Below are 45,211 nucleotides of genomic sequence, written 5' to 3'. Positions count from 1 at the left end.
GGTGTGGGGGGCTCGGGGAGGGGGCGTGGGGGGCTTTGTGGTGGGGGGTTAGGAGTCCAGTTCGCCTTTGGCTTCGAGGCGGAGCAAGGCCTTGGAGAGGACGTGGGCGGTGAGGGTGATCTGCCATTCGCGGGCGCCGAGTTCGCGTAGGCGGGTGGCTATCGGCTCGTCGCCCAGTTCGGGTGGGGGTTCCCAGGTCAGGCGGCGGACGGCGTCGGGCTGGAGGAGGTTCTCCGTGGGCATGTGGTGGGCGTCGGCGAGGGCGGCCACGGCGGTGCGGGCGGCGGCGAGGCGTTTGGCGGCGGCGGGGTCGCGGTCGGCCCAGCGGTTGGCGGGGGGCGGGCCGTCGCCGGGGGCGCTCGGGTGGGGGAGCTGGGTCTCGGGGAGCACGCGGGCCTTGCCGATGGCGCCGAGCCACTCGCGCAGGTGGCGGCGGGCGCTGCGGCCGGTGAAGGGGGCGATGTCGGTGAGCGCCTTGGTGGTGCGCGGCTGCTCCAGGGCGGCCGTCACGATGGCCGAGTCGGGCAGCACCCGGCCGGGCGCGAGGTCGGCCCGGCGGGCCAGCTCGTCGCGCAGCGTCCACAGCTCACGCACCACCGCCAGCCCGCGCAGGGTGCGCACCCGGTGGATGCCGGACGTGCGGCGCCAGGGGTCGGCGCGCGGCGGCGAGGGCGCGGCGGCGAGGATCGCGGCGAACTCCTCGCGGGCCCATTCGAGCTTGCCGTCCGCCTCGAGCTCGGCGTACAGGGCGTCGCGCAGCTCGATCAGCACCTCGACGTCCAGCGCGGCGTACCGCAGCCAGTCCTCCGGCAGCGGCCGGTGCGACCAGTCGGCCGCCGAGTGCCCCTTCTCCAGGCGCAGCCCGAGGACGTTCTCGACCATGGTGCCGAGGCCGACGCGCTCGTACCCGAGCAGCCTCCCGGCCAGCTCGGTGTCGAACAGCCGCCGGGGCACGAAGCCCACCTCGGCGAGGCACGCGAGGTCCTGGGTGGCGGCGTGCAGCACCACCTCGGCGCCGGCCACGGCGGAGTTCAGCTCGGACAGGTCGGGGCAGGCGATCGGGTCGATGAGCGCCGTGCCGGCGCCCGCCCGGCGCAGCTGCACCAGGTAGGCCCGGCCGCTGTAGCGGTAACCGGACGCGCGTTCGGCGTCGACGGCGACCGGGCCGTCGCCGTCGGCGAACGCCCGGACCACCGCGTCCAGCGCGGCGGGTTCCTCCACGACCGGCGGGATGCCCTCACGGGGCTCCAGCAACGGAACGGCTTCGGATGCGGGGATGGTTTCGTCGGTCACGTCCTGAAGGGCTCCGGATCTTCGCGACGCGCGGGCCGCTGCGGGAGGCTCGCGACGTCGGGTGGCAGCGGCGGGATGCCCGCCGCGAGGCACATCAGGTCGCACCAGGCGGCCACGTGCGCGGACAGGTCCTCCTCGAGCGGGGACCAGGAGGCGCGCAGTTCCAGCTCGGTGGTGACGGGGTCCCCGGCCTTGTTGCCGAATCCCTCGGACACGGCCCGGGTGACGGTGCCGCCCGCGGCGGCGTACCCGGCGCCGTGGGCGTCGAGCGCCTCGGTGAGCCAGCTCCACGCCACCGGGCCGAGCATGGGGTCGGAGGTGATCTCGGGCTCCATGTCGGCGCGCACGTAGGCGACCAGCCGGAACGGGCCGTCCCAGCCGCGCTGGCCCTCGGGGTCGAACAGCATGATCAGACGGCCGATGGCCAGCTCGTCGTCGCCGCGGAGCACCGACGCACCCACCGCCCCCGAGTACGGGGCGAGACGCTGCGGGGCCGGGATGTCCTCCAGCTCGATCTCGGGCCTGACCTGGGTGGGACGCAGGCTCGCCAGCGCCCGCCGGAAAGCGGCGGGGGCCGGTGGCGCGTCACCGATGGTCATGATGGCAGCGTAGGCCGGAGCGGGCGGTGCCGGAAGCAGTGGGGTGCGCGCGGGGTACATAGCCGGTGATCAACCCGCCATCACCGGGGCGCCGTCACGCCCCGCCCGCGCCCGGTGCTCTTCGTGGACGTCACGGCGGGAGTGCCGCCAGGCCTGCCGTTCGGCGGCACGGAGCGCGCGGTGCACGATCACCGTGCGGTGCTCGGAGGAACTCCATATCGCGGTCATCGCGGGCCTTTCATCGGGTCGTCCCCTAACGTCGGGAGCTCGCGAGGACGGCGCGGTGCGTCGCCCGGCGCTCCCCCGCGCGCCTAGTCCGCGAACTCCAGGGCTGGTCCGACGTTGGCACGTCACGGCGACATTTCCCCGCAACGCGCTCGGCGTGTCCCGAAAGTGGTCACCGATTCGGCGCCGCGCGATGATTTGGCGAACATTTGACCCGCCCGCACCATGATCGCGGACCTCGTGTGAGTCGTACTGTACCTCCACCTGGAGATTCGTTGGCCCGGAGCCCTCGGCGCCGGGCCGGGACTTGGTACCACCAAACCCGACAAAGTGTACGCATCCCCATGTCTATTGTCATTAACGGACAAGACCCGAAGTAAATATCTTTTACCGTGCCCTCCTGCCCGGCACACGGCCGCGCGGTGCGCCGACCGCCACCTCCCCGTGGCACCCTTGGAAGGTGCATCCCGACACCGCCGATTCGCCGTTCATCCGCGCCTGCCACAGGCTCCCCGTGCCCCACACGCCGGTGTGGTACATGCGGCAGGCGGGCCGTTCGCTGCCCGAGTACCGCGCCCTGCGCGCCGACGTGCCGATGCTCGAGGCCTGCGCGACACCCGACCTCATCGTGGAGATCACGATGCAGCCGGTCCGGCGGTACGGCGTCGACGCGGCGATCTTCTTCAGCGACATCGTCGTGCCGCTCAAGGCGATCGGCGTGGACCTCGACATCAAGCCCGGCGTCGGCCCGGTGGTGGACACCCCGATCAGGGACGAGGCCGCCCTGCGCGTCCTGCGCCCCCTCACGCCGGACGACGTGCCCTACGTCACCGAGGCCGTCCAGTCCCTGGTCAAGGAGCTCGGCCCCACCCCGCTGATCGGCTTCGCCGGGGCGCCGTTCACCCTGGCGTCCTACCTGATCGAGGGCGGCCCCTCCAAGAACCACGACCACACCAAGGCCATGATGTACGGCGAGCCGGCCCTGTGGCACGCGCTCATGGAGCGCCTCACCGTCATCACCCTGTCCTACCTCCGCCTCCAGGCCGAAGCCGGCGCCTCGGCCCTCCAGCTGTTCGACTCCTGGGTCGGCGCCGTCGCCCCCGCCGACTACCGCGAGTTCGTCCTCCCCTACACCAGCCGCCTGTTCGCCGGCCTCGCCGACCTGAACGTCCCCCGCATCCACTTCGGCGTGGGCACCGGCGAGCTGCTCGGCCTGCTCGGCGAGGCCGGGGCGGACGTCGTCGGCGTCGACTGGCGCGTCCCCCTGGACGAGGCCGCCCGCCGCGTGGGCCCCGGCAAGGCGCTCCAGGGCAACCTGGACCCCGCCGTGCTGCTCGCCCCCTGGGACGTCGCCGAGCGCCGCGCCCGCGACGTCCTCGCCAGGGGCCGCGCGGCCGAGGGGCACGTGTTCAACCTCGGCCACGGCGTGCTGCCCACCACCGACCCCGACCAGCTCGCCCGCCTGACCGGCCTGATCCACGAGACGGCCGTCTGACCGGCGGTCAGTCCGGGTCGGCGGCCCGCCGCTCCTGCGCGGGCTCGGTGTCCCCGGCGCTCTTCGCACCGCCGGTGAGGGGGAGCGCGGGGCCGGCCGGTGCCGGGGTGCGGGCCGGGAGCAGGCGGCGGATCGCCCGGTAGAGCAGCCAGATCAGGGCCACGGGGATCAGCCAGGGCAAGATGGCGCCGAGCACGGTGAGGCCGACCTTGACGGTGCTCACCAGGGCGCGCCAGCCGCTCTTCAGCCCGCTGAGGAAGCCCGCGGGCTCGGGCTTGGGGGGCTGGGCGATCACGGCGGCCGGGCCGACGAGCCGCAGGGTGAGCGTGGCGGCGCTGGTCTGGGAGGCGAGCACCTTCTGGCGGGCCTGCAGGGACTCCAGGTCGGCCTCACGGTCGCCGATCTGCCGTTCGACCTGGAGCACCTCCCCGATGGTCTTCGCCTTGCCGAGCAGCGTCCTGAGCTGCTCCAGGGCGGCCTTGGCGGAGGCCAGGCGGCTCTCCACGTCGGCGACCTGCTCGGTGACGTCCTCGGTGCTCTGGCTCAGGGACTGCCGCTTGCCGAGCTCCTTGCCGAGGCGGTCCAGGACGGACGGGTACGCGGCGGGCGGCACCTTGAAGACCAGCGTCGCGCCGGCCTCGCGGTTGAACGAGGTGGACTCCTCGCGGTCCAGACGGCCCCCCGCCCCGGTGACGATCTGCTTGGCCTTGTCGGCGGCGGCGGCGACGTCGGTGGCCCGGACCGTCATCTCACCGGTGTAGATGATCGCCCGGTCGGTGGGCGCGAGCTTCGGGGAATCTTCCCGCGCCTCGCCCCCGTCCTTGTCCGCCGCGGCGTCCTGTCGTTGCGCACGGCCTCCGGCCGCGTTGCCACCCGCTTCCCCGGCCACCGGCGCCCGCTCCATCGCGGGCGCCGGCGCGTCGGCCGCGCCCCCGCTGTCGAGCGAGGCGGGCGCGCCGGACGCGCCGCCGCTGCAACCGGACAGGACGATGACACCCGCCGCCAGGGCCGCGACCAGCGGCCGGCGGCCTCGTAATCTGCTCATGTCCTGTTGACGGGAACGGAGCGCGCGGGGTTTGGCGCGGCGCGTCACAATGCCGTCACGGTATGCCCGGCGCCGTCCGCGGGGACGCCACGCCCGGCGCCCGGGGGAGCGCCCGCCGGGGTAACGTCTGGGGATATGGACGGGACTCGGCGGCATGTCGTGGTCGTGGGCGGGGGCATCTCCGGGCTGGCCGCGGCGTGGCACATCGGTAACGGCGACCACGGCGGCGACGACGTCCGGGTGACCGTGCTGGACGGCGCGCCCCAGGTGGGCGGCAAGCTCCGCGTCTCGCAGATCGCGGGCCTGCCCGTGGACGAGGGCGCCGAGGCCATGATCGCCCGCCGCCCCGAGGGCCGGGAGCTGGCCCGCATGGCCGGCCTCGGCGACGACCTCGTGCATCCCGCCAAGATCCCCGCGTCCGTGCTGAGCCGGGGGGCGCTGCGTCCCCTGCCCGCGGGCCAGGTCATGGGCGTGCCGTCCGACCTCGCGGCGCTCGCCCGCTCGGGTGTGCTGTCCCCGGCGGGCCTGGCCCGGGTGCCGCTCGACCTCGTGCTCCCCGCCACGCTGATCACCTCGGACGTCTCGGTGGCGGCCTACATCCGCGCCCGGGTGGGCGGCGAGGTCGTCGAGCGGCTGGTGGAGCCGCTGCTCGGGGGGGTGTACGCGGGCCGCGCCGACCTGCTCTCCCTGGACGCCACGCTGCCGCACATCGCCACCGCGGCCCGCACCGAGCGTTCGCTGCTGCGCGCCGCCCGCGCCATCGCGGCCGAGGCGCCCGCCGGCGCCGGGCCGGTGTTCACCACCGTGCGCGGCGGCATGGGCCGCCTGCCCGAGGCGGTCGCGTCCTCCTCGGGCGCCGAGGTGCGCACGGGCGTGATGGCGCGTGAGCTGTCCCGCACCCCGCAGGGCTGGCGTCTGGTGGCCGGTCCGGCGCCCGACCCCGAGACCATCGAGGCGGACGCCGTGGTCGTGGCGCTGCCCGCGCCCGCCGCGGCCAGGCTGCTCTCCGCCGAGGTGCCGAAGGCCGCCGCCGAGTTGTCCCGCGTCGAGTACGCCAGCATGGCGATCGTGACCCTGGCCTATCCCTGGCAGGCGTTCCCCGAGCCGCCGTCCGGCAGCGGCTACCTCGTGCCGCCGGTCGAGGGCCGCCCGGTCAAGGCGGTCACCTTCAGCTCGGCCAAGTGGCCCCACCTGGCCGAGGCCGATCCCGGGGTGTTCGTGCTGCGCTGCTCGATCGGCAGGCTCGGGGAAGAGTTCATCCTCCAGCGCGACGACGACGAGCTGGTGGCGCTGGCGATGGCCGAGATGGCCGAGATCACCGGCGTGCGCGGCCTGCCGCTGGAGAGCCGGGTCACCCGCTGGGGCGGCGCCCTGCCGCAGTACGACGTCGGCCACCTCGACCGCGTGGCCCGGGTCCGCGCCGCCGTGGCCGTCCAGCCCGGCCTCGCCGTCTGCGGCGCCGCCTACGACGGCGTCGGCATCCCCGCCTGCGTCTCCACCGCCCGCACCGCCGCGACGGCCGTCCTGGCCCATCTGCGCGAGCTCGGCGGGCGCCACGAGGACCACGCGGCCAGCCGCTGACCGAGGGCCGGGTCCGGCGGCCACCGCGCCGCTTGCGGGGCGGTCCGCCTGGGTGGTGCGATTGACTGGCACCCGCCGGTCGGGGCGGTGACGTGGGGCGGTTGGATGGGTGTGGACGACAAGCGGAGGGGTGAGCGGTGACGGAGGGCCGAGAGGTGACCGAGGGCGAAGTTCAGGGCGCGGCGGCCGAGGTGAGGGCGCGGCCCAAGGCGCGGGACCTCAACCAGGTCATCCGGTACACCATGTGGTCGGTGTTCCGGGTGCGCGACGCGCTTCCCGCCGACCGGGAGTCGGTGATCGGCGAGGTCGAGGACGTCCTGTCGCAGGCGGCGGAGAAGGACGTGGTGACCCGGGGCGCGTACGAGGTGGCCGGCTTCCGCGCCGACGCCGACTACATGTTCTGGTGGCACGCCCCGGCGCCGGAGGACCTGCAGGAGGTGTACGGCCGCTTCCGGCGCACCGCGCTCGGCCGGGCGGGGGAGCCGGTCTGGTCGGTCATGGCGATCCACCGGCCCGCCGAGTTCAACAAGTCCCACATCCCGGCGTTCCTGGCCGACGAGGAGCCCCGCGGGTACGTCAGCGTCTACCCGTTCGTGCGCTCCCTGGAGTGGTACCTGCTGGACGACGCCGAGCGGCGGGCCATGCTCGCCGAGCACGGCAAGCTCGCCCGCGACTACCCCGACGTGCGGGCCAACACGGTGGCGTCGTTCGCCCTGAACGACTTCGAGTGGATCCTCGCCTTCGAGGCCGACGAGCTCCACCGCATCGTCGACCTGATGCGCCACCTGCGCGCCTCGGACGCGCGCCGCCACACCCGGGTCGAGATCCCGTTCTACGCGGGCACCCGCAAGCCGCTGCGCGAACTGATCACCGCGCTCCCGTAAGTCTCGCAATATCCCAATAAATCGGGCATAGGTTGACCTATTTCACATGCTTCACTAAAACCGTCACGTCTCTACTTTTCTGGAATAACCTCCGTCGCGCCCCCATGGTTTGCGATACTCGGTGAGATTTCCAGGTCGAGGTGAGGCACGGGGTGAACAGGGGTAGAGGTTTGGCTCGTTCCAAGCATGGGCGGCACCGGCGCAGGGCGCGCCTGTCCGTCCCGCGTATGGCCGCCGGGGTGACCGTGCTGACCACGGCCGTCCTGGCCGCGGGCACGATGGTCCGTCCCGCCGGCGAACCCGCGGTGTCCGAGGCGGCGCCGGCGCGGACCCCCGCGGCGCGTCCCGCCACGCCGCAGGACACCGGCCCGGGGGTGGCCCCCGCGGACGCCGGGCGCGCCAAGGCGGGCAAGAAGCGCAACGACGACACCGCGTCCGGCCCGTCCAAGCACACCGACAGCAACGCGGTGAGCTATTTCAAGAACCGCTGGAACGCCGACAAGTCGGTGAAGCGCATCACCGACATCCGGACCGTCGGGAAGTACCTCCGCATCTACACCGACCTGCCGCCGTCCAAGCGCAATTCCAAGGCGGCCATCGATCTGTGCAAGCGCGGAATGGAATACCTCGTCCAGGAGGTCGGCGACGAGCACCCGGTGGTGTTCGTGCAGGCGGAGTTCGGCCAGAACGGCAACCCGGTGCTCGCCAACATCCTCGGCTCCGGCGACGACTCGTGCCGCTTCACTTCCCCGGCCCCCGGGAAATGACGCGAGGGCTCACTTCTCCGGCCCGCGGCCGGTGGCGGGCGGGCAGGGCGGGAGGCGCGGCGCGACCGGCGGCGGCGGGCCCGGGCGTCGTATCCTCACCCGGGTCTTGCCGCACACCTGGCAGCGCTGCGTGACCACTCGGCCGATGGCCTCGACTGTCTCCCACCTGTGGCGTAGATGCACACGGCCCCCGTACAGGACGATCATGGTACGGAAAGCGGGTGCGGCGCCAGTCGACCTCCTACCCTCTCCGGGGTCGCGCATGCGTCACGGAACACTTTCCGCATCTCACCCCATACATACGGAGAGACGCGGGGTTCGGCTCAGGAGGGGAGCAGGCGCAGCGACACCGAGTTGATGCAGTAGCGGTCGTCGGTCGGCGTCCCGTAGCCCTCGCCGTGGAACACGTGCCCGAGGTGGGAGTCGCAGCGGGCGCAGCGCACCTCGACCCGCGTCATGCCGTTCGAGCGGTCCTCGATGAGGGTCACCGCGTCGGACTCCGACGGCTCGAAGAACGACGGCCAGCCGCAGTGCGAGTCGAACTTCGTCTCCGACCGGAACAGCTCGGCCCCGCAGGCCCGGCAGGCGTACACGCCGACCGTCTTGGTGTCGACGTACTCCCCGGTGAACGCTCGTTCGGTGCCCGCCTTGCGCAGCACCCGGAACTCCTCGGGGGACAGCTCCACGCGCCATTCGGCGTCGCTTTTAACCACCTTCTCCATGGCCCCCAGCCTATGCGGCCCGGGCGGGTTCGTGTCGGTGGCGGGGGGTACCGTCGTTGGCATGCCGTCGCCGTACATCGAGCTGGACGCCGGGGGACGGACCGTCAAGGTCACCAACCCGGACAAGATCTATTTCCCGGCCATCGGGGCGACCAAGCGCGAGCTGGTCGAGTACTACATCGCCGTCGGCGAGGGCGCCCTGCGGGCCCTGCGCGACCGGCCCACCTACCTCAAGCGCCACCCCGACGGCGTGCTCACCGAGGCCATCTACCAGAAGCGCATGCCGCCCAAGCATCCCGACTGGCTCCAGACGGTCACCATCCGCTTCCCGAGCGGCCGCAGCGCCGACGCGCTGCGGGTGACCGAGGTGGCCGCCATCGCCTACTGCGCCAACCTCGCCACCATCGACTTCCACCCCTGGCCCACCCGCTCCGACGACGTCGAGCACCCCGACGAGCTGCGCATCGACATCGACCCGCAGCCCGGCACCGGCTTCGACCAGGCCCGCGAGGTGGCCTTCGCCGTGCGCGACCTGCTCGGCGAGCTCGGCCTGCGCGGCTTCCCCAAGACCTCCGGCAACCGCGGCATCCACATCAACGTCCGCATCGAGCGCGAGTGGACCTTCACCGAGGTCCGATACGCCGCCATCGCGTTCGCCCGCGAGGTCGAGCGCCGCGTCCCGCACCTCGCCACCACCGCGTGGTGGAAGGAGGAACGCGGCGAAAAAGTCTTCATCGACTACAACCAGAACGCCCGCGACCGCACCGTCGCCAGCGCCTACTCCGTCCGCGCCCGCCCCGAGGCCCCCGTCTCCACCCCGGTGACCTGGGACGAGCTCCCCACGGTGGACCCCTCCGCGTTCGACATCCGCACCGTCCCCGTCAGGTTCGCCGAGCTCGGGGACCTCCACCGAGAGATCGACGACGAGTCGTTCTCCCTCGCCCCCCTGCTCGACCTCTACTCCGAAGACGGCCGCGGCGACCTGCCGTACCCCCCCAACTACCCGAAGATGCCCGGCGAGCCCAAGCGCGTCCAGCCCAGCAAGGCCCGCCCCGAGGACTAACCGAACAAGATGTCGGCCAGGGTGCGGTAGTCGGTCGTGGGGTCGGCGTCGGGGGCGTGCAGGATCTGCACGGCCACGTGGTCGGCGCCGGCGGCGAGATGGGCCCGCACGCCGTGCCTGACGGCCGCGGGCGGGCCGTGCATGACCAGCGCGTCCACCAGGCGGTCGCTGCCGGGGGCGGCGAGGTCGTCGTCGGTGAAGCCGAGCCTGCGCAGGTTGGCGGTGTAGTTGCGCAGGCCGAGGTAGAGGCGCAGCGTGCGCCGGGCCAGCTCGCGGGCCGCGACGGGGTCCTCCGACAGCACCACCTTCTGCTCGGGGGCGAGCAGCGGGCCGTGGCCGAGGATCTCGCGGGCCCGGCGGGTGTGCTCGGGCGTCGTCAGGTACGGATGGGCCCCGGCGCTGCGCTCCCCGGCGAGCCGCATCACCTTCGGCCCGAGGGCGGCGAGCATGCGCCGGTCGCGCGGCACGCCGGACTCGTCCAGGACGTCCAGGTAGCGGCGCAGCGCGTCGTACGGCTTGGTGAACTCCTCGGTCGCCTCCGGGTGCCCGGCCCCGACGCCGAGCAGGAAGCGCCCCGGCACGGCCCGCTCGATGCGGTGGAACGACGTGGCGACCGTCCGGGCCTCGGCCGTCCAGATGTTCACGATCCCGGTGGCCACGGTCAGCTTGGAGGTGGCCCCCAGCATCCCCTCGACGACCTCCAGGTCGCCCGAGGGGGACCCGCCGACCCACAGCGCGCCGTAGCCGAGCCGTTCCAGTGACGCGGCGAGGTCGGGAGTGAGCGCGGCCCCGGCCCGCCACACACCGATCTCCCCGAGTGCCGGACTGGTCATCGCCGCCCGTCCTTTCCCAGTACGCGGCCCCCGCGCCGTAACCGCCACCAAGGCCGTTATGTAACCGTTACCGCCGAGCCTGCCATCCACCGCCACCGAGGGCAACGACCCCGCCCGGTGCGGCTACTTGCGATCCCGCCCCATGAGGCCGACCGCCCCGGCCCCCACGTCCGCCTGGAGCGACATGGTGGCCGCGGCGCGGCGGACCGCGCCGACCGGGACGGTGGGCACCAGGCGGTCCAGGAAGCCGTACCTGCGGGCCACCGAGTCGATGTACGCCCCGCTGTGGCCGGCGGCGGCCCGGACCCCGTGCCACCAGTCGGCGATGTCGCCCCAGCCGGGGGCGGCCAGGGAGCCGCCGAACTGCTGGACGGCCAGCGCCGAGCACACTCCGGCGAACGCCAGGCGGTCCGCCAGCGGCCACCCCGACAGCGTGCCGAGGACCAGGCCCGCGCCGAACACGTCGCCCGCCCCGGTGGGGTCCAGCGCGGTCACCCGCAGCGCGGGGACGTACGCCTCCTCGCCGGTGGTCGAGTCGATGGCCATCGCGCCGTTGGCGCCGTCGGTGACCACGGCCAGCGGCACTCGGTCGGCGAGGGTGTACAGGGCCTCGCGGGGGGTGTCGGTCTGGGTGTAGGCCATCGCCTCGACGGCGTTCGGCATGAAGGCGTGGCAGACGGACAGCTGTTCCAGCAGCAGCGGCGACCACGCCTCGGACGGGTCCCAGCCGACGTCGGCGAAGACCAGCGCGCCGTCACGGTGCGCCAGATCGGCCCACGTGGGGGAGTTTCGGTCACCGAGCGGCTCGTCCACCGACAGCGGCGCGATCACGGCGCGGCTGCGCGGGGGGCGGCCGATCATGTCGGTGGCCGTCATCGGCGCGGGGTGGCCGTGGGTGACCATGCTGCGGTCGCGGTCGACGGCCATCGAGACCGTCACGGGGGAGTGCCAGTGCTGGAACCGGCGGGACTGGGACAAATCCACCGATTCCTGGTCGCGCAGGATGCGCCAGTTGAAGTCGGCGTAGTCGTCGTCGCCGAAGGCCGCGGCCATGGAGGTGCGCAGGCCGAGGCGGCTGGAGGCGATGGCCAGGTTGGCGATGCCGCCGGGGCACGAGCCCATGCCGTCCGCCCAGACCTCCGTGCCCGCGGCGGGCATCGCCTGCAGGCCGGTGAAGATGATGTCGAGGAAGACGGTGCCCGCGGTGAACACGTCGAACTCCGGCGCGTCCGGGACGCGCTGATCGGCTAGCGGATCGTAGACCTGGAGAGACACGGGTGACGGGTCCTCACTCCGACGGTACGACTCTGGGCACTCTCGCATGTTCCGGTCGTCCATATCAAGTGGTCACAGGGGGTGAGTGCTCGAATCTGCTCGGTTGTGCGCGCATGTGACTGCTACGATCCATTCGTGCTCCAGCACCTCCGGCATGCCGAGATAACGCGGCGGGTGCGCCGCGCGGGCGCGACCAGCGTGCGCGATCTGGCCGCCCAGTTGGGGGTCAGCCCTTCCACCATCCGGCGCGATCTCGAGCTCCTCGGCAGGGACGGCACGCTCACCCGGGTGCGCGGCGGCGCCCTCGCCGGCACCGACGCGGACGTGGACCGGCCGTTCGCCGAAGTGGTGGGCGTCGACGAGCACGACAAGGAGGCGGTGGCGGCCCGCGCGGCCGCCATGGTCGAGGACGGCGAGGTGCTGCTGCTCGACATCGGCACCACGACCGTGCGCCTCGCCCGCCACCTGGCCGGGCGGCGGGTCACCGTGGTGACCTCCAGCCTCGCCGTGCTCGACGTGCTGCGCGACGACCCCGCGGTGGAGCTCCTGCTGCTCGGCGGCATGCTGCGCCGCTCGTACCACTCGCTGGTCGGCGTGCTGACCGAGGAGGCGCTGCGCCAGGTGTGCGCCGACCGGCTCTTCCTCGGCGCGGGCGGCGTGCGCCCGGACGGCCAGGTGACCGACACCACCGCCGCCGAGGTCCCGCTGAAGCGCGCCATGATCGCCGCCGCCCGGCAGGCGGTGCTGCTGGTCGACCGCAACAAGTTCCCCGGCACCGGCGCGCTGCGCGTCTGCGGTCCCGAGGAGCTCGACATGCTCGTCACCAACGACGGGGCCGACCCGGCGACCCTGGCCGCGGTCGCCGCGGCAGGCGTCCGGGTGGAGGCGGCGTGACCATGCCCGGCGCGGCGCGCGGCGCGGGACGTGAGGCGAGACCGGGCCGCGGCGGGGCCCGGGAAGGGGGGCGGCCGTGCGGCTGACCATTCTCGGCGGCGGCGGGTTCCGCGTGCCCCTGGTGTACGGCGCCCTGCTGCGGGGCACCTCCGCGCCGATCGACGAGGTGGTGCTGTACGACGTCTCCGCCGAGCGGCTGACCGCCGTGGGGCACGTGCTGGAGCAGCTCGCCGCGGGGCACCGCAGGCCGCCCCGGGTGCGGGTGTCCACCGACCTGGACGAGGCGCTGCGCGACGCGGCGTTCGTGTTCTCGGCGATCCGGGTCGGCGGGCTGCGCGGCCGTACCGCCGACGAGCGGGTCGCGCTGCAGCAGGGGCTGCTCGGCCAGGAGACCGTCGGCCCCGGCGGCATCGCCTACGGGCTGCGCACCGTCCCGGTGACGCTGCGGATGGCCGTGCGGATCGCCGCGGTGGCCCCCCGGGCCTGGGTGATCAACTTCACCAATCCCGCGGGCATGATCACCGAGGCGATGCGCCGCGTCCTCGGCGACCGCGTGATCGGCATCTGCGACTCGCCGGTGGGCCTGATCCGCCGCGCGGCGCACGCCCTCGGCCTCGACCCCACCCGGGTGGCCCCCGACTACGTGGGGCTCAACCACCTCGGCTGGCTGCGCGGCCTCACCTACGACGGCCGCGACGTCCTGCCCGACCTCCTCGCCGACGACACCGCGCTGAAAGGGGTGGAGGAGGCCCGGCTGTTCGGCGCCGCCTGGGTGCGCTCGCTCGGCGCGCTGCCCAACGAGTACCTGTACTACTACGACTTCACCCGCGAGGCCGTGGCCGCGATCGTCGGCGCGGCCGAGACCCGGGGCGAGGCGCTGCTGCGGCAGCAGGAGCGGTTCTACGCGACCGTGCGCCGCGAGCCGTCCCGCGCGCTGGGGGAGTGGCGGCGCACCCGCCGCGAGCGCGACGCGTCGTACATGGCCGAGACCCGGGACGGCGCGCGGGCCGGGGAACGCGACCAGGCCGACCTGGAGGCGGACGGCTACGAGGGGGTGGCCCTGGCGCTGATGGCCGCGCTCGGCCGCGGCGGCGCCCCTACCACCATGATCCTCAACGTGCGCAACGGCACCGCCGTCCCCGGCCTCCCGCCGGACGCCGTCGTCGAGGTGCCCTGCGTGGTGGACGCTGGCGGCGTGCGCCCGCTGGCCACCCGCCCGCTGCCCGGCCGGTTCCTCGGCCTCATCCAGCAGGTCAAGGCCGCCGAGCAGCTCACCATCGAGGCCGCCGTCACCGGCTCGGCCGACCTCGCGCTGCACGCCTTCGCCACCCACCCGCTGGTCGACTCGGTCTCCACCGCCCGCCACCTGCTGGACGACTACCGCGCCCGCCTCCCCGCCCTGGCGACCCTCCTGCCCACCCGCCACTAGCCGCACACGCCGACGCGCCGCCCCCCGTGTGCTGGGGGGCGGCGCGTCGGGTGTGTCTCAGACGGCGACCGGCTCGGGCTCCGCCCCGGTCCTGGCGCGCAGGATGATCGCGGCGGTGAGTGCCAGGCCGAGGAAGATGAGGGCCCCGACGACGCCGACCACGTTGAGCCCGGTGGTGAAGGCGGCGCGGGCCGCGTCGAGCAGACCCGGCGTGCCGCTGGCCGCCGCGACGGCGGAGGTCAGGCTGCTCCTGGCCGCTTCGGGCGCCCCGGCCGGCAGGTCGAGCACCGAGCGGTACACCAGCGCGGCGAGGCTCCCGAGGGTCGCGATGCCGAGCGCGACGCCGAACTCGCCGCTTGTCTCGCCGATCGACGCCGCCGAGCCGGCCTTCTCCGGCGGCGCGGAGGCGAGCATCAGGTTCATGGTGAGCGCCATCGGGAACGAGATCCCGGCCGAGGCCAGCACCAGCCCGGCCACCAGCAGCGGCGCGTCGCCGGGGTCGACCCGGGCGACGATCGCCAGGCCGATCCCGGACAGGGTGAGCCCGAGCGCGGTGACGGTGGACGCGGGCAGCTTCCGTGCCAGGGCCGGGGCCGCCATCGAGCCGAGGACCATCGCGATGTTCTGCGGGATGAGCCGCACCCCGGTCTCCAGGGGCGACAGCCCCGCGACGTCCTGCAGGTACAGGCTGGACAGCAGCGACAGACCGGCCATCACGACCCCGCCGAGGAGCATGATGCCGAGGGCGACGCTGAAGACGCGGTCGCCGAACAGGCGCAGGTCCAGCAGCGGTGCCGGCAGGGTGCGCTGGCGCCGGACGAACACCGTGGCGACCGCGAGCCCGGCGACGACCGCGGCCAGCGGGACCGGGTCCAGGCCGTCGCGGGCGAGGGCCTTCAGGCCGTAGATGACGGGGAGGATCGCGGCGAGCGACAGGGCCACGCTGATCAGGTCGATCGGGTGCTCCGGCCTGGCGGGCCGGTACTCGGGCAGCAGGACCGGCCCCGCGACCAGCAGCAGCACCATGAACGGCACGCCCAGCAGGAACGCCGACCCCCACCAGAAGTGTTCGAGCAGCAGGCCGCCGACGAGCGGCCCGAGGGTCATGCCGCCCATGAAGCAACTGAACCAGACACCGATCGCGACGCCCATCCGCTTGGGGTCGGGGAACATGTTGCGGATCAGGGCCATCGTGGACGGCATCAGCGTGGCCCCGGCGACACCGAGCAGGGCCCGCGCCGCGATGAGCAGCCCGGCGCTGGTGGCGAACGCCGCGACGACCGACGCGACACCGAACGCGGCGGCACCGATCAGCAGCAGCCGCCGGCGTCCGATCCGGTCGCCGAGCGCCCCCATGGTGACCAGGAACCCGGCGAGCATGAAGGAGTAGATGTCGAGGATCCACAGCTGCTCGGTGGGGCCCGCGTGCAGGTCGGCGCTGAGCCGGGGGACGGCGACGAACAGGACGGAGGTGTCCAGCGCGATCAGCGACGTGGGCAGCGCGAGGACGGCCAGGCCGACCCAGGGATTCGTCCTCACACTCCGGCGGCGGCCGGCGGCGGTGTCTGCGGTGTACATCGGGGGACCCCTTCCGGGGAGATGCGGTCGGTGGGGGGTGGCCTCTGCCGGGCTCTCGGTCGTCGGATCCCGGTTGCCGGGCTCTCGGTCGCAGGGCCTTCGGGGGCGCGGCCGGCCCTGGTGCTCGGCAGGGCCGGCCGCGAGGTGCCGCCTGCGGCGGCGGGGGATCAGGCGAGGGCGGCGGTGAGCCACTCGCCCCAGGCCTGCTCGGCGGCGGCCTGGTCGACGTCGGCGAAGACGTGGTGACCGGTCATGATCATCCCGCCGCCGCCCACGAACCGCAGCAGCGCGTCGCCCGTGCGCACCCCGAGGAAGCCCGGCTCCACGACGGTGTCCACCACGCCGGTGACCTGCCGTCCGTCGAAGGTGTAGCGCACCTCGTCGCCCTCCCGGATGTCCTTGCTGAGCCCGAGCGCGGCGACGACCGCGGCCCACGCGGTGTCCTGGTCGGGCTGGTGCGGCCCGAACGCGGCGACCGGCACGGCGGTGCGGCCGGGGAAGTGCTTGAGGTACAGCGCGAGGCTCCGCAGGTAGAGCGGGTTGCCCTTGCGCAGCGCGTCGTACTGGTCCTCCCAGTCGCCGGTCAGGATGCCGCTGTGCACGAGGCGCAGGGCGGTGGCGGAGCCCTCGCGGGCCTCGATGAGGTACTCGAACGCCATGAACGCGCCGTCCTCCGCGGGCTCGCCGCGGTAGGCGAAGCGGTGGTTGGGCTCCCAGACCGTGACCGTCGACTTGGCGGTGAAGCCGGGCATCGTCATGCTGCCGGCGCCGCCCTCACGGGGCTCGACCTCGTTGCGCCCCATGAACCACGAGTCGATGCCGGGCCCGGTGGCGATGGCTTCCCAGACCTGCTCGGGGGTGGCGTCGAGCTCGATGTCATGGGTCAGCTCGAATTCGTGCGACATTTCAAGACTCCTCGTTCTGTGCGCCGGCGGCGTTGTCCGCCCGCGATGTGATGCTCGGGTGAATGGCGATGATGACCCGGTGGTCACGGCCACCGGGCGCGTTCTCGTCGTGGTAGCGGCTCACCAGGCCGGTGACCGCCGCGGTCAGCTCCCGTGCGAAGGCCGCACGATCGGCCGCCGAGGCGAACCGCACGGTGCCGTCGAGCGCGAACGTCGCGAGCGGCTTCCCGGCCCGCGAGGCCCCGGTGACGAGCTGCCCGACCTCCTTGACCAGCCGCGCCGCGACGGCGAGCAGCCACCGCGCCGAAAGCCGGTCAGGAGACCGCTCAGGATCGGGTTCCACCGCCGCCAGCGCGGTCGGCGAGATCACGAACGAGGCCGCGGTGGCCCGCAGCACCCGCTCGGTGACATTCCCCTTGCGCCGCTCCTCGACAAGCTCGACAAGCCCATGCGACTCAAGGGTTTTGAGGTGATAGTTCACCTTCTGCCGCGGCAGCCCGACCACGCCCGCAAGGCTGGTAGCCGAATGCGGCTGCACAAGCAGCCCCAACAGCCGCGCCCGAGTCGGATCCAGCGCCACCTCCGCGGCCCCGGCCTCCTCAATGACTCCCACTTCGAACATGCCCTCACGCTACCCACCGACAGCTATAACTGTCAAGACAAAAAAACTTGTCGGTCCAAAGAGGGCCCAGACCTGGGGATTCCAGGGACGTGATGACGGCTCCGGGGCCGTGACGAGGGCTCCCGGCCGTGATGAGGGCTCCCGGCCGTGATGAGAGCTCGAGAGGGCGTGTGGGGGCTCCGGGGGATGCGCTGCGGACTACGCGCGCACGCCCCCACCCGCTCTACTGGGTGTTCGCTCTTCCGGCGCCGATACGGCGGGACGTAGTCCGGTGAAATCGGCGCCGCCGTATGGCGGGCAACCCGCGTGTCTGCGGGCGCCGGTGGGAATGGTCCTTGCTTTAGGCGCGCTTCGCGCGGAAAGGCGCAAGGGCTGTTCTCCTGCGGGGGACACCCCCGCACCCCCGAGCCTGCCGGGCTCATCCTTCCCACCGCGACGTGTGCAGGCGGGTCGGTGTCCCGCCGTACGGCGGCGCCGGATTCGGCGTACCACTTCCCGCCGACCCGGCGCCGTTGAATACGAACCCCGACGAGGCGGCTGGGCTTCGGGGTGCGGTCGTACACCACATTCGTGGACGTGACCCGTCGGGACGGTCTGCGCCGGGAGAGCGATGAGCCCGGCAGGTTCGGGGGGTGCGGGGGCCCCGCAGGGGAACAGCCCTTGCGCCTTCGCGCGAAGCGCGTTCACCGCAAGGGCCGTTTCCGTGCGAAGTGCGCTCACCGCAAGGGCCGTTTCCGCCGGCGCTCCCACGCACGCGGGTTACCCCGCCGACTTCGCCGTACCGGCGCCGGTAGACCGACCGGGGGGTGTTTTCGCTCGGTCGTTCCGCCGGGGGTGGGGTCAGGCTGCTTTGGAGAGGAAGTTCAGGGCGGTGGCGAGGGGGCGTAGGGGGATGCCGTGGTGGTGTAGCAGGGTGACTGCGTGGTTGGAGCCGTCGGCGAGGAGGCCGCGGAGGAGGTCTTCGCCGGTTATTTGGGGGGTGTGGTGGTGGTTGGCGGCTACCTCGATCACTTTGCGGGCTCGGGGGGTTAGGGGCAGGTCGCCGGGGGGGCCGGAGAGGGTCAGGCGGAGGGGGCGGGTGGGGGAGCGGTGGAGGTGCCAGCGGGTGGGGTCGTCCAGGGGGATGACGGTGGACATGCGGTGGCGTACCCGGGTCAGGTCGATGCCGAGGGTGGCGAGGAGGTCGTGGTCGGTGGGGGAGAGGATCTCGGGGCGGATCGCGTCGGGGGAGAGGGAGAAGGCGTCCAGGGGGTGTTCGAAGGGGCGGGTCTCGGCGAGGGCCAGGAGGATCACGTCCTCGTCGAGGGTGCGGCGGCCGGCGTCCAGGCTCAGGAGGGCGGCGCGGGCCATGGCGTGGCGGGCGGCGGGGGTGTAGCGCCGGAGCATGTTCACGGTCGGGTCTCCTGAGTCTCCGCTGGGGGATCGACGACGCGGTGGGCGTGTTTGCGGTGCGCCGACTGGCGCCGGACGCCCAGGGCGGCGGCGATCTCCTCCCAGGACCATCCCTGGGCGCGCGCGGCGCTGACGTGGACGGCCTCCAGCTCTTCGAGCAGACGGCGCAGCGCGGCCACCGCGGCCAGGCCCACCGCGGGATCCTGGCCGTCGGCGGCCTCGGCGAGTTGCGATGCCGTGTTCATGTTTGTCAGCATAAGCTGACGGAGGCCATCCTGTCAGCATGAGCTGACAATCAGCGGGCGAGAATGTCGTCCAGGTTGTAGTCGACCGGGCTCTCCAGCTGCGCGTACGTGCAGGACTCCGGCGTGCGGTCGGTCCGGTACCGCCGGAACTGCGCGGTGTGCCGGAACCGGTTGCCCTCCATGTGGTCGTAGGCGACCTCGATCACCAGCTCGGGGCGCAGCGGGATGAACGACAGGTCCTTGGTGGCGTTCCAGCGCGAGACGGCGCCCGGCATGCGCTGGGCGGTCCCCATGGTCTGGGTCATCCAGCCCGCCCAGGGGTGCTCGGCCAGGTCGTCCAGCAGGTACGGCTTGAGCTCCTCGACCAGCTCGGCGCGCCGCTTCATCGGGAAGGACGCCGAGACGCCCACGTGGTGCAGCACGCCCTCGGTGTCGTACAGGCCGAGCAGCAGCGAGCCGACGATCGGGCCTGTCTTGTGCTCGCGGTACCCGGCCACCACGACGTCGGCGGTGCGCTCGTGCTTCACCTTGAACATCGTGCGCTTGTCGGGCTCGTACGGCTTGTCGCGGGGCTTGACGATGATGCCGTCCAGCCCGGCGCCCTCGAACATCTCGAACCACTCGCCGGCCCGCTCGCCGGAGTCGGTGACCGGCGTGAGGCGCACCCGGTCCCCGGCGCCGGCCAGCACGTCCACGAGCCGGGCGCGGCGTTCGCCGAACGACGTCGTCATGAGGTCGAGGTCCCCCGCGGCGAGCAGGTCGAAGGCGATGAACGACGCGGGCGTCTGCTCGGCGAGCAGCCGCACCCGGGAGGCCGCCGGGTGGATGCGCTGCTGCAGGGTGTCGAAGTCCAGCACCTGGCCCTTGCGCACCACGATCTCGCCGTCCACCACGCAGCGCTCGGGCAGCTCGCGCCGGACCGCCTCGACCAGCTCGGGGAAGTACCGGGTGAACGGCCGCTCGTTGCGGCTGCCGAGGTACACCTCGTCGCCGTCGCGGAACACGATGCAGCGGAACCCGTCCCACTTGGGCTCGTACAGCAGGTTCCCGTCCTGCGCGGGCATCGCCTTGATCGGCTTGGCCAGCATCGGCGGCACCGGCGGCCGGACGGGAAGGTTCATCTCGGGCGGCGGCTCCAGCGGAGCGGACGGGCTCATGAGGGCTCCCGGGTGTACTTGCAGAACAGGAAACCGTCCTCTTCCAGGACGTGCGCGAGGGTCATCGGGGTGTGCGACGGCGGGCCGTCGAGGATGCGGGCCGCGTCGCCGCCGGTCAGCACCGGGCTGATGGTGAGGCACAGCTCGTCCACCACCCCGGCCGCCGCCATCTGGGCGTTGATCCGCGGGCCGCCCTCGCACAGCACCCGCCCGAGGCCGCGCCGCGCGAGCTCGGCCAGGGCTAGCGCCATGTCGACGCCGGTGTCACCCGCCACGACGACGTCGGCGTGTTCGGCGGCGCGCTTCCTGGCGTCCTCGGGGGCGTCCGCGGTGGTGATCACGATGGTCCGGGCCGCGGCCTCGGTGAACAGGGGGGCGGTCAGGTCGAGGTCCAGCCGCCTGGTGATGACCGCGACCGGCGGCGCGGGGGGCCGTCCCTCGCGCAGCGCCGCCCAGGAGGCGCGCGGCCGTGCCGGGCCGTACCCCTCGGCGCGTACGGTCGCGGCGCCGGCCACCACCACGTCGGCCAGGCCGCGCAGCACGCCGAAGATCTGCCGGTCGCCCTTGCTGGACAACCCCTCGGACAGCCCGCCGAGCCAGGCGCCGCCGTCGGCGCCCGCCACCATGTTGAGCCGCAGCCACTGGTCGCGCGGGTACGCGTAGGCAGCGGCGAGGTCCACCTCGCCCGCCGGGCCGGGAAGGATGCGTCGCACGCCCTCTACCTTGGCACAGGCGCACCGGGAGCCCCAGCCGGGGGAGTGCGTGGGTTCAGGAACGTGCCGTGGAGCGCAGGATCCGCATGGAACGGTTGGTCACCGTCAGCGTGGCGTCCGGCTCGAAGGCACGCTCGGCGGGACGTGCGGGCCACGACTCGTTCTCCGCGGTGTCGAGGACGGGGTGCCATCCGGGCGCGAAGCCGGCGCCGGGCAGCGTGTAGGTGATGTTCTCGTGGTGGGCGTTGATCAGCAGCAGGAACGAGTCGTCGACGATCCGCTCGCCGCGCGGCCCAGGCTCGCTGATCGCCTCGCCGTTGAGGAACACCGCCATCGCCTTGCCGAACCCGCTGTGCCAGTCGCTGGAGGTCATCTCTTTGCCGGACGGCGTCAGCCACACGATGTCGCGCACGTCGCCCTCGGGCATGCTGCCCTGGAAGAACCGGCGCCGCCGGAACACCGGGTGCTCGCCGCGGAACCGCGCGAGCCCCTGGACGAACGACAGCAGGTCGCCCTCGGGCTTCAGCAGCGACCAGTCGACCCAGGACACCTCGTTGTCCTGGCAGTAGGCGTTGTTGTTGCCGCCCTGGGTGCGGCCGATCTCGTCGCCGTGCAGCAGCATCGGCACGCCTTGCGACACGTACAGCGTGGTGAGGAAGTTGCGGCGCTGGCGGCGGCGCAGCCCGACGATCGCCGGGTCCTCCACCGGGCCCTCGGCACCGCAGTTCCACGAGCGGTTGTCGTCGGTGCCGTCGCGGTTGTCCTCGGCGTTGGCCTCGTTGTGCTTGCGGTCGTAGGACACCAGGTCGGTGAGGGGGAAGCCGTCGTGGCAGGTCACGAAGTTGATGGACGCGACCGGGCGGCGCCCGCTGGTGGCGTAGAGGTCGGAGGAGCCGGCGAGGCGGGAGGCGAACTCCGGCAGCGCCGACGGGCCGCCGCGCCAGAAGTCGCGCACGCTGTCGCGGTACTTGCCGTTCCACTCGGTCCACAGCGGCGGGAAGTTGCCCACTTGGTACCCGCCGGGCCCGACGTCCCACGGCTCGGCGATCAGCTTGACCTGGGAGATCACCGGGTCCTGCTGGATGAGGTCGAAGAACGCCGACAGCCGGTCGACGTCGTGCAGCTCGCGGGCCAGCGCGGCGGCGAGGTCGAACCTGAAGCCGTCCACGTGCATCTCCAGCACCCAGTAGCGCAGCGAGTCCATGATGAGCTGCAGGGCGTGCGGGGAGCGGACGTTGAGGGAGTTGCCGCAGCCGGTGTAGTCGAGCAGCAGGTGGCGGTCGGCGTCCAGCAGCCGGTAGTACGCGGCGTTGTCGATGCCGCGGTAGGCCAGCGTGGGGCCCATGTGGTCGCCCTCGGCGGTGTGGTTGTAGACCACGTCGAGGATCACCTCGATGCCCGCCTCGTGCAGCGTGCGGACCATGGACTTGAACTCCAGCACCTGCTCGCCGCGCTGGCCGGAGCTTGAGTAGGCGTTGTGCGGGGCCAGGAACGCGATCGTGTTGTAGCCCCAGTAGTTGGTCAGCCCCCGGGCCACCATCGCGTGCTCGGGCACGAACTGGTGCACCGGCATCAGCTCCACCGCGGTCACGCCGAGGCCGAGCAGGTGGTCGACGACCGCCGGGTGGGCCAGGCCCGCGTAGGTGCCGCGCTGGTGTTCCGGCACCTGCGGGTGGCGCATGGTCAGCCCGCGCACGTGCGCCTCGTAGATCACGGTCTGGTGGTACGGCGTGCGGGGCGAGCGGTCGTCGCCCCAGTCGAAGAAGGGGTTGACCACGACGTTCTTCGGCATGAACGACGCGCTGTCGGCAGGGTTGTGCCGTCCCGGGTCGGTGATCATGTACGAGAACAGCGACCGGTCCCAGGCGACCTCGCCCTCCACGGCCTTGGTGTAGGGGTCGAGCAGCAGCTTGGTGGGGTCGCAGCGGTGGCCGCGCGCCGGGTCGTACGGCCCGTGCACGCGGTAGCCGTACCGCTGGCCGGGCAGGACGCCGGGGAGGTAGCCGTGCCAGACGAAGCCGTCGACCTCGGGCAGGTCGATGCGGGTCTCGGCGCCGGCGTCGTCGAAGAGGCAGAGCTCGACCCGCTCGGCGACCTCGGAGAAGAGCGCGAAGCTCGTCCCCCTGCCGTCCCAGGTGGCGCCCAGGGGATACGGCTCTCCGGGCCATACCTCACGCATTTAGCCTCATCGTGGTCGTGGAACGGTCCGCGGTGCCGCCCGATCCCGTGGCTTGTGTCCCTGTGCTGACCCCAGCGCCCGTCCGCTTCCTCCAGTGCTCCAGTGCGGCCCCGTTGCCGTCGTACCCGGACGTCCGCGTCCCGGCGCTACTGTCGATGGTAGGGCCGGGCGCCCGATTTACCAGATCTTTCGCCGCAGGTGGTCCCCCGGTTACGCCTCGTCAAACTACCCGAAAGCCTAAATATCCGGACATGGGACGGCCCCCGCGCGGCGGGTGCCGCACGGGGGCCGTCCTTCGCCCGCGTCAGATCAGCTCGGCGTTCAGCGTGATCGTGGTGCCGGTCAGCGCCTTGCTCACCGGGCAGTTGGCCTTGGCGCCCTCGGCGGCGGCCTGGAAGTCCTCGGCCGAGATGCCGGGCACCTGAGCCCGCACCGACAGCACGATGCCGGTGATGCCCTCACCCGGCTGGAACGTCACGTCCGCCTTGGTCTCCACCGACTGCGGCGGCGTGCCCGCCTGGGCGAGGCCGTGCGACAGCGCCATGGAGAAGCACGAGGAGTGCGCCGCCGCGATGAGCTCCTCCGGGCTGGTCTTGCCGTTCGCCTGCTCGGCCCGCGAGGGCCAGGACACGTCGAAGGTGCCGACCCCCGAGGTGTCGAGCGAGACGGTGCCGGAGCCGTCGAGCAGCGCGCCCTTCCACTGCGTCGTGGCGGTACGAGTCGTCGCCATCGCGACCATCCTTCCGATACTGAATCCGTTACAGACCGAACCTACACGCGCGCCTGGTGCGCCCGGTGCTCGGCACGGACGAGATCCTCCACCTCGGCCCGCAGGGCGAGGAAGCCCGGGGAGCGCTTGAGCTCCAGCGCCCGTTCGGACGGCAGGTCCACCACCATGTCGCGGGCGATCCTGCCGGGGTCGCAGGACAGCACGAGCACCCGGCCGCCGAGGAAGACGGCCTCCTCCACGTCGTGCGTCACCATGATCACGGTGGTGGGCTCGTCCCGCCACACCTGGCGGACGAAGATCTGCATGTCCTCCTTGGTCTGCACGTCCAGCGCGCCGAACGGCTCGTCCAGCAGCAGCACCCGCGGCGAGCAGGCCAGCGCCCTGGCGATCGCCACCCGCTGCTGCTGCCCGCCCGACAGCTTCCCCGGCAGCACCGAGGCCATCGACCCCAGCCCCACCTCGTCCAGCAGGCGGGCCACCCGCTCGTCCCGCTCCCGTCGCGGCACGCCGAGCGACTCCAGGCCGAAGGCCACGTTCCGCGCGACGCTGCGCCAGGGATACAGCGAGGAGGTCTGGAACACCAGCCCGCGCTCGGGGCCCGGCCCGGTCACCTCGTGGCCGTCCAGCAGCACCCGCCCCGTGGTCGGCCGGGTCAGCCCGGCGATCAGCGACAGCAGGGTCGACTTGCCCGACCCGCTGGCGCCCACCACGCACACGAACTCCCCGGCGCCGATCGTGAGGTCCAGGTCGGCCAGCACCGGCCGTCCCGGCGCGAACTCCTTGCCCACCGAGGAGAGCCGCAGCGTCACACCGACCACCTCCCCACGCGGGCGCGCAGCAGCCGCAGCGTCACGTCGATGGTCAGGCCGATGAGGCCGATCACCACCAGGATGGCGAAGATCTTGTCGGTCTGCAGGAACCGCTGGGCCCGGGTGATGCGGTAGCCGAGGCCGGAGGTCGCCGCGATCAGCTCGGCCACCACCACGAAGTTCCACGCCGCCGCCGCGTTGACCCGCATCGCGTCGATCATGCCGGGCAGCGCGTACGGGAACACGACCCGCGCCGCCACCCGTACCCGCCGCGCACCGAGCGTCGCCGACACCTCCAGCAGCCGGCGGGGCACCTGCCGCACCGCGTCCGCGGTCATCAGGGTGTTGAAGAACACCACGCCGAGCACCAGCAGCGCCACCTTGGACGCCTCGCCGATGCCCAGCCAGATGATCAGCAACGGGATGAACGCCGAGGCCGGCAGGTAGCGCAGCAGCCCGATCACCGGCTCCAAGAGCGCCTGCGCGGCGGGCAGCGCCCCCATGGTGAACCCCAGCGGCACCGAGACGAGCACGGCGAGCACGAAGCCGAGGCCGATGCGGCCGAGGCTGGCCGACAGGTCCGACCACAGCTCGCCGCTCGCCGCCATCTCGGCCCCCGCCGCCCATACGGCGGCGGGCGAGGGCAGGAACGCCGGGTCGATCGCCCCGCTCGCGCTGAGCGCCGCCCAGGCCGCCAGCGGGCCGAGCACCGACGCCGCGCGCAGCCCCCAGGCGACCGGCGCGGACACGCCGCCGTGCAGCAGCCTGATGCGCCGCGCCCGGGGCGCGGCGTCGACCGGCGCGTCGATGACGACCCCCGCGCTCACGGCTGGACCGACATGACGAACTTCGGTTCCAGCAGGCCCTCCAGCGAGGGGGCGGCGTCCACCAGCTTGCTGGCGACGAGGAAGTCGGAGATCTGCTTGGCCCGGGACGGCAGCTCGCCGGAGAACGCCGCGCGGTTCTGCTCCAGGGTGAAGATCGAGGTGCCCTTGTCGTAGGACTGGTAGTCCGCGACGCTCACCCCGGCGCGCTTGGCCATGATCGCGAGGGCCTGGTCGCGGTTGGCGGAGATCCAGGCCAGCGTGTCGAACCACGTCTTCACCAGGGCCTGCACGCCCTTGGCGTCCCGGTCCAGCAGGTCCTTGGTCACCACCAGGTGGTCGGGGATGGCGCCGGGGAAGTCGGCGGAGGTGCTGATCGCCGCGCTGCCCGGCCGCTTGAGCGCGGTGGTGGTGAACGGCGCGAACACCCCGACCGCGTCCACCCGCCCCGCCACGAACGCGGCGGCGGCCGCGTCGGTGGGCAGCGGCTGGAACTTCACGTCCGCCTCGGTGAGACCCGCCTTCTCCAGCGCGAGCAGCAGCAGGTAGTGGTCCACCGTGCCCTGCTCGGCGGCCACCGTCATGCCCTTGAGGTCGGCGACGGTCTTCACGCCCTCCTTGGCGATGATCTGGTCGTTGCCGGTGGAGTTGTCGTTGACCAGCACGACGGTCTCCTTGGCGCCGCCCGCCACCGAGGCGAGGGTGTCGTTGAGCGTCTGGCTGTTGGCGTCGATGTTGCCGGTGGCCAGGGCGTTGAGGCTGTCGGTGTAGCTGTCGAAGTACTTCAGCTCCACCTGCACGCCGTTCTTGGCGAACAGCCCCTGCTCCTGCGCGACCTGCCAGGGGAACCAGCCGGGCCAGGCGCTGAAGCCCAGCGTGATCTTGGGCGCGGCGCCGGCGGACGGCGTGGCGGCGTCCTGGCCACCGCCGCCGCAGCCCGTGCCGAGGGCGAGGAGTAGGGCGGCGGGAAGAATGAGGCGACGGAGCATCACTCGGCTCCCCTCTCGGATTCCTGAGTGTGGTGCGTGGCGGGGGGTGCCGGGCGCTTCGGCAGGTGGCCGGCCCGGACCAGGCACCCGAGGGTGTCGCAGATGACCCGGGTGGCGATGAGGGCGGTGATCTCGGCGTTGTCGTACGGCGGGGCGCACTCGACGACCTCGATGCCGGCGAGCGGACGGGCGTCCGCGATGAGCTGGATGAACTTCAGCACCTCGCGGGGCAGGAAGCCGCCGGGCTCGGGCCAGCCGGTGCCGGGGACGAACGCCGCGTCCAGGCAGTCGACGTCGAACGACAGCCAGACCGCCTCCGCGCCGTCCCAGGCGACCTCCAGGGCGCGCTCGGCGGCGGCCTCGATGCCCATCTCGACGCAGTCGGTGACCGTCATGATGGTGGTGCCGCGCTCGCGGCCCACCTTCACGCCGGGGCGGGGGGCCTGCCAGCCGCCGATGCCGATCTGCACCAGGTTCTTCGGCGGCACGTTCGGCAGGTCGGTCGCGTGGAACCACGGCGTGGTGTGCATCCGCTCGTCCAGGTCGGTCTCCTGGGTGTCCACGTGGCGGTCGAAGTGGATGATGCCGACGTTGCCCTGGACGTGCTCGGCCACGCCCCGCACCGTCGGGTAGCCGATGGAGTGGTCGCCGCCGAGCACCACGGGGAACGCGCCGCTGGCGTAGACGTGCGAGACGGCCTTGCTGATCTGGTCGAAGGTCTTCTCGATGTTGGCGGGGATGGTGAACACGTCCCCGAGGTCGGCGATGGTGATCGACTCGCGCAGGTCGACGCCCAGCTCGAAGCTGTACGGCCCGTACAGCGCGGAGATCTTGCGGATGCCCTGCGGGCCGAACCGCGTCCCCGAGCGGTAGGTGGTGCCGCCGTCGAACGGCGCGCCGAGCACCGCCACGTCGTACTCGCCGCACCTGCGCACGTCCTCCACGTACGGGGCCTTGAGGAACGTGTTGATCCCGGCGAAGTGCGGCAGCTCCCCGCGGGAGAAGGTGGGGATGGTGCGGTCGACGATGGAGTCCGCGCCGGGCAGGCCGAGCTCCAGGCCGCGCTCGATCTCGCGGCGGTGCATGGTCTGGGGCAGCTCCGCCTCGCGCTCGACGGCGTAGCGGGCCTCGGGTCCGTAGTGGTCGTGAAGGTGGCCCACGGCACTCCCTCTCGGAAAATGCCTCACTCAGGAGGCAGCCGACAAGACTGTCTCCCGGGTTTTTGTCCCGCCGTGGAACGGCCACCCCGCGCGGACGGCCGCCTGCACCTCTCGGACCAGCCCCTCGCCTCGCGGCCGAGAGCGGAACCCTAGATGCGCCTCCCCCTTACCGGGCGAGTCCCCTTCATGACAGCGCCGGGCTGTTTCCACCGCGTTTCCGAGCGGTAGCGGCTCGGTGACGTGATGTCCCGCGCCGTCCCGGCGGCCCCACCCGCCGAGGTGGGCCGTCGAGGTGTGAAAGCTTCACGAAAAGATCGGGAACTCCGGCGGCAAGTATCGGGAGGTCCGCGGACGTCCGCGCGGCGCGCATCCCGGTGCCGTGTGTAAGAACGGTCCTGACAGTTCTCCGCCGCCCGGACGCGGCTCCGAAGACGGTCCGCCGGGTGATCGGCCGACGCCGGGCCGGTGGAGGCTTCTCCCGCCGCCGCGGAATCGGGTCTTCGGGCCTCGGTGGTTCCGAAAGTTTCGGGTGCCGGGGCGCCTGGTGGCCCAGCCCTCGGCTGTGACCAGGGCCCACGAAATTCGGCTCCACAGGCGTTGACTGAGGCCTTGACGGACCTCTGTCCGGCGCCTATATTTCCGCGATATTAACAGGACAGTGTGAAAGTTTCGGGCCCATCGCCCGGATGTTTGCCGTCGGAGCTGCGATCACCCGATGACACGGAGGCGCGAGGATGGGCACAGCCAGGACGATCGACTCGTCACCTGGCACCCGGGATCCGCACGAGACCAAGCCCGAGCCGGCCCGCCGGAAGCACTCCGGAGGCCGCACCTGGCGGCAGGCGTTACGCCGCGACTGGCAGCTCTACACGCTGGCGATTCTCCCGCTGCTGTTCTTCTTGATCTTCCGGTACCTCCCGATGATCGGCAACGTGATCGCCTTCCGGAAGTTCCGGCCCGGCGGCAGCGTGCTGGGCGAGGAATGGGTGGGCCTTCGCTACGTGCGGATGTTCCTGAGTGATCCGACGTTCTGGCATGTGTTCACCAACACCTTGATCATCGGTGGGCTCACCCTGCTGTTCTGCTTCCCGATGCCGATCATGCTCGCCCTGCTGATCAACGAGGTCAGGCACCAGCGCCTCAGGCGGTTCGTCCAGTCGGTGTCCTACCTGCCGCACTTCCTGTCGATGGTGGTCGTCGCCGGACTCGTCTTCGAGATGCTGTCGCTCGACGGGCCGGTGAACCAGCTCCTGCGCGCGATGGGCGACGACCCCGTCGCGTTCATCCAGCAGGCGGAATGGTTCCGGACGATCTACGTCTCCTCGGAGATGTGGCAGACCGTCGGCTGGGGGACGATCCTCTACCTCGCCGCGCTCACCACCATCGACGACCAGCTGTACGAGGCGGCCCGGATCGACGGCGCGGGCCGGTGGCGGCAGACGTGGCACGTCACCCTGCCCGGCATCCGGCCGACCGCGGTCACCCTGCTGATCCTCAACATCGGCACGTTCATGGCGGTCGGGTTCGAGAAGATCCTGCTGCTGTACAACCCGTTGACGTTTCCGACCGCCGACGTGATCTCCACGTACCTGTACCGGATGGGCATCCTGTCCAACAGCTTCAGCTACGCCGCGGCGATCGGCCTGTTCGAGGCCGTGATCGGCCTGACCCTGGTCCTGTCGGCGAACCTCATCTCCCGCCGCACCGTAGGAGCGAGCCTGTGGTGACCGTGGACAGGACCAGGGGCTACCGCGTCTTCCAGGGCGTCAACGCCGTCATCCTCACCGTCGTCGTGCTCGTGACCCTGTACCCCTTCGTCAACATCCTCGCCCGCTCGTTCAGCGACGAGAACGCCATCCGGTCGGGACAGGTCAACCTCATCCCTCGCGGGTTCACCCTCAAGACCTACGAGTACATGATCTCCGACCCGATGTTCTGGACGAACTACCGCAACACGGTGGTGTACACGGTCGTCGCCACGCTGATCGCGATGGTGATGACCACCTGCTACGCCTACGTGCTGTCCAAGCACCATCTCAAGGGCCGCAAGATCCTGATCGGGATCGCCGTCTTCACCATGTTCTTCACCGGCGGCCTCATCCCCAACTACGTGCTGGTCACCAGCCTCGGCCTGAAGGACAGCATCTGGGCGGTCGTCCTGCCCAACGCCGTCAACGTCTTCAACCTCCTGATCATGAAGACCTTCTTCGAGAGCCTGCCGGCCGAGCTGGAGGAGGCCGCCGCGATCGACGGCATGAACACCTACGGCATCCTGCTGCGGATCGTGCTGCCGCTGTCGAAGGCCGTCATCGCCGCGATGGTGCTCTTCTACGCCGTCGCCTTCTGGAACTCATGGTTCACCGCGTTCCTCTACATGAGCCAGTCGGAGCTCTTCCCGGTGACCGTCTACCTGCGCAACCTGCTGGCGGGCGCCACCACCGCGACGTCCATCGGCGCCGACGCCACCGACATGACGGTGGCCGCCAACATCAAGTCGGTGACCATGGTGCTCACGATCCTTCCCATCGTCGGTCTCTACCCCTTCCTCCAGCGGTACTTCGTCTCCGGGGTCATGATCGGCGCGGTCAAAGGCTAGGTCTCGCCGCCTCAGGCACTCCCCCGCAACCCCCCCGAGGGAAAGGACTTCCATGTACGAGATGAACCGCCGTCAGGCGCTGGTCGCCATAGGTGCGTTCCTCGCAGTCGCCGGCTGCGGTGGCGGTGAGGAACCCAAGAAGACGGCCGACAACTTCGCGGCCAACCGGGACGGCGCGATGCCGAACTACGGCGTGGGCACCCAGTTCAAGGCCGCCGCGCCGCTCACGTTCACCGTCCTGTACAACAACCACCCGTTCTATCCGCTGAAGAAGGAGTGGCTGTTCTGGTCGGAGCTGACCAAGCGGACCAACGTGACGCTCCAGCCGAGCGTGGTGCCGCTCAGCGACTACGAGAACAAGCGCAGCCTGATGATCGGCGCCGGTGACGCCCCCCTCATCATCCCGAAGACCTACCCCGCCCAGGAGACCCCCTTCGTCGCCTCCGGTGCCATCCTCCCGGTCAGCGACTACATGGACCTGATGCCGAACTTCAAAGAGAAGATCGCCAAGTGGAACCTCCAGGGTGACGTGGACACGCTCCGCCAGTCGGACGGCCGCTTCTACCTGCTCCCCGGCGTCCACCAGGACTACTGGGTGGACTACACGCTGGCGGTCCGCTCGGACATCCTGGAGAAGCTCGGGCTCGACATCCCGGAGACCTGGGACGACGTGCACGCCATGCTGAAGGCGATGAAGCAGGAGTACCCCGACTCCTACCCCCTGTCCGACCGGTGGGGCGTCCCCACGCCCGGCGGCAACCTGCTGAACATCCTCGGCACGGCCTACGGCGCCCCCGGCGGCTGGGGCTACCGCAACGGCGTGATCTGGGACTCGAACGCCCAGAAGTTCGCCTTCACCGGCGCCACCGAGTCGTACAAGCAGATCATCCAGTACCTCAACACGCTGGTGAAGGAGAAGCTGCTCGATCCGGAGAGCTTCACCCAGACCGACGACCAGGCGATCCAGAAGCTGGTGTCCGGCAAGTCCTTCGTGATCAGCACGAACGCGCAGACGCTGGTCAACGAGTACCGGCCGCCGTTGCTGAAGGCGAACTCGAAGGCCAAGCTCGTCAAGATCCCCGTGCCCATCGGGTCGCTCGGGCCGATCAAGGCCGGTCACCACCAGACCCGCCTGGAGAACGGCATCATGATCTCCAAGAAGGCCCGCGACGGCAAGAACTTCGTCGCCATGATGCAGTTCGTCGACTGGCTCTGGTACTCCGACGCGGGCCAGGAGTTCGCCAAGTGGGGCGTCGAGGGGGTCACCCACACCAAGGGCGGTCCCCGGGGGTACGAGCTGACGCCGGACGTCGACTACGTCGGGCTCAACCCCAAGGGGAAGAAGCACCTGCAGAAGGACTTCGGCTTCGGCAACGGCGTGTTCGCCTACGGCGGGAGCACCGAGCTCCTCCAGTCGACCTTCTCCGAGGAGGAGGTGGCGTTCCAGAAGGTGATGAACGCCAGGCCCGCCCTGCCGGTGGAGCCGCCGCACCCGCTCACCGACGAGGAGCGCGAGCAGGTGACCCTGTGGGAGTCGCCGTTGAAGGACCACGTCACCCAGAACACCCTCGGTTTCATCCTCGGCAAGCGCGACCTCGGCGAGTGGGACGCCTACGTCGCCGAGCTCGACGGCAAGAACATGACGGCCTACGTCACCTTGGTGAACAACGCCTACGACCGCTACAAGAAGGAACACGGCTGACCCTCGCCGCCCGATGCCGCCTGGAGGCGCCATGACCGACACGACGGCCGCCCCCAGGTTCGGCCAAGGGCCCCTCTCCCGTGTCTCCGCGCTCGTCTACACCCTGCTCGTGGTCGAGGTGATGTTCCTGGCCGCCACCCTGCCGGGCCTGGCCGGACTCGTCCTCCTCGACCGGGACGCCGCCAACGTCCCGCTGGCCGCGGTCTGCCTGCTTCCGGTGGGCCCCGCGCTCTCGGCGGCGTTGTACGCGCTGCACCACCGCCGCCTGGACCTCACCGACCTCCATCCCAGGGCGGCGTTCTGGCGCGGCTACAAGGCGAACGTCCGCGGGGTCCTGAAGCTCTGGGTCCCGTGGCTGGTGTGGATGGCGGTCATCGGGGCGAACCTCGCGAACTTCGCCGCCGCCGGGGTCCCGGACTGGTGGGCGGCGCTGTCGGTCCTCATCGCGGTGGCGGCGACCCTCTGGGTCGCCAACGCCCTGGTGATCACCTCGTTGTTCGCGTTCCGGGCGAGGGACGTGGCGCGCCTGGCCGCGTACTTCCTCACCCGCTCGCCCCGGGCCTCCCTCGGCAACGCGGGCCTGCTGGTCGTGGCGGCCGTCCTCACGCTGGTGGCCTCCGAGGCGGTGCCGGCGCTGCTGGCCTCCGTGTTCGCGTCGGCGGTCCTGCTGAACAGCCGCGCCGTGGTCGCCGAGGTCCGGGACAGATTCACGGCGGCCTCGTGACGGTTCCCGTGCCGGACGGCGTCCACCCCGCGTGGCTGCCGCCGGAGGCCTTCCGGGCGATCGGGTCGCGCCGCACGCTCGTGCGCGGCGACGGCCCGCTCGTCGACACCGTGCGGGACGAGGTGACGCTGGCCTGCGTCCGGTACGGCGGCCGGGTGCGGCACCCGTTGCCCGGCGGCCGGGACGGTCCCGGCCCGCCCCCGGACCTCGTGCTCGCGCTCCGCTCGGCGGGACCCCTGCCCGCCGTCGCGGAGACGGTCCTGGCCGGGTTCGGCGCGATCGGCGACGAGGGGTTCGTCGTCGCCCGCCACGACGGCGTCACGGTGGTGCTCGCCGACGAACCGGCCGGCCTGCTGTACGGCCTGTTCCACGTGGTCCGGCTCGGCGAGCGCGCGTTCGGGGCCGCGGTCCCCGCGGAGCACCACCGGCCGGCGACGCGCCGCCGCATGCTCGACCACTGGGACAACGTCGACGTGCATCCGGTGATGGGCCAGGTCGAGCGCGGGTACGCGGGCGGCTCGCTCTTCTGGCGGGACGGCGTCCTGCGCGAGGATCTGAGCCGGGTGCGGGCCTACGGGCGGCTGCTGGCCGCGTGCGGCGTCAACGCGGTCGCGGTGAACAACGTGAACGTGCACGCCACGGAGGCGAGCCTGCTGACGGACCGGCTCGGCGACGTGGCCGCGATCGCCGCGGAGCTGCGGCCCTACGGCATCAGGGTGCACCTGTCGGTGAGGTTCTCCTCGCCCGTCGTCCTCGGCGGGCCGCCGACCGCCGACCCGCTCGACGAGGACGTGCGCAAGTGGTGGGCGGCGGTCACCGAGCGGGTGTACGCGAGGATCCCCGACTTCGGCGGCTACGTGGTGAAGGCCGACTCCGAGGGCCAGCCCGGCCCGTTCACCTACGGCCGCAGCCACGCCGACGGCGCGAACGCGCTCGCCGACGCGCTGGAGCCGTTCGGCGGGGTCGTCCACTGGCGCGCCTTCGTGTACGACCACCGGCAGGACTGGCGGGACCGGGCGACCGACCGGGCGCGCGCGGCCCACGACCACTTCGTCCCGCTCGACGGGCTGTTCCGCGGCAACGTGATCCTCCAGGTGAAGCACGGCCCGATGGACTTCCAGGTGCGCGAGCCGGTGTCGCCGGTCGTCGCGGCCATGCCCGCCACCCGCCTGGCCGTGGAGCTCCAGGTGACGCAGGAGTACACCGGCCAGCAGCGGCACGTGTGCTACCTCGCCCCCATGTGGAGCGATGTGCTCGGGTTCCGCCCGTGGGGCCCCGCCGGGCCGGCCGTGGCGCGGCTCGCCGCCGGCGCGGCGGGGGACGGCGGCGGCCTGGTCGCGGTCTCCAACGCGGGCGACGACCCCTACTGGACCGGTCACCCGCTCGCGCAGGCCAACCTGTACGCGTTCGGGCGGCTCGCCTGGGCGCCGGGCGCGGACCCGGCCACGATCCTCGACGAGTGGATCGACCTCACCTTCGCGCCGTCGGCACCCGGCGGCCTGGAACGGCTGCGGCCCACCCTGCACGCGATCATGGACGACTCCTGGCGCACGTACGAGCGGTACACCGCGCCGCTCGGCGTCGGGTTCATGGTCCGCCCCGGCCACCACTACGGTCCCGACGTGGACGGGTACGAGTACACGCCCTGGGGCACCTACCACTTCGCCGACCGCGACGGCGTCGGCGTGGACCGCACGCGCGCCACCGGGACCGGGTTCACCGGCCAGTACCCGCCGCCCTGGTCGGAGGTCTACGAGCGGCTGGAGCGGTGCCCCGACGAGCTGCTGCTGTTCTTCCACCACGTCCCGTACGGGCATGTGCTGCGCAACGGGTCCACCGTGATCCAGCACATCTACGACACCCACTTCGCCGGCGCCGAGCAGGTGGCCGAGGCCCGGTCGCTCTGGGAGCGGCTCGCCGGCACCGGCTCGGTGGACCCCGCCCTGCACGCCCGTGTGAAGGCACTCATCGACGAGCAACTCCGCTGCGCGGAGGAGTGGCGCGACCAGATCAACGCCTACTTCTTCCGCAAATCAGGCGTGCCCGACGCCCACGGCCGCCGCATCCCGTGACACCCGAATTTCCTGGCGCCGCCTTGAACGTTTCACTGATGGTGTCCCTTCGCGGGGGCCGCGGCGCTGCCACGGACCATCAGATCGGTGGTGAGGATGAGGCGGCTGTGCGGCAGCGGCTCGTCACGGGTGAGGGCGACCACCATGGACGCGGCGGCCATGCCCATCTCCCTGAGCGGCTGGCGGACGGTGGTCAGTGGCGGGGTCACCCACTGCGCCGGGGTCAGGTCGTCGAAGCCGACCACGCTGATGTCCTCGGGCACTCGCAGGCCCAGGCGGGCCGCCGCCTGGTAGACCCCCATGGCCAGCCGGTCGTTGGACGCGAAGATCGCGGTCGGTGGCTCCGGCAGGGCCAGGAGCGACAGCGCGCGCGTGATGCCGTCCTCGAAGCGGAACTCGGCCTCGCTGACCAGCGACGGGTCCACCGGGACACCCGCCTGGTCCAGCGCGGCGCGGTACCCGTCGAGCCGGGCCCTGGCCGACAGCAGGTGCGGCGGCCCGGTGATGATGGCGATGCGCCGATGCCCCAGTTCGAGCAGGTGACGGGTGGCCATGAGCCCCCCGCTCCAGTTCCCCGCCCCCACCGACGGCACCTCGTGCCCCGGCTCACCCGTAGGGTCCACCAGCACCAGGGGGATGCTCCGCCTGCGGAGTTGCTCCCGCTGCTCCCCGGTGAACCCCGAGAACACCGCGATCACCCCCGCCGGCCTCCGGTGGACGACCCCTTCGAACCACTCCGGATCCGCGATCTGCCTGCCCTGCAGCTGCGAGAGCGCGAGTGACAGCCGGTGCTTCCGCGTCACCTCCTCGACCCCGGAGATGATCTCCATGGCGTACCCCGACGCCGGCTCCAGCTCATGAAAGACCAGCTCGACCATGGCGGTCCTGCTCGCAGGCCTCCGCTGCCGCCGATAACCGTGCTCCTCGATGATCCTTTGAATGATCGCCCGAGTGCTGAGAGAGACCTCGGCCTTGCCGTTGACGACCTTGGACACCGTCGAGACGGACACCTCGGCCATCTCGGCGATCTCCGCGATGGTCAGGGGTGAGGGATGCCCGCCCGCAGAAGCGGGCGACTCCCGTGAAGCGGTCATGGCAGCAGCTTAAACGTCCAGAAGCCGCATTTCGGCGATCTCACTGCTATGGCCCCGCCCTCGATGTCCGTCCGCGCGCATCGAACCGTAGGTCTCCTTTCGCACCGGGCCATGGGGCGCGCCGGAAGATGATCGGCGAGCCCGGAGCGGCTCTTATCGATGCGTTTCGCCGGCCGGGCCGAGAAATACCGGTAGCGCCGCCGCGGGCGCCACCGGATTCCCGTTGAGGAGGAAGCCGCGCATCGGGGCGGATGCCGGGGCGGGTCACCAGCCCCAGCGTTCGAGGGCGTCCTGCGGGGTGTAGTCGATCAAAGTGGCCAGGAGCGAGTAGAGAGGCCGATTACCCTTTTCCTTGGCTTTCATCGCGGCTTGGTACGCCACTTTGTCGTACGACGTGTTGACCACGGTGGCCTCCAGGGCAGGGACAAGGATGGCGCTGATGTTCTGCTCGCCGCGTTCGGCGTAGCGCGTCATCAGGTACGCCAGGTAGGCCTCGCCGCCGCACAACACCGTGGGGCGTGCGGTCTTGGAGACCACGACGGCGTCCTTGTCGCCGATGATGTGGCACTTGGCCCGCTCGAAGAAGAGCCGGGCGTACTCCGCGGCGATGTGGTTCAGTGCGAGGAAGGTGGTTTCGAGGGAGCTGAGGCTGCTGGTCAGCGTGTCCGTGGCGGTGAACAGGTAGACGCCGAGCTCACCGCTCGCGGACAGGTCCGCCTCCGTCTCGGCCGCGGCCTCGAAGAACCGTGTCATGTTGTCCGCGATCGTCTGCGAGGAGGTGGCGGCGTCGGCGTGGGACAGGTAGGAGATCTCGGCTGAGCGGCTCCACATGGCGAGCGCGGTGCAGGTCTGGACGCGTGTGGTCCACGCCGATTCTTTTCCGACGTAGTAGTACACCTGGTCTTTGTCGTCGTCGGACTTGTCGTCTCCGTCCTGTTCGACCGATACGCCCAGGTCTGACAAGTCGGTGGGGGCGGCGACCGACGGGTCCGTGAGGTCGATCCGGCGCTTCTCGGTGCCGATGACGCGGATGAGCGGATCAAGCGCGCTCACCTGGTCGAGCGTGCCGTAGAACCGGACTGAGACGCCGTCGGGGTAGACGTCCCGCAGCGCGGTCTTAAGGGGGATGCTCTGACCGGTGAGGTCGTCGACGCAGTTCTTCCCTTCGATCTTTCCGGCCACTCCCGGGACGACGGTGTCGACGACCCCGGTCCCTGCGAGCTTGTAGGTCACGAGAGTGCCCGTGGAGTTGTACCTGAGGGCCGACGGGATCTCATAGGACTCTTTGGTCTTGAGATCCCGCAGGTAATGGGTGTTCGTGGAGATCGCGCCGTTCGGCATATAACGCTCCAATCTGGTAAATGACCTGTTTTCGGATAGACGGATAACTCGAAGCGGGCCGGACCGGTCAGCGCGGTGCACGTGTGGATGCGCGTGGTCCACGCCGAGCCGGCGCCGACGTGGTAGTACTCCTGGTTCTCGTCGTCGTCGGACTTGTCCTCGGCATCCTGTTCGATCGACAGGCCGAGGCTCGAATAGCCGCCGGGGGCGCTTCGCGCCGGGTCCACGAGGTCGACCCGGCGGTTGTGGGCGTCGATGACGAATTTGAGCGCGTCCACCTTGTCCACCTGGTTGTGGGTGCCGTAGAACCGGGCCCGGGTGTGCTCGGGGTAGGCGCCCCGCAGCGCGGCCTTGAGGGGGATGAGCTGACCGGCCTCGTCGTCGACGCATTGGTTCGCGAAGATCATGCCGACCAGGCCCGGCACGATGCTGCCGACGGTCGTGGGCCCGCGAGTGTGTAGGTCACGAGGGCACCTACCGGCTCGCGTCTGAGATTGGGGGGGATGTGGTGGGTGTCCTCGGTCTTGAGGTCGCGCACGATACCCGTGGCCATGAAGATCTTGCCGCTCGGCATTGTAACGCTCCAAACTGAGGGATGACCCGTTTCCGGGCAGCCGGAGGACCGTGGTGGAGGATCGAGCCTTGCCGTGGCCCCTCACGCGAATTGACACCCCGGCGAGAGTGGCCCGAAATGAAGAAATACGGCTGGACTAATGGTGAATGTCCAACTGCTTTCGCACCATAACACTTATCGGGATCTCCGCACAGGGATAACCCGGCAAGCCGCCGGAACCGGGCAAATCCCCCAAGTGTGCGCTCAGCGAATCCTGCCCCCACCTGCCTCTGGATGCCTGCCGGGCCACCGGTTCCCCGAACCGCTCACATAACGCCAATCAGGCAAATCTGACTTATTACTCTTCTTCTCTCAATTACGGATTCGGCCCCTTTTGTGCTAGAGAGATCCGCCGGGCATACCACTGGAGCCGGTCCGAAACGGACCGGCTCCAGGGCTTGGCGTCACACGGGGGTCACACTCGGGTCCACTTCTGGTTGGAGCCGCCGGTGCAGGTCCAGATCTGCACCTTGGTGCCGTTGGCAGTGCCGGCGCCGGAGACGTCCAGGCACTTGTTCGCGCCGACGGCGGTGATGGTGCCGTCGGAGTTGAGGCGCCACTTCTGGTTGTTCTGCCCGTTGCAGTCCCAGATGATCACGCTGGTGCCGTCGGCGGTGCCCCCGCCATTGACGTCCAAGCACTTGTTGCCGTAGACCCGCAGCTCATTCGCGCTGGTCGATGCCCATTGCTGGTTGGCGCCGCCGTTGCAGTCCCAGATCTGCATCTGGGTGCCGTTGGTCTGGGAGTTGCCGTTGACGTCTATGCACTTTCCGGCGTTGACGCTGCGCAGTGGGCCGCTGGTGGTGGTGGGCGTCTTCATCGGGCCGTTGAAGGTCAGCTTGACCACGTACGCCAGCGCCGAGTAGGGCTGGGTCGGCATGCCGATGTGCAGGCCGGTGGAGTCCTGGGTGCGGGTGGGCAGGTTGACGTAGGTGCCGGCCGTGTTGGCGATGAGCTCGGTCTTGCTCAGGTTGGACAGGTCCATCCGTCCGTTGGCCAGCGAGGCCAGGTTGAGGGTGGAGCCTGGCCAGCCGAGCACGGTGGCGTACAGCACCGTGTTGTCCTTGCTGCGGGTGTAGCGGATGTCCTGCCCGGTGCCGGCCCGCGGCTCCACGAAACTGCCGCCGCCCATCTTGGTCGGCCCCTCGCCATACGTGGTCCAGGCGCGGGTGGAGTAGATCGACTCGCCGTTGCGCCGCAGGTAGGTGCCGATGGCGGTCAGCAGGTCCTTCTGCGCCTGCGGAACCGAACCGTCGGCCCTGGGTGAGATGTTCAGCAGCATGTTGCCGTTCTTGCTCACCCGGTCGATCAGCGCGTGGACCAGCGCGGCCGGGCTGTAGTAGGAGATTCCGTTGGTGTAGGACCAGGACGGGTTGCTGACGGCGTCGTCGGTCAGCCAGTAGGGGGTACGGATGTCGGCGGGACCGCCGCGCTCGTAGTCGTACACCTCGCCGTTGGTGTTGAAGCCGTCCTTGTAGGCGGCGACGACCTCTTTGCCCCACGCGTTGGCCTGGTTGTAGTAGTACGCCAGGAAATTGAGCCGCTTGGACTCCTCGACGAGGTACAGGCCGCCGTCCTGCCAGATCATGTCCGGCTGGTACTTGTCGACGACCTCCTTCAGCTTGTCGTACCACAACTGCTGCTCGGCGGCGGAGCCGAGCTGCCCGTACAGCTTCTTCAGGGTCGTGGTCGGCTGGGAGGGCACGTGGTCGTAGTAGCCGGTGAAGTTGTACAGGTGGTGCATGGTGACCAGGAACTTCAGGTTCTTTGCGCGGATCGCGTCGGCGAACAGCCGAACCAGGTCGAGCCTGGGCCCGCGAGCGACCGAGTTCCACTCGTTGACCTGGCTGTTCCACATGGAGAAGCCGTCGTGGTGCTCGGCGACGGGACCGGCGAACCTGGCCCCGGAGTCGGCCACCAGCTGCGCCCACTCGCTGGGGTCGAAGTTGCCGCCCTGCGACTTGAGCTTCGGCGTGAACTGCACCCAGTTGCCGGCCTTGTCGCGCGCCCCGTCGATGAAGTTGTGGTACGGCCAGGCCGAAGGGTCACCGTAGACGCTTTTGTGGTGGTTGTTCTCGTTCGACCCGTTGATGTACATGGTGCGCGGGTACCACTCGGTGCCGTACTCAGGCGTGGCGAAGGCGCCCCAGTGCCAGTAGATGCCGAACTTCGCGTCCTGGAACCAGTCCGGAGCGGCGGGATGCTGGTCCACCGACGCCCAGGTGGGCTGGTAGACGGCGGGCGCGGCTTCGGCCGTGCCCGTCGCGTGGGGCACGGTGAGCAGAGCCCCGGCGAGCAGAGCGGTACCGGCCACGGCGGTCCGTCTGCGTAGCCGCGACATCGTGATGGAGGGCACGCTGACTCCTTGGGATGAATGCAATCGTATCGATTCGATTTATGCTGCAATCACACGCCGCCGAACACACGCATCAATTGCGACGAAGCTGACTCACCGTCCGCGATCATCAAATATTGATGGAGACACTATCCATCATTTGCTCTCTGCAACTGTCCGGCACTGCCATTGGAAACCTTCCTAGGCGGGGCCTGAATTCTTGCTGTCCGTGCATTTGAGGGCCGGATTCCAACTCACCGAGGGGGCCTGGTGCCGGACGGGTCGCCATAGAAGATGCCGCGGCCGTACCCGCTGAGGTACACCCGCCCGTACCTGTCTGGATCACCGGTGAGCACTTCCGGCACGCCGCCATACTGATGCCGGTCATCGTTGATGCGCACCCAACGCCTACCGGCGTCGTCGGAGCGGTAGACGCCCCGCCGTCCGCCGACCTGCGCGGCCGTGTACAACGCCGGGTAGGCACGGCCGGGCGCCGGCTTGCCGAAGCCGATGTTGTCGGCCTGCCCTACGCTGCTCACTTTGGTGAATGTGGCCCCGGAGTCGGTGGAATGCCACAGGCCGTAGGAGGTCCAGGAGGCGCCGCCGGCCAGCCAGATATCGCCCTCGTGCCCGGGTACCGCCTTGAAGCGCAGGTTCCAGTTCGACGCGGGCAGGCCACCGGCGGTGGAGGCAGCGAAACTGGCTCCACCGTCGGTGCTGACATAGAACGTGCCGTTGGAGAACGCGTAGAACTTCATAGGGTTGACCCGATCGGAGGCGACGATCGCATTGGCGGGTACTCCTGTTGACGTGCTCCACGACGTGCCGAAGCCGACCGAGTAGACCACCTGCCGGCCCGAGTCGCCCGGCGCCCAGACGAACCGGCCGCCGTCGGACGCGGCGGCGATGGAGCCGCCGGCGTTCACGCCACTGGGTTCGACGCCCTGGAACCAGGTGACGCCGCCGTCGGTGGAGAACGCCGCGTGACTGTCCCCGGGTCGGTCGGAGTCGTTGAAGTCACCCGCACGCACGATGACCTTCGGGCTGCGCTCCGCGTAGTCGATGCTCCTGCTGGTGGTGAAGACGGGGGAGGTGAAGACCGTCTTGGGCGCAGCGTTCAGGTCGTCGTGACGGAAGCCGCTAACGTCGCCCATGGCGCTGAGCAGCGGCCCCCCCGGTGGCTTGATCAGGCCTTGGACCGCGCCCTCCTCCAAGCCGTCGACCTCCGGCGTGATGGTGATGATGCCGCCGGTGTCCCATGTGGTCAGGTTCTTGGTGCCGGCGATGCCCGGGCCGCCGTTGTACAGCATGTGGTCGGAGTCGAAGGGGTCGATCTCCATGGAGGAGATCACCTGGCCCACCTTGGGGACCAGTATCGGCGGATTGGGCTGCTCGCCCAACGTGACCCAGGGCGTGGCGGTAGCGTCGATCTGGTACCGCAGCTTGCGGTTGGGCCAGGCGTCCCAGTCCCAGATGCGGCTCCAGGTGGCTCCGGAGTCCGTGCTGCGCCAGATGATGCCGTCGGGCCACCAGGAAACCTGGGTTCCCACCATGATGGTGCTCGGGTGGCGGCGGTCAACGGTCAGGCCCGAGTAACCGAAGTAGTTGTCGCCGCTACTCGACGGGACGGGGCTGATCTGCGTCCATGCGCCGGTGACGGTGTCGTACTTCCACACGTCGCCCTTGCCGCCGCCGAACGGGCCTATGGAGTCGGCGGTGGTGATGTACAGCAGATGGTCGACCGGGTCGAGGACGCCCTTGTGCGGGTAGTAGCCGGTCGGCGCTCCGGCCAGAGGAGCCCAGGTGGCGCCGCCGTCGCTACTGCGGTACGCCGGATGGTCCTTGTCCGCGACGCCTACATAAATGGTTTTCGTCGTGCCGCCCGTACGGCCGGTGGATTTGTCGAACGTCACCCAGACCAGACCCGGGTCCTCCGTGCCGCCGGGTGTCTGCGGATCGTCACCCGAGTGGGGGAAACCGCTCACCTGCCCCCACGTCACACCGCCGTCGGTGCTGCGCCACAGGCCGTTCCCGCCGGGTGCGCCCAGGTACAGAATCCTGTCGTTGTCGGGGTCCACCGCGAGCCGTTCCCCCATGCCGCGGCCGTTCATGTTGCCGCCCAGGTGAAACGGCAGGACCGTGGCCTGCCAGGTCTCGCCCCTGTCGTTTGAGCGCAGGACGGCGCCGTTGTTGGGGTCCACGCCGTTGGTGTACATGCCGACGGCGGCCCAGACCTTGTTCGCCTGGGACGGACTGGCGGCGACGCTCGCCACGCCCATATGGCCCCAGTGATCCCAGTCCACCCAGTCGAGCAAAGGAGTCCACGACTCGGCCGCGCCGTCCCAGCGGTACATGCCGCCGACGTCGGTGCGCGAGTAGGCGAGGCCCTTGCGCGCCTGGCTGAAGACGATCCCCGACACGAAACCAGTGCCACCGATGCGCACATTGTTGAAGATGTAGCGCTCTGGACTGGTCCCGGCGGACGACGGCGTGGACGACATGACCGCTATGGAGGCTCCCAGCGCCGCGGTGACCAGGCACACCATTGCCTTTCGCGCCACATGTATCAGCACTCCTTGATGAAGGGGCGCTGGAGGTGTGCGGCGCCCGACTGGCGGCAGGTGGCTCTGCCCGCGGACCACCACCGAGTTGCACACGTTGACAGCACTCGGAGGCTCAAGCGCTACCGGCCTCGTCCGCACCATGCACTCTCCTGTTGCTGAGGAACAGTCGGCTCCAACGGTCGAACCATCGCGGACCCAGAAACTTTCTAGCCGCAAAGCCAGAAACATAAAATAGGATGACCAGGCCTCCGTCTACCCCGCAGCGGCACCGATGACCTGCACGAGTGGTCCTGGAGAATCCGGCGTGCATCCCGACCCGTCATCGGTCGGCTGGCCACCCTCGATGACCATTGCCTTTGCGATCGAACGCTTGCCTCTTGCGGCTGTACGCAAAGAAATTTTCGGACTGACTGTCGTGAATATTTCAGAGCGGCCTGCCGCGCACGACGGTGGCCACGCGTCCCATCACGTCCGAGGCCGGCGCGCCCACGGATCGATCCTCGACAAGGACGTACGAGATATCGTTGCGGGCAACGGGTTATCGTTGCGCCGTGAACGGTCCGACCGGGAAGTGTTGAAGGGGGCCAGGTTGTCCTACGCCGAGTCGGACGGACCCGTCGCCGACCCGGAGCACCCGAAAGGCGACCCCACCCGACCCGTGACCATCTCCTACATCGCGGAGACGGCCGGAGTGTCGATCCCGACCGTATCCAAGGTCGTCAACGGCCGTTCCGGCGTGTCCGCCGACACCCGCGCCCGGGTCGAGGCGCTGATCAGCGAGTACGGCTACCGCAAGACCAACCGCAGGAACCTGCTGGAACTCGTCTTCGGTGAGCTTGAGGACATGTGGGGCATGGAGATCATCCGCGGTGTCGAGCGGGTGGCCCGTGAGCATCGCGTCGGAGTCGTGCTGACGGAGTTCGGGCCGCGGCGCGATCCGGTGGGACATCCGATCGGCGACACACTGGCGCGTCGCCCGGCCTGCGTCGTCACGGTCGCCCAACTGTCGCGGGAGCAGCGTGCGGAGTTGCAGGCCAAGGACATCCCGTTCGTGGTCTTCGACCCTACTGTCGAACTGCCGGACGGTGTCCCGTATGTCGGCGCGACCAACTGGGCGGGCGGCCGGTCGGCGACCCGCCATCTGATCCAACTGGGACACCGCCGCATCGCAATGATCGCCGGACACGACCGGATCTTGTGTTGCCGGGCCAGACTGGACGGCTATCGCTCGGCCCTTGAGGCCGCGGGCCTGTCCGTGGACGCCGGCCTCGTCGTACGCGCCGAGCTGACCAGACAGGACGGACGGGTGGCCGCGCTCGCCCTGCTGCGCGGCCCGGGGCGACCCACGGCGATCTTCGCCTGCAACGACCTGCAGGCACTCGGCGTCTACCAGGCAGCCCGTGAGCTGGGGTTGCGCATACCGGCGGACGTGAGCGTGGTGGGCTTCGACGACCTGCCCGTCGCCGCGCTCGTCGATCCTCCGCTGACCACCGTCCACCAGCCACTCACCGAGATGGCCGCCGCCGCCACCGAGCTGGCGCTGGCCCTGGGGCGTGGTGAGGAGACGCCGCAGATCGGTCTCGAACTGGCCACCACCCTGACGGTCCGGGAAAGCACCTCCTCACCGGCCGATCGATGACCGGTCGTGCCGGGCCGAGAAGGTATCCGCCCCCACGTCCACCACGACTGCGCCGATAGAAGTGACGACCGAAGGTTGAGGTCGATCTCGGCAATCTCCGGCTGGTCGTCCCATGAGCCGCCCCAACTACATGACGACAGGCAACTTCGGTAGGCGTGCGGAGTCGTGGCGGCGATGGGCGGGGAACCCGTCCGCTGAAACTTTCATCACCGGGTGGATCGCAGAGGGTGCGACGCGACGTGGTCAGCGCTGGCGAGGTCAATGCGGCCGCAGAAAGCGATGAGGAGGACCGGGCGTGAGCCCTTGACGGGGCCGGTGAGGTGCTGTTGTGATGCGGGCCACGCCCCCTCGGGTCACCCTGAATGAGAGGGACGCTGGCTTTTAAGGTCATTGTTAGCGCTAACAGTTAAGGGTCGGCAACCGCGCCGCACACCTCTGATTCGTGTGGTAATTGACTATTCGGTATGACCTTCCCTGCCATGTTAGCGCTAACAGAAAAGTGAAAGGGGTCTCTTTATGCTCCTCCTAAACCTGAGAAAGGCGGCCGCGACGGGCGTCGGCGTGTTGCTCGCCGTCGCCGGCCTGGTGGGCTCCGGTACGGCCCAGGCCGCCACCACCGGCCCGTGTGACATCTACGCCGCGGGCGGCACGCCGTGTGTGGCGGCGCACAGCACCACCCGGGCGCTGTACGGCGCGTACAACGGGCCGCTCTACCAGGTCAGGCGCTCGTCGGACAACACCACTCGCGACGTCGGCGTCCTGAGCGCGGGCGGAGTCGTCAACGCCGCCACTCAGGACGCGTTCTGCGCCGGCACGTCGTGCGTCATCACCATCCTTTACGACCAGTCCGGCCGCAACAACCGCCTCACCCAGGCGCCTCCTGGCTACTGGCCCGGTCCCGCCGCCGGCGGCTGGGACAACCTCGCCGACGCGAAGGCGGCCCCGATCACCATCGGCGGCCAGAAGGCGTACGGCGTTTATGTTGCTCCCGGAACCGGCTACCGCAACAACAACACCAACGGCGTCGCGACCGGAGACCAGCCGGAAGGCATCTACGCCGTCGTCGACGGCACGCACTACAACCAGTGGTGCTGCTTCGACTACGGCAACGCGCAGACCGACG

39 protein-coding genes and 1 riboswitch are annotated in these 45,211 nt (G+C 70.6%); of the genes, 14 read left to right on the top strand and 25 right to left on the bottom strand.

The window, feature by feature from the left end:
- Positions 1-48: 48 nt before the first annotated feature.
- The 3 genes from ACFP1K_RS33125 to ACFP1K_RS33115 form a co-directional block, all read right to left on the bottom strand.
- The gene (locus ACFP1K_RS33125; protein ID WP_380760836.1) at positions 49-1,293 is read right to left on the bottom strand and encodes an HRDC domain-containing protein; all 1,245 of its coding nucleotides are present in this window, start codon (positions 1,291-1,293) and stop codon (positions 49-51) included.
- Complete coding sequence (locus ACFP1K_RS33120) at positions 1,290-1,892, bottom strand: DUF3000 domain-containing protein (protein ID WP_380760834.1); 603 nt, start codon at positions 1,890-1,892, stop codon at positions 1,290-1,292. The genes ACFP1K_RS33125 and ACFP1K_RS33120 overlap by 4 nt, the downstream gene beginning before the upstream one ends.
- Positions 1,893-1,961: 69 nt before the next feature.
- Positions 1,962-2,120 carry a hypothetical protein gene (locus tag ACFP1K_RS33115; protein WP_380760832.1) on the bottom strand — a complete coding sequence of 53 codons (159 nt, stop codon included), beginning with the start codon at positions 2,118-2,120 and terminating at the stop codon, positions 1,962-1,964.
- Between the two features lie 457 nt (positions 2,121-2,577).
- Here ACFP1K_RS33115 and hemE point away from each other — a divergent pair, with 457 nt between their 5' ends.
- Complete coding sequence (hemE, locus tag ACFP1K_RS33110) at positions 2,578-3,612, top strand: uroporphyrinogen decarboxylase (RefSeq protein ID WP_380760830.1); 1,035 nt, start codon at positions 2,578-2,580, stop codon at positions 3,610-3,612.
- A gap of 7 nt (positions 3,613-3,619) precedes the next feature.
- Here hemE and ACFP1K_RS33105 read toward each other — a convergent pair whose 3' ends face one another.
- Entirely contained in the window at positions 3,620-4,657 is a 1,038-nt protein-coding gene (locus tag ACFP1K_RS33105; protein ID WP_380760828.1) for a DUF4349 domain-containing protein, read from the bottom strand.
- A gap of 135 nt (positions 4,658-4,792) precedes the next feature.
- On the opposite strand from ACFP1K_RS33105, the gene hemG reads away from it, so the two are divergent.
- The 3 genes from hemG (at position 4,793) to ACFP1K_RS33090 (ending at position 7,889) form a co-directional block, all read left to right on the top strand.
- Positions 4,793-6,238 (top strand): protoporphyrinogen oxidase, encoded by a 1,446-nt coding sequence (gene hemG, locus ACFP1K_RS33100; protein ID WP_380760826.1) that lies wholly within the window; start codon positions 4,793-4,795, stop codon positions 6,236-6,238.
- Between the two features lie 191 nt (positions 6,239-6,429).
- The gene (hemQ, locus tag ACFP1K_RS33095; protein ID WP_380760840.1) at positions 6,430-7,122 is read left to right on the top strand and encodes a hydrogen peroxide-dependent heme synthase; all 693 of its coding nucleotides are present in this window, start codon (positions 6,430-6,432) and stop codon (positions 7,120-7,122) included.
- Positions 7,123-7,292: 170 nt separating this feature from the next.
- The gene (locus tag ACFP1K_RS33090) at positions 7,293-7,889 is read left to right on the top strand and encodes a hypothetical protein (RefSeq protein WP_380760824.1); all 597 of its coding nucleotides are present in this window, start codon (positions 7,293-7,295) and stop codon (positions 7,887-7,889) included.
- A gap of 323 nt (positions 7,890-8,212) precedes the next feature.
- On the opposite strand, the gene msrB is transcribed toward ACFP1K_RS33090, so the two are convergent.
- Positions 8,213-8,611: a peptide-methionine (R)-S-oxide reductase MsrB gene (gene msrB, locus ACFP1K_RS33085; protein WP_380760822.1), complete on the bottom strand. Its 399-nt coding sequence runs from the start codon at positions 8,609-8,611 to the stop codon at positions 8,213-8,215.
- A 61-nt stretch (positions 8,612-8,672) separates the two neighbouring features.
- Between msrB and ligD the strand changes: the two genes are divergently transcribed.
- Positions 8,673-9,674 carry a non-homologous end-joining DNA ligase gene (gene ligD / locus ACFP1K_RS33080; RefSeq protein WP_380760819.1) on the top strand — a complete coding sequence of 334 codons (1,002 nt, stop codon included), beginning with the start codon at positions 8,673-8,675 and terminating at the stop codon, positions 9,672-9,674.
- On the opposite strand, the gene ACFP1K_RS33075 is transcribed toward ligD, so the two are convergent.
- The gene (locus tag ACFP1K_RS33075; protein ID WP_380760817.1) at positions 9,671-10,507 is read right to left on the bottom strand and encodes an LLM class F420-dependent oxidoreductase; all 837 of its coding nucleotides are present in this window, start codon (positions 10,505-10,507) and stop codon (positions 9,671-9,673) included. The genes ligD and ACFP1K_RS33075 overlap by 4 nt on opposite strands.
- A gap of 123 nt (positions 10,508-10,630) precedes the next feature.
- On the bottom strand, positions 10,631-11,782 hold the full coding sequence (locus tag ACFP1K_RS33070; protein ID WP_380760815.1) for a carbohydrate kinase family protein: 1,152 nt from the start codon (positions 11,780-11,782) through the stop codon (positions 10,631-10,633).
- Between the two features lie 135 nt (positions 11,783-11,917).
- On the opposite strand from ACFP1K_RS33070, the gene ACFP1K_RS33065 reads away from it, so the two are divergent.
- Positions 11,918-12,676, top strand: coding sequence for a DeoR/GlpR family DNA-binding transcription regulator (locus ACFP1K_RS33065; RefSeq protein WP_380760813.1), 759 nt, complete (start codon positions 11,918-11,920; stop codon positions 12,674-12,676).
- Between the two features lie 76 nt (positions 12,677-12,752).
- Positions 12,753-14,105, top strand: a complete 1,353-nt coding sequence (locus tag ACFP1K_RS33060; protein ID WP_380760811.1) for a 6-phospho-beta-glucosidase — start codon at positions 12,753-12,755, stop codon at positions 14,103-14,105.
- A 57-nt stretch (positions 14,106-14,162) separates the two neighbouring features.
- On the opposite strand, the gene ACFP1K_RS33055 is transcribed toward ACFP1K_RS33060, so the two are convergent.
- From ACFP1K_RS33055 to ACFP1K_RS32995, 13 genes are all read right to left on the bottom strand, one after another.
- Positions 14,163-15,683: an MFS transporter gene (locus ACFP1K_RS33055; RefSeq protein WP_380760809.1), complete on the bottom strand. Its 1,521-nt coding sequence runs from the start codon at positions 15,681-15,683 to the stop codon at positions 14,163-14,165.
- Positions 15,684-15,850: 167 nt separating this feature from the next.
- Complete coding sequence (locus tag ACFP1K_RS33050) at positions 15,851-16,588, bottom strand: SRPBCC family protein (protein ID WP_380760807.1); 738 nt, start codon at positions 16,586-16,588, stop codon at positions 15,851-15,853.
- 1 nt (position 16,589) lies between these two features.
- The gene (locus ACFP1K_RS33045) at positions 16,590-17,210 is read right to left on the bottom strand and encodes an ArsR/SmtB family transcription factor (RefSeq protein ID WP_380760805.1); all 621 of its coding nucleotides are present in this window, start codon (positions 17,208-17,210) and stop codon (positions 16,590-16,592) included.
- 840 nt (positions 17,211-18,050) lie between these two features.
- The gene (locus tag ACFP1K_RS33040; RefSeq protein ID WP_380760803.1) at positions 18,051-18,602 is read right to left on the bottom strand and encodes a hypothetical protein; all 552 of its coding nucleotides are present in this window, start codon (positions 18,600-18,602) and stop codon (positions 18,051-18,053) included.
- Positions 18,599-18,847 (bottom strand): helix-turn-helix domain-containing protein, encoded by a 249-nt coding sequence (locus ACFP1K_RS33035; protein WP_380760801.1) that lies wholly within the window; start codon positions 18,845-18,847, stop codon positions 18,599-18,601. Before ACFP1K_RS33035 ends, ACFP1K_RS33040 begins: the two co-directional genes overlap by 4 nt.
- 50 nt (positions 18,848-18,897) lie before the next feature.
- Positions 18,898-20,004, bottom strand: coding sequence for an ATP-dependent DNA ligase (locus ACFP1K_RS33030; RefSeq protein ID WP_449329170.1), 1,107 nt, complete (start codon positions 20,002-20,004; stop codon positions 18,898-18,900).
- A complete protein-coding gene (locus ACFP1K_RS33025; RefSeq protein WP_380760799.1) occupies positions 20,001-20,717 on the bottom strand; it encodes a pyrimidine reductase family protein in 717 nt (238 codons plus the stop codon). Before ACFP1K_RS33025 ends, ACFP1K_RS33030 begins: the two co-directional genes overlap by 4 nt.
- Positions 20,718-20,772: 55 nt before the next feature.
- The gene (gene glgX, locus ACFP1K_RS33020; protein ID WP_380760797.1) at positions 20,773-22,896 is read right to left on the bottom strand and encodes a glycogen debranching protein GlgX; all 2,124 of its coding nucleotides are present in this window, start codon (positions 22,894-22,896) and stop codon (positions 20,773-20,775) included.
- 304 nt (positions 22,897-23,200) lie between these two features.
- Positions 23,201-23,626: an OsmC family protein gene (locus tag ACFP1K_RS33015; protein ID WP_380760795.1), complete on the bottom strand. Its 426-nt coding sequence runs from the start codon at positions 23,624-23,626 to the stop codon at positions 23,201-23,203.
- 41 nt (positions 23,627-23,667) lie between these two features.
- On the bottom strand, positions 23,668-24,435 hold the full coding sequence (locus ACFP1K_RS33010) for an ABC transporter ATP-binding protein (protein ID WP_380760793.1): 768 nt from the start codon (positions 24,433-24,435) through the stop codon (positions 23,668-23,670).
- Positions 24,432-25,262, bottom strand: coding sequence for an ABC transporter permease (locus ACFP1K_RS33005; RefSeq protein ID WP_380760791.1), 831 nt, complete (start codon positions 25,260-25,262; stop codon positions 24,432-24,434). Before ACFP1K_RS33005 ends, ACFP1K_RS33010 begins: the two co-directional genes overlap by 4 nt.
- A complete protein-coding gene (locus tag ACFP1K_RS33000; RefSeq protein WP_380760789.1) occupies positions 25,259-26,248 on the bottom strand; it encodes an ABC transporter substrate-binding protein in 990 nt (329 codons plus the stop codon). Before ACFP1K_RS33000 ends, ACFP1K_RS33005 begins: the two co-directional genes overlap by 4 nt.
- Positions 26,248-27,408 carry an agmatinase family protein gene (locus ACFP1K_RS32995; RefSeq protein ID WP_380760787.1) on the bottom strand — a complete coding sequence of 387 codons (1,161 nt, stop codon included), beginning with the start codon at positions 27,406-27,408 and terminating at the stop codon, positions 26,248-26,250. The genes ACFP1K_RS33000 and ACFP1K_RS32995 overlap by 1 nt, the downstream gene beginning before the upstream one ends.
- Positions 27,409-27,457: 49 nt before the next feature.
- Positions 27,458-27,572: riboswitch (guanidine-I (ykkC/yxkD leader) on the bottom strand.
- A 570-nt stretch (positions 27,573-28,142) separates the two neighbouring features.
- Between ACFP1K_RS32995 and ACFP1K_RS32990 the strand changes: the two genes are divergently transcribed.
- The 5 genes from ACFP1K_RS32990 to ACFP1K_RS32970 are packed head-to-tail and all read left to right on the top strand — an operon-like array spanning position 28,143 to position 34,502.
- On the top strand, positions 28,143-29,135 hold the full coding sequence (locus ACFP1K_RS32990) for an ABC transporter permease (RefSeq protein WP_380760785.1): 993 nt from the start codon (positions 28,143-28,145) through the stop codon (positions 29,133-29,135).
- A complete protein-coding gene (locus tag ACFP1K_RS32985) occupies positions 29,129-30,004 on the top strand; it encodes a carbohydrate ABC transporter permease (RefSeq protein ID WP_380760783.1) in 876 nt (291 codons plus the stop codon). The genes ACFP1K_RS32990 and ACFP1K_RS32985 overlap by 7 nt, the downstream gene beginning before the upstream one ends.
- 52 nt (positions 30,005-30,056) lie before the next feature.
- Positions 30,057-31,706: an ABC transporter substrate-binding protein gene (locus tag ACFP1K_RS32980; RefSeq protein ID WP_380760782.1), complete on the top strand. Its 1,650-nt coding sequence runs from the start codon at positions 30,057-30,059 to the stop codon at positions 31,704-31,706.
- Positions 31,707-31,737: 31 nt separating this feature from the next.
- Positions 31,738-32,430 (top strand): hypothetical protein, encoded by a 693-nt coding sequence (locus tag ACFP1K_RS32975; RefSeq protein ID WP_380760780.1) that lies wholly within the window; start codon positions 31,738-31,740, stop codon positions 32,428-32,430.
- The gene (locus ACFP1K_RS32970) at positions 32,427-34,502 is read left to right on the top strand and encodes an alpha-glucuronidase (RefSeq protein WP_380760778.1); all 2,076 of its coding nucleotides are present in this window, start codon (positions 32,427-32,429) and stop codon (positions 34,500-34,502) included. Before ACFP1K_RS32975 ends, ACFP1K_RS32970 begins: the two co-directional genes overlap by 4 nt.
- Positions 34,503-34,534: 32 nt before the next feature.
- On the opposite strand, the gene ACFP1K_RS32965 is transcribed toward ACFP1K_RS32970, so the two are convergent.
- From ACFP1K_RS32965 to ACFP1K_RS32945, 5 genes are all read right to left on the bottom strand, one after another.
- Complete coding sequence (locus ACFP1K_RS32965) at positions 34,535-35,596, bottom strand: substrate-binding domain-containing protein (protein WP_380760776.1); 1,062 nt, start codon at positions 35,594-35,596, stop codon at positions 34,535-34,537.
- 264 nt (positions 35,597-35,860) lie between these two features.
- Positions 35,861-36,937: a hypothetical protein gene (locus ACFP1K_RS32960; protein ID WP_380760775.1), complete on the bottom strand. Its 1,077-nt coding sequence runs from the start codon at positions 36,935-36,937 to the stop codon at positions 35,861-35,863.
- Complete coding sequence (locus ACFP1K_RS32955) at positions 36,826-37,362, bottom strand: hypothetical protein (RefSeq protein ID WP_380760773.1); 537 nt, start codon at positions 37,360-37,362, stop codon at positions 36,826-36,828. The genes ACFP1K_RS32960 and ACFP1K_RS32955 overlap by 112 nt, the downstream gene beginning before the upstream one ends.
- Positions 37,363-37,965: 603 nt before the next feature.
- A complete protein-coding gene (locus ACFP1K_RS32950; protein WP_380760771.1) occupies positions 37,966-39,906 on the bottom strand; it encodes a lectin in 1,941 nt (646 codons plus the stop codon).
- A 233-nt stretch (positions 39,907-40,139) separates the two neighbouring features.
- Positions 40,140-42,446: a WD40/YVTN/BNR-like repeat-containing protein gene (locus tag ACFP1K_RS32945; RefSeq protein WP_380760769.1), complete on the bottom strand. Its 2,307-nt coding sequence runs from the start codon at positions 42,444-42,446 to the stop codon at positions 40,140-40,142.
- 307 nt (positions 42,447-42,753) lie between these two features.
- Between ACFP1K_RS32945 and ACFP1K_RS32940 the strand changes: the two genes are divergently transcribed.
- The gene (locus tag ACFP1K_RS32940; protein WP_380760767.1) at positions 42,754-44,088 is read left to right on the top strand and encodes a LacI family DNA-binding transcriptional regulator; all 1,335 of its coding nucleotides are present in this window, start codon (positions 42,754-42,756) and stop codon (positions 44,086-44,088) included.
- A 516-nt stretch (positions 44,089-44,604) separates the two neighbouring features.
- On the top strand, positions 44,605-45,211 hold a 607-nt coding region (locus tag ACFP1K_RS32935), incomplete at its 3' end, for an arabinofuranosidase catalytic domain-containing protein (RefSeq protein WP_380760765.1).

Origin of the sequence: Sphaerisporangium aureirubrum (genome assembly GCF_042658925.1) — a bacterium.
Taxonomy (GTDB): Bacteria; Actinomycetota; Actinomycetes; order Streptosporangiales; family Streptosporangiaceae; genus Sphaerisporangium; species Sphaerisporangium aureirubrum.
Note: the sequence above shows the minus strand (reverse complement) of the source record. Positions and strands in the feature narration are given on the sequence as shown.

Excerpts from the sequence above, each read along its gene's own strand:
- ACFP1K_RS33115 (WP_380760832.1), bottom strand. The coding sequence starts at position 2,120 with ATGACCGCGATATGGAGTTCCTCCGAGCACCGCACGGTGATCGTGCAC.
- ACFP1K_RS33105 (WP_380760828.1), bottom strand. The coding sequence starts at position 4,657 with ATGAGCAGATTACGAGGCCGCCGGCCGCTGGTCGCGGCCCTGGCGGCG.
- ACFP1K_RS33035 (WP_380760801.1), bottom strand. The coding sequence starts at position 18,847 with ATGAACACGGCATCGCAACTCGCCGAGGCCGCCGACGGCCAGGATCCC.
- msrB (WP_380760822.1), bottom strand. The coding sequence starts at position 8,611 with ATGGAGAAGGTGGTTAAAAGCGACGCCGAATGGCGCGTGGAGCTGTCC.
- hemG (WP_380760826.1), top strand. The coding sequence starts at position 4,793 with ATGGACGGGACTCGGCGGCATGTCGTGGTCGTGGGCGGGGGCATCTCC.
- glgX (WP_380760797.1), bottom strand. The coding sequence starts at position 22,896 with ATGCGTGAGGTATGGCCCGGAGAGCCGTATCCCCTGGGCGCCACCTGG.
- ACFP1K_RS33055 (WP_380760809.1), bottom strand. The coding sequence starts at position 15,683 with ATGTACACCGCAGACACCGCCGCCGGCCGCCGCCGGAGTGTGAGGACG.
- ACFP1K_RS33030 (WP_449329170.1), bottom strand. The coding sequence starts at position 20,004 with ATGAGCCCGTCCGCTCCGCTGGAGCCGCCGCCCGAGATGAACCTTCCC.
- ACFP1K_RS33015 (WP_380760795.1), bottom strand. The coding sequence starts at position 23,626 with ATGGCGACGACTCGTACCGCCACGACGCAGTGGAAGGGCGCGCTGCTC.
- ACFP1K_RS32975 (WP_380760780.1), top strand. The coding sequence starts at position 31,738 with ATGACCGACACGACGGCCGCCCCCAGGTTCGGCCAAGGGCCCCTCTCC.
- ACFP1K_RS33045 (WP_380760805.1), bottom strand. The coding sequence starts at position 17,210 with ATGTTCGAAGTGGGAGTCATTGAGGAGGCCGGGGCCGCGGAGGTGGCG.
- ACFP1K_RS33075 (WP_380760817.1), bottom strand. The coding sequence starts at position 10,507 with ATGACCAGTCCGGCACTCGGGGAGATCGGTGTGTGGCGGGCCGGGGCC.
- ACFP1K_RS33120 (WP_380760834.1), bottom strand. The coding sequence starts at position 1,892 with ATGACCATCGGTGACGCGCCACCGGCCCCCGCCGCTTTCCGGCGGGCG.
- ligD (WP_380760819.1), top strand. The coding sequence starts at position 8,673 with ATGCCGTCGCCGTACATCGAGCTGGACGCCGGGGGACGGACCGTCAAG.
- ACFP1K_RS32965 (WP_380760776.1), bottom strand. The coding sequence starts at position 35,596 with ATGACCGCTTCACGGGAGTCGCCCGCTTCTGCGGGCGGGCATCCCTCA.
- ACFP1K_RS32990 (WP_380760785.1), top strand. The coding sequence starts at position 28,143 with ATGGGCACAGCCAGGACGATCGACTCGTCACCTGGCACCCGGGATCCG.
- ACFP1K_RS33050 (WP_380760807.1), bottom strand. The coding sequence starts at position 16,588 with ATGTCGCACGAATTCGAGCTGACCCATGACATCGAGCTCGACGCCACC.
- ACFP1K_RS32960 (WP_380760775.1), bottom strand. The coding sequence starts at position 36,937 with ATGCCGAACGGCGCGATCTCCACGAACACCCATTACCTGCGGGATCTC.
- ACFP1K_RS33000 (WP_380760789.1), bottom strand. The coding sequence starts at position 26,248 with ATGCTCCGTCGCCTCATTCTTCCCGCCGCCCTACTCCTCGCCCTCGGC.
- ACFP1K_RS32980 (WP_380760782.1), top strand. The coding sequence starts at position 30,057 with ATGTACGAGATGAACCGCCGTCAGGCGCTGGTCGCCATAGGTGCGTTC.